The organism is Embleya sp. NPDC008237, from assembly GCF_042956465.1.
GTDB lineage: Bacteria > Actinomycetota > Actinomycetes > Streptomycetales > Streptomycetaceae > Embleya.
The window spans coordinates 1-57,671 of sequence record NZ_JBIBGL010000036.1 but is presented as its reverse complement, the minus strand read 5'-3'; the positions used below and the strand labels follow the sequence as shown (position 1 = coordinate 57,671).

Below are 57,671 nucleotides of genomic sequence, written 5' to 3'. Positions count from 1 at the left end.
CAGCCATGGGCGTGCCCGGGCCAGGGGGACACGGTGTCGGCCGGAGGCGATGTCCTCCATGATGTCGGGGGGGTCAACGGCCGCTTGGCGGCCCCCACAACTCGTCGTCGGAACGGGCGTTGTATTTGCCGGGCGACGACGCGTCGTCGGTATCGTTACCGGAGTCGTCGGCCTCCGCCACCGCCAAGAGCGGCCGCGATTCCCGCACCTGCGGGGCGCTGTAGTCGCTGTGGTCGCTGCTGTCATCCATCGATCCCCCAAGATGTCGATGTCGATGTGCCTCATGGTGCCGGCGCGGTCGCTCGTCGTCATCGCAAACCCCGAAACCCAAGCAGGGCGCCTCGGGAACACTCCACCGAGGCGGCGGCGGAAGGCATTGCGCCTCGGGGGCGGCACCCGGCCGTGCCGGTCCGACCGGGATCCTCCGGGAGCCGAATCGAAGTGGACGACAGGCGTGCGAGTTCACGGCGAAGCCCTGTGCGAGGATGCGCGCGTCCCCACCATCGAACGATTGGTCAATCAGGTTCATGCGCCCCGCCCGTGGACGTTTCACCGCCGCCCTCGTCCCCCTGCTCCTGGCGACCGGCGCGTGTTCCGACTCCGACAATGCCCGCGATGCGAAAGACGGGTCGAACGGCCCGGTCACCGAGGCAAGTTCGACCGGGATCCCGGGAGTCGCGTCCGACACACCGAAGGGCAAGGAGCTCACCGCCGAGCAATTGCGGGCAGCCTGGGTCGTGGAGCGAGACCTGCCGAGGCGGTGGACGCCGACGGGGGAGGTCACCCGGCCGGCGCTGAATCCGAAGGCGGCCAAGCCGCAGTGCCAACCGATCGCCGATCTGGAGGACCTGTCCGGGGCCGCCGCGCCGAAGGCCGTGACCCACCTCGGACTGGAGTCGGAGGAGACGCCGGGCACCGTCCACTCGGTGAGCATCGCCCTCCTTTCCGGGAACGACGCGACCGGGGCCCTGGACGCGGCGAGGAAGGCCCTGCCCTCGTGCGGCGACTTCGCGGAGACGACCGACAACCCCGCCCCCCAAGAGAGTTCCACCGCCGAATACGCGCTGACCGGCGGCGCCGGCCACGACCTCGGTGACGACAGCCTGTCCCTGGAATTCGGCACGGACGACGGCCAGTACTCGATCGTCGTCACCGTGGTCCGAGTGGGGCCGGTACTGGTCAGAGGCATGTCCCTGGGCATGTTCGGCCCACCGCCGGTGGCGATACCCGAAGCGGTCATGAAAGCGCAGGTCGACAAGATCGCGGCGATCACGTCCCCCGCACGGTGAGATCGAGCAACGACAGCCGCTGGCGACCGGCTGCCGGCACATTCCGTCGGTCGCCGGGCGGTGCACCGGGCGCAGATCACCGAACGCGAACGACTCCTCAGGGAACGGGAGATGCGCCGGTGAGCGGGGTGTGAAGTCGGTCCGGGGATGTTCGTGGCCGGTCGATGCCAGATCGCCCGGGACGATCCACCGGCGCGCCGCAGCGTGAGCGTGGTGGTGAGGTGTCGGGTGGTTCGGGGTGGCCGGTCGCCCACGGCCGAATCTTTCGCGAAATCCGCGGTGCCCCCGGCGCCGGTCTCAAAAGGGCGGGTCGTCGGCGAAGCCCTCGGGGTCCGCCCGGGGATCGGGGCGCGTAGGGACGGGGTGGCACATCTGGTGCAGGGTGTGTGTCAGTCCGGCGCCGCGGGAGTAGTCGTCGACCCACCGCATCCAGGGCACCCGGGCCATCAGGCGGCCGAGTTCGTCCGTGACGATCTCGTCGAGAACCGCGCGCAGTTCCTCGGGCACCGGGTCGCGGGTCAGGCACAACCACCCCAGCGCGGCGGCGACCCTGACCTCGGGCGGGCGTGCGGGGTCCGACCAGCACGCGCGGGTGAACGCGGCGGCGTCCTCGTCGTGGTGTTCCCTTGCCAGTTGCGCGATCGCCAGGACCAGGCCGGCCCGCAGACGGGGAATCTCCTCGACGCGGAACCGCCCGTGCAGGGCGGCAGAGATCTCCCGGGCGCGGCCCGACGACGCCGCCAGGACGTACGCCGCCTCCTCCCGCACCTCCGGGTCCGGGTCGTCCAGAAAGGCGATCGGGATGTGCGCGTCTGCGGCGATCGCGTCCCGCGCCGCCCGCACCGACCAGTTCTGCGAATAGCCCTTCGTGTCGACGCGCACCTCGTCGTCGGCGTCGGCCACCCGCAACAGACCGGTGCGCGACCCGTCGCCCCAGTCGTCGCGGCGAGCCAACGCCGCGACCAGGCCGAGCGCGTTCACCCGCTCGTGCCCGGCCGGGTCCACCGCGATCCGCAGCAGGAACGGCACCGTCAACGGCGCCACCGAACCCTTCGTACCCTGATGAAAGACGGAGCCCGCCAACAAGGAGAGCCCGTGACGCGCCACGCCCGGGTCGGCGGAACGCAGCCGCTCCAAGTAGCCGGGAACGTCCTCGCCCGAGCCGTACGCGTGCGAGAACCGCCCCCACGGCACCCGGTCGTAGGCGAAGCCGTCTTTGACGTCCCTCGGCATCCCCGCGATCACCACACGCACATCCAGCTCGGTCCCCTCGTACACCTCGACTCCGTGCACACGCACCCGCTCGAAATCGAACACGAGATCCTCGGACGTCACGGTCGCCTCCTGCGGGTGTTGCCGGCCGAAAGGGCCCTGCCTACCACGACGGGCCGACATGACTCGAACGAACATCCGACAAGCAGGTGCGGGCGTCGGAGCTGTCCGGGTGAGTCGATGTCACAGTTTTCGTAAAGCACGAACGGCGTCGGTCTGCGCCCGGGCGCTGGTCAGTTCGTCGATCGTCAACACACCGCGTAGGACACCCTCGTCGTCCACGTACGGCTCGCGGCCCGGTCACCCTGATGAGCCGGCGTCTAACGGGCCGCACCGGCCGACCGGCCCCGTGGCGACCGTCATGCGAAGAGCGTCCGCTGAAAGGTCGGGAGCACGATCCACGGCTGGTCATCCGAACCGCTCCAGGAGGCGATCGCGCTGTTGGCTGCCCAGGCCACGCACGCGGCGGCTCTCGGAGATCTCCAGCTCGTCGAGGAGCCTCGCGGCCCGTGCCTTGCCGATGTCGGGAAGGGATTCGAGCAGGGCGCGGACCGGCATCTTGCGCACGGCGTCGGAGTCGTCGGCCAACACCTCGCCCAGCGACAACCGGCCGCGCTTGAGTGCCTCCTTCACCTCGGCCCGCTCTTTGCGCACGGCGGCGGCCTTCGCGAGCGCGGCCTGGCGGTCCTCGAGAGTCAGCGGCGGCACGGTCATCGGGGTGTTCTCCTCGCATCGCCCGGAACGGAACGGGCCCATCATCTCTCTCTCCGCCATCGGCTTCGACCAGCGACTTTGCCGATGGCGGCGGGCCTGCGGGGTGCCGATCGAGACGGTGGGCGCGCGACGTCATCCGGCCGTACGGGAAATGTCGCGCAGCTCGGGGCCGTGCGGAATCCCGGAAACGCGTGTGACCGCCGCGGATCTCTCGTCCAATGGAAGCCGGGACGCTTTGCAGGTCGACGACCGGTCGACCGTGAAGACGCGGCGGAGGCACGGGTGAGTGAGGTCGTCTACGGCGATCCGTACGGCCAGGTTGAGCCAATTGTCGGCGTATTACGTCACGATCAGGTCCCTCAGCGCGTCTCGCGAGCGTGGGACTCCAACGACCCGAGCCTGCCATTGCACCGGCGGGGCCGACCGATCCGCGCTGGATCACCTTCGGCAAAGCCCGCTGGAACTGGCGCGAGCGCCGCCGGGCAGCCGGTCGACCTCCAGGCGGATCAACGTGCCATCGATAATGGGGAGTTCGCCGTCGTTGTCGATTGCCGCCGTACGACGGAGCCGGAGGTTAAAGCACAAGCTTACACATCGAGCGCCGAGGGCCCCCTCTATCGAAGGGTCCCCAGCACCTCGGACGTAAGCTCTACCAACTCGGATGCTCTGATCAGCGAGCGTTCATCCGCAGGTGCAAGCCGCCAGAGCGCCGAGATCCAGGCGAAGTGCGGTCCAAGGCGTTGAACGATTCTCGTCTCATCCGACGGCGTTAGAGTAGCGATGATTCTTCTCCGCGCGTCCACAACTCGCTCTTCATCGCGACTACGTCGGCCTTGAGCGAGCTCTGGTAGTCGAGCGAAATTGAGGACCTTCAACAGAAGGGCGTCTTCCAGGAGGAATGTCTCAGGAGACGCAACAACTTGCTTTGAGCTTTGCACATGCCTAGCTGCGTCCGATATCTTCTGAGGCGTAATCTCGTCCGATTTCGAAAAGCTGTCAAAGCTTACTCGGCGGGGCCCGGTGGAAGTCGATGAGACCCGCCACGGGTCAGTGTCACCCATGGGAATTTCGGCGCGCATGTCGAGCAGATCGGCGCACAATTGTACGGCGTCGAAAATTCCACCAACGATCGCGGGATAACTCTCGGGGACGGGAGGTTCGAAACATCGCAATCGAGCGTCCCCGACAAGATCGGCCCAAGCCTCATCTGAAGCGAAAAGTAGTTCCCGATAAAAGCTCTCCAGGCCTGCCGACGAGGCGTAACCTCGGAGGCTCAACATCGAGCGGAACTCATCGGAAAGCATCGAGCGGGACTGATCGGAATCGTAGTTTGCAAGCCAGGATTTCGAGTCAAGCAGCTCTTGTGTCGAAAGGTACTCGGGCAGCCTTGCCCAGTCCTCGTCAATCGAAGCGCTGCTGCGTATCACCTCATCCAGTTGCACACCTCTGTCAACCATAAATGCAGTGGCCGGCTCCTTTGCAAAGATCCCCAAATGTATGCCCTGGGCTAGCTGGGATCTCTCCTCGAACGCGCACCCCAATGCGTACAGATAGGGGGGCCAATCTCGCGATTCGCGGTTCGTGGAGCGGTAGTTCACGAAAGAAGGAGTGTGGCGCGAGCGATGGAACTGTGCAAACGCGAACCCGTCAATGGATATCTCGCTCATAGCGTTCCGTCTTTCTGGGTGAGAGTGCCAGTGCTGACGAAGACGAAAGATGCGCGGAATTTGGGGCTTGACTTGCATACGCTCTGGTGATGCGTACCCAAGATTGTAAAGGAGGTGTCGTGGCGGAAGTCCAGGGACGTCACTATGCGGTCATTGTGCGCCCATACGGTGCGGGCTCGGAGGCTTCTGAGAGTCGGGTACATCTCAGCAAAATGGGTGGTGTCTTCCCGCAGTGATTGAATCACTTGAGAGCCAGCTTCCAGTTCCTGGAAGCTGGGTGAACCTCCGCGAATGATTTTCACGAACTGCTTGAACGGGGGGATACTGCCGAGCACGCCGGCTATGCCTGCGATACGGACCCCGCCTTGCGCGGGGGCGAATAGTAGAACTCTTGCGCTGCAAGGGGCCGAGTAAGAGTTCGGTATATCCGCAAGGTGAGGTGATCCTCCAGCATCAAGTCCTTGTTTCAGTAGCAGCAGCACCGCTTGTCGGAGCACCACGCCTCCAAGCGAGTGTCCGACGAGATCGAGGGACTTATAGCTCGTTCCATCGGGTCGAAGCTGGTAGTGCATTCTTCCTACGCTCGCTCTGAAAAGGGCGCCTGGCGGCTTTGGGAAAATCTGGCCAATAATATTGGAGACGTACCTGGCGCTAAGCATGATGTCGTCTGTAACGGAGTCGTAGCCGATGAAGAAGGCGTCCGTTCCCTTCCAATCGTCGTCGCTCCTGATCAGATCCTGCATGCGCGCCCAAGTCTTGAACGGGTGCCCGCCAAAGCCGTGAAAGAAGATGACTGCACGGTCTGCCTCTGGAGCTTCGGCGAGCATTCCGTACGAGTTTTTACTGACGTAGTCGATGTTAGTGCCGAGTTTGGGAACATCTATATGACTCATAGTTAGAGACCTACCCGAGAATGATCGTCGGTAATTAGCTTCAGCCCACGATGCCACCATCACCCATTCTCGCGGATAGACGACGCCTCGGCACTTCAGGCGCCTGCGCCACGACACCCACAGCGGCGGGGCGGCGCCGTTGAGAGGACCCGTCCGAGTTGACGCTGGTTCAGATAGTCGGCGTGGTGTCTGCGATCGCGAGGGCCGGGATCAACGGAGGCAGGTACGGCCTCCGGGCGATACCGAGGCACGGCCGCACGGCACTCTGCGACTGGCACGACTCGGCCGGTCGACACTCCGGCAACGGGCCCCATCCGGTCCGCCTCGTCCGGGTTCGGATTCGGTGTTCCGCCCGGGCCGCCGGCCGATCCTGGGAGGCTCGGGGCATGACAGACATGCGACGCGCCGAACCCGAAGTCCCGTTCCAGCCGACCCTCCAACATCGGATGGGTCTTGCCGACGAAGTGTGGCGTGAGATCGCGCCGTTCCTGGCCCAAGAGGGGATCGAGGAAGGCGGCGCCCCGACCGACCTGGCGACGTTGCAGCAGGCGTTCGACCGGGCGGTCGAACGCGCGAACCTGGCCCGCTTCACGCCCACCGGCCCCATCCGCTCGGCCACCGCCGACACGTTGCGGAACGCCGTCGAGGCCCTCGCCGACGACGACTCCGCCCGGGCCGGGGCCATCCTGGACGCGGTCGGACCCGAACCCACCGAAGCCTCACCCGCCACGGTCGCCGGCTGCATCGGCGTCGCGCTCGACCTCCTCGACGAGTGGCTGTCCGGACGCGAGCTGCGGACCCCGGCGGACCTGACACGACACGTGCGACCACCGGCCGGCCATTGGCAGGGAAAGAACAGCGCCACCGACATCCTCGCCCTGGCCGCCAAGGACAAGGCATTCCGCAACGTCCAGGCGCTGATCACCCGACACGGAGGCATGCGCGTGCTGTACGGCTCCGTCCTCGCCCTCGCCGCCACCCTCGACTCCTGGTCCCGATCCACCGGCACCCCCATCGCGGACCTGGCCCGCGACACCATGCGCTGACACAAGACGTTGCGGACCTGCCGTGCCGGTACGGGCCGATCGGTAGCCGACCAGCGCTCGTGCGGGGCGGGGCTTCGAGGCTTCACCCCCCGAGGAGACCGGCTGCCGAGGCGCTCAGCGCCGGTGTCCGCCGACTGTCGGCCTCACCCTCACCGTGTCCTGTCCCACCCCTTCGCGTCGTTCATCCGCAGAGGAGACCACCCGGGGCGTTGGGCCACGTGCCGATCCCTCTGTCCCTCTCTGTCAGCTTGAAGTTCCCGTGGCCGGGCCGGCCACCGAGGACGATCGGCACGTGGACCTGTCCCGCGTGTCAGGCTGCGGTGCGTGCATGCCGGGTATCCCGCGCAGGACGCCGCCGCACCGGTTGGCGGTGAGTATGTCGGAACGACCGCTGGCGTCCGGATCGATACGTATAGTCCTAGTCGCGGACCACGGGCCATCCGGCGACTTCGCGCCACCGTCGATTCCGCTGACGAGTCGTCAAGGAGGCGTTCATGCTTGAGGACGACGAGTCGGAGCAGCAGACCGCGGCGGACGTCTACGAGAAGCTCACCGGCAAGGAGCAGCAGTGGGTTTCCCTCGTGGAGGACCACTTGCGCCGCCTACCCGAAACCTTGGAGACGCTGCTCGCGTCCGATAGTCGCCACGAGATCGTCCTCAGGGAACACTCGCCGCGCTGGGATCGATCGGACATGGATTGGCTCGCCCCGCGGTTCGACCGGCATCACAGCCTGTCGGCGGCCCGCGCCGTGTTGTCGGTGGCGCAGGCCATCGCCCGGCCGGACGACATGGACGCGCAGATCCGGACGGCTTGCGGTCACTGGGCCGATACCGGTCTGATCGCCGGTGACGCGGTACAGGCGCAAATCCCCATGCATCTGGCGGACGGCCATCCGGGGCTGCAACGAGTCTTTCGCCGGCTCGGCCGGATCGACGGCCTTGGCCCCGGCTCGGGGTGTACAGCCTTGATGGCCCTCCGACTCGCCGGGCGCCACCCGTCCGAACGGCAGGGCGCGAGCGTGGTGGTCCGCGTCCTGTTCGCCGCCGAGGAGGGGGACAGTGGACGGCGCGGTGCCCTACGGCTGGCGATCCTCGAGGATGGGCCCAGCGGGCTCTATCCCGACCTGACCACCATGGCGTTCCTCCACGCCGGCCCGGATTTCGCGACTGCGGCCAACATCGCTTGGGAGACCTCCGAGTGGCCTCGTCAACGACAGAACATGCGGTGCATCACTTGGTCGCTCACCGACGAAGGCATCCCGTGCAGAGCCGTAGACGGAGCCTCCCTCGGCGCCGCCTTCGCCTTGGGCCTGGCCGAACTGCACCGACGCCGCAGTTCCTGGCGTCGCCCGGTGGGGCGCTCCATCCGCGCCGATCACGCGATCACCGCAGCTCTCGGGGACGACCGAACGTTGTTACCGGTGACCGGTTGGTCGACCAAACTCGAGGCGGCGGCCCGACTCGAGAAGTGGACGGTCATCGCGCCCGCGGCGTCGCGGGCCTCGGCGGAGCCGGTTGCCGAAGCCCTCGGCGTCCGGGTCAAGTTCGCGGAGAACCTCGACGAGGTGATCTCCCTCGCGGTCCGACGTCCCAGTAAACGATTCTGGACCACGGTCGCGGCTGTGATCACCATCCTCGCCGTAGGGCTGGCCTACCTCGTGCAGTCCTCTGTGCAAGAGGCCGACGGCCGCACCCTGGCGCAGCGACGAACGGCTGCGGCAGCGGATCTGGCGGCCCGAGCCGCCGGCCTGAAACAGACCGATCCACGGCTGGCCGGACTTCTGGCCCTCGCCGGCTATCGCATCGACCCGACCAGCGGCCGTGCACTGGATGCCATGCGCGATGTGTTGCAAACCAACTCGGGGGTGGCCCGCAACTGGCAGGCGAGTCCTACCCAGGTGGACGCGGTGGTGGTGGACGATGCCAGGCACCGGGCGTACACCTCCGGTGACGATGCCTTCGTCAAGGTATGGGACGTGGCGACGGGTCGATCTGTCGGTCGTGTCGGGGGACGGGCCGCGCTCCTCGCCTTCCACGACCCCAGCGCAGTCCTGGCGGCGTACGGTGAAAGTGCCCTTACCCTTTATGACGCGACGGCCGCCGACACCCCGGTGCCGATGGGCAGCATTACCTATCCCTCCTGCGTCGGCCGGTCCGCCGAGCCACTCGCGCTGGACTTCACCGCCGACGGCACGACGATCACCATCGTGTGGAACGACGGTGTCCTGACCGATTTCGATGTCTTGACGCGTGCATCCACGCCGTGTCGGCGGCTCACCGATGCGGCGACCAAAGACCAACTCGGGACCTATGACCCGGGGCGTCTGCTGCTCGGCGCCGATCTCGTGGTCACGTCGGACGGTGGTGCCACACCGGGGGGAGAGGACGAGGCCGTCGTCCTGCTCAACAACAATCGGGTGCTTTCGATCGGGTTGAGAACCCATCGGGTCCAGGTGGTGATCCCGGAGACGTCCGTCGCGCGTCCGGCCGCCATGGTCCGAGCCTCGGCGCGCGTTGTCACCGTCGCCACCGAAGGCGGGATCCTGGCCTGGGATCGGGACGAACACCGCGTTCTCTCCTACCCGTTGGGTGGCCTGGCCAAGAAGCCGACGGCCATGCGGGTGTACTACGACGACCAGGTGCTCATCGCGGGATCCGACGGCACGATGCTCGTCCCCGTCCGCTCGAAGCCCGGCGACTTCGGCGCGGGACTCGTCCAGCCCCACGGTGGAGCGGCAACCACCGCCATCATGGGGACGAAGCACACCATTGCCGTCGCGAACGTGGGTGGACGGCTCAGCATCCTCAACGAGGCCGCCGGCCCGTTGACGCCGCCCCCCGCGAAGCCCTCGACGTCGGTGTCCTTCCAGACTCCCGGCCAACTCCTGCTGTCCGACTACTTCGGGGTTACTTCCGGAACCAAGTCCTACGGTCTCCTCGCCGTCGACCTCGACCAACGCCCCAAGTTCCCGAACGCGAACGGTTCGGACTACCCGCAGATACGCGACTACCCGGCAGATCCGTTCTACGTCAACCAGACCGCGGTGTCGCCCGAGTTCGTTGCGGCCGCCGGGCAAACCGGTCGCGGTGGCGCGGTCGTGGTGTGGAAGGCGGATGGCACCTTCCTGCGCGAACTACAACTCCCGCCACCGGGCGACGCGAGCCTGCCGGGCGAGAAACGCATCATCGCCCAGTTAGGATTCGTTCCCGAGGCACATCTCCTCGTGGCCCGCCACATCATGGGCGAAGTCGGCTTCTGGTCCACCACCACCTGGGAGTTGCTGGGATCGATCAGACTACCGGTGGTTTGTTGACGGCGGTTCTGATTAGCAGTATGCCGTGAAGTAGCAGTACTCGTCGGCCCGTTCGGGGGTGCGCCATGACCGCTCGTGTGCCGTGTCCGCCCGCGCCGGGGCCGTTGGAGGGTTATGCGGCCCGGTTCGACGACCTGTTCGGGACGCTCGCGCAGCGTCGGGGGTTCCGTGAGTACCTGGTCGGGTTGTTGGCGCCGCGGGACAGGAACAAGACGCTGACCTGCCTGGCCGGGGCCGAGCCGGTGGCCGGCGCGCAACACCCGGCGGTGCAGCGGCTGCAGTTCTTCCTCTCGGAGTCGACCTGGGACCACGAGCGGGTCAACGCCCGTCGGCTCGAGCTGCTGTCGGCCGACCCGGCGACCGCCCCGCACGGGGCGGGGGTGTTGGTGAACGACGACTCCGGGGACCGCAAGGACGGGACGGCGACCGCGCACGTGGGCCGCCAATGGCTGGGACGGTTGGGCAAGACCGACAACGGGGTCGTCACGGTGACCACCGTCTGGGCCGACGAACGCGTCTATTACCCCCTGCACGCCGTTCCCTACACGCCGGCCCGGCACTTCCCGAAACGCAGGAACGACCCGGGGTTCCGCACCAAGTTGCGGATCGGGGCGGAGTTGGCGGCGCAGGCCCACGAGGCGGGGTTCGTGTTCCGGGCGGTGGCCGCTGACAGCGCGTACGGCGACCAGGACGGCTTCCGCTGTGAACTCGCCGACGCCGGACTGCCGTTCGTGATGGCGTTGAAGCCACGGCGCGGGACGTGGGCCTACGGCGACCAGGCCCGCACCCCGGTCGACGCCGCCCGCGAGCTGTGCTGGGGTGGGCTGCGGGATCCGGGCGACTGGAACGCGGTGATCCGCACCTTCCGTGACGGGCACACCGAGACGTGGTGGGCCGCCGACGCGACGTTGGGTTGGTGGGGCCCGGACGGGACGACCCGGCTGGTGGTGGCCACCGCCGACCCGGCGACGCTGCCGGCCAAGGCCACCTGGTACCTCGCCACGAACCTCCCCCGCCCGGGCGGCCCACGCGAGGACGAGCCCCCGCATTCGGCCGCCGATTCGACGGAGGTCGTCCGCATCTATGGGATCCGTCATTGGATCGAGCAGAGCTACAAGCAGGTGAAGGACGAACTCGGATGGGCCGACTTCCAAGTCCGCTCCGACACGGCGATCCGCCGCCACCAGACCCTGGTCAACTGCGCGTTCTCGTTCTGCTGGGATGCCTGGTTCACCGAACAGGAGTCGACGAACACTCCGGTGCCGCAGCCTCGCGACGACACCGGAGAGAGGGGGGCCCGAAACCGTCCCGAGACCCCCACAACCGTCCTGGCCTCGAGCGATCCGGGCCGTCCGCGCCTGGATCGCCCCCTGGATCGCGCTGCAACGCTACTGGCAGGCATGGTCGAACGCGCCCCCACCAACGCAGTTACAGGCCCTGATGAACTCGGTCGGTGCAGGCCACGGCCTGCACCTCTACCTCCCGAACTAACAAACCACCGGTAGGGCGCTGGCAGCCCAAGGTCGACGCACGGCGAGGCCGGGGCCTCTGCGGACACGGCCCGGTACGCGGGATCCGCCACCGGGTCGCCCGAAGGTGCGCGTCGTTGCGGCACAGTTCTCACGAAGGCTGTCCCGCCCCGGGACTACGCGGACGGGGCGGGACAGGGTGCCGAGTTCTGGGCAGGGTGACCCGCCCCCCTCGGCGGGTTACCCGATGCGGATGAGGCCGGCGTTCGCGGTGCAGGGGCGAGGGCGGGGGCCACCCGGCGAGACTGCCACGCCGCGCGGTGCGGGCAGGCCGGTACCCCGGCCTGACTCCTCCCGGGGGCGGGCCGGTGCCCCGGCCCGCCCAGCGGCCCAACTGCAATGACAAGCCGTCCAGGTTCACTCTCACCGGGCTGCCTTGAACGGCGGCTGAGCACAATGCGCCGTGGAACAATCACGCTCTGTCATGTGTTTGTGTACGCGAGAAGGATGTCCCATGCGCATCTTGAAGAGGATGAGGTCGGCCGTCACGGCGATGGCGGTCGTGACCGGCACGCTGGCGGGGATGGTCACCGGTGCCCCTGCCTCGCACGCGGTGACGGTGGCGGACGGTACACCGCCGGCGTCGGGTCCCTTCCGCGGCATGGTGATGGCGAAGAAGACCGCCTCGGTGGGTGACGACCAGGCGGTGACAGTCAGCTGCCCCCCGGGGCAGGTCCCCATCTCCGGTGGCGCCTATGCGACGGTCGGCCAGCCGCTGTACTCCAACATGGTGGCCCTCGTCGAGAGCATGCCCGCCCAGAACACCCAGGGGGCGTACGGCTGGACCGCTTCGGCCCGCAGCGGGCCGAAGCCGCTGACCGTGACGGTCCACGCGGTGTGCATCTACGCCCCGGCCGGCTACGAGGTGGCCGAGCAGTACCACTTCACCATCGACCGCAACGCCCCGCTCGTCACCACCTGCCCCGCTGGCAAGGTTGCTTTCGGCGGCGGCGGAACGGTCTACGGCGGGACCCGGAACCTGAACCAGTCGTACCCCGGCCCGGCCGGGAGCGCCAATCCCAACCAGTGGATCGTCTCCGGCTACGACGTCAATGCGGAGCAGTTGCGGGTCGACGGCTACGCGATCTGCGCCGATCCCATCGCCGGTCTGACGACGACCCGCTACACCCACACGACCTCCGACGACGTCGCCGGAGGCGTCTTGCAGTGCGCCACCGACAAGAAGGTCGTCGGCGGCGGAGCGGCTGTCACCGGGTACGACGACACACTGGTGACCAGCAGGCCCCTGACCGCTGCGGAGAGCGGCGGCCGTGACGGCTGGCAGGTCCAGGCGACCGGCAACAACACGCCGCACGGCGTCGACCTGTACGTCACCTGCTACTGACCGCAGACCGAGCACGGCCGGGGTCCGGCAGCACTTCGCTGCCGGGCCCCGGCCGTTTCGCGACGACCTGCTCGCTTGGCCCGATCCGACTTCGTCGGGAGCGCCAGTGCAACACGCCTATCAGCGGCGACTACAACCTGCGAAGCGCTGATTGTTGGTCAGATAGGCGCCCTGGTTCGGCTTGTTGACGAACGTGACGTCACCCCCGGCGGGATCGCTGGTGAAGCAGGCGCGGGCACGCGGGTCCCGCCCGGTCAGGCGATGGTGAGGTCGTACGGGCCGGCGAGTGGGGTGTAGCCGTCGTTGGCCAGCAGCCAGAGCTGGTAACGGCCGGCGCCGAGTCCCTCGGAGTCGGGGATGCCGACGGTGCCACGGGCATCCGGGGTGTACTGCCAGTGCAGGGAGCCGGAGTTGATGGCGGCGCCCGCGGAGAAGATGCCGACCCAGTTCTTTGGCATGACCAGTTCCGGCGGGACGGTGTAGCCGACGCTCACCTGGGTGCCCCGGGGGGAACTGGCGGGCACGGTGAGTGCGGCGCGCGCGGGTGCGGGCTGCGCGGGCGTGGTCGGGGTGGCGGGTGGTGCGGTCGGGATGGTGGTGGGGGCGGGCAGGACCAGTGGGTCGGTGGTGTCGGGGAGCTGGTGGTAGGCGGCGAGGCGGTCGATGATCGTGGCGGTGTGCGGGACGAGGGTGGGGAAGTGAGCCTTGAGGGCGGTCGTGGCTGCTGAGGTCAGGTCGGCGAGGGAGCCGGTGGCGCCGGTCAGGTAGGGCTGGAGCTTGGTGAACAGCTGGTGGTCGCTGGCGAGGCCGAGCGCGCCGAGTGCCTGGGCGTAACCGGTGGCGCCGCCGGACGTGGTGTCCAGGACGCGGCTGACGTAGGTGACGCGGTGCAGGACGCGCCAGCATGGGGGCTTGCGGTCGCCCTGCCGGGCGCGGGCCAGTTCGCGGGCGTGCGCGCTGGTGCCTGTCTCCAGCCATTCGGGGTCGACGACCTTGCCGTAGAAGTCCTCGAAGTTGTCGCTGGAGGTGTCGAGGTAGAAGGTCATGAACCGGTAGGCGTCGACCCGGCCGGGCACCAGCACGGGCCGGTTCTTCGCGTCGTAGACCGGGTTGCCGGCGTCCTGCTTCTGCAGGTTGCTGCCGGGCTTGGCGGTGACTTCGAGGCTGAAGGTGCGGGTGGCGTCTTTGCTCTTGCGTCGGGTGGAGCTGTACCCGGCGCCGAGGGTGATCTCGTATCCTCCGCTGACGCCGATGCCCTTGAACTCCATGGAGCCATCCACGCTGAGGGTGGCGCTGCTGGAGACGCTGTACTCGCCGGTGGTGGTCTGCGTGACTTGGTCGGTGGTGTTGGTGACTTCGGAGAACAGGCCGCCGGCGGCGGTCCACACGTAGGTGTTGGCGATGTTGCGTTTGGCCGCCGACCTGCTGGCTGTGCGGGCCTCGGCGGTGTTCCCGCCTCCTGTGGTGTTCAGGCCGGTGGTGCCGGTGCCGCCCATCATGCCCTTGAGTACCCTGTCGGCGGCCGCGGCGATCGGATCGGGCGTCATCGGATTGGCGCTGATGGAGTCGTAAAAGCCCTGGAGCTGCCGCTCCTCACGCTGGATGCGTCGCTTGAGGGCGTACGCCTCGCGGGGCCGGTAGTAACTGAACGCGTCGCCGCCCCCGGCCTTCGGAAAGTCGGGGTCGGGGAAGGGATTCAGGGCGCCGGTGGCCGGGTCGGCGAAGTAGCCGACCAGGCCGTCGAGGGTGCCCTGCTTGGTGTACTGCGGGTTGATCGGAAACGGGATGATGTTCCAGTCGGTGGGGATGTCGGGATTGGGGACCATCCGATAGGCGACCAGGGCGCCGTTGTGCGTCAGGCGCAGCGCGTACTGGTCGGCGGTGTCGGACTGGACGAACGCGAAGCCGGTGTTGGCGGGCACCCACCGCCGGCCGACGGTCGGATTGACCTGCTTCTTGGCGTCGTCCGGCTCCCAGTACCCGGACAGGGTCACCTCGCTGGTGCGGGTGGTGGTGGCGCCCTGGACGACCTGGACTTCGTCGTTCCAGCCGCCGCTGGACTTGAACTCGGCGCTGACGCCGACGTTCAGCGACATGGAACTGGCGGGCGTTGCGACGCCGGCGCCGAGGGGGGCCGCGACGAGGTAGGTGTCGTCGCTGAACGTCGCCTTGATGAATGCCTTCGCAGAGGCGTCGAAGCTGGTCTTGTTGTCGGAGGCGAGGGTGTTGGTGACGGCGTTGGCCTGGACGAACTTGACCGACGAGGCGTCCTTGAAGTCGTCTCCAGCGCCCTTGACCAGGTTCTCCGAGGGGACGGGAGGCGCGCCTTCGAGGTAGCCGACCAGCTGCGGGGCGAACTGGGCCTGGCCGACCCAGGTGGTGGCGAGGTCGCCCACCTTGTAACCGGTGGTCAGCGTCCAGGCGCCGTCCCGGATCGCGGAGTAGGCGCGCTTCATCACGCCGAAGCGCAGCCCCTCGCTGTCGGTCTGCAGGTCGGCGTACTCGCCGGCCTGCGGGGTGGCGCTGATCAGGCTCTGGAAGACGGTTCGGGCACCGGTCAGCGCGGAGCGGACCTGGGCGCTGTCGTCGCTGATCGGGGCGTGCGAGATCGCCACGCCGGGAGCGGAGTTGGACGGGTACAGGTGGCAGCCGGCCGGTCCGGCGTCGGTGACGGTCGCGCCGGGCTTCGCGGAATCCGGGTCGATCGGATAGTAGGCGAGCAGGTCCTGCTGTTCGCCGCGCAGGCGGGTGAACATGTTGTCGAGGATCTGCTCCTGGGTACGGCAGGTGCGCCAGATCCGCAGCTCGTCCAGGCCGCCGCCCAGCAGGTTGGTCCAGCTGCCGTCGTCGCGCTGCATCGCGCCGACGGTGACCTGCGGCTTGCCGAGCAGTCGGAGCACGCCGTTCGGGGGGGCAGGATCGGAAGCGGAGGGCACGCCGTTGTGGTAGAGGGTGATGCGGTTGCCCGCGGGGTCGGGGGTGCGGACCCGGTTGGCGCCGCGGACCTGCGCAGGATAGGCGCCGCAGGCGTCGGCGGTGACGGCGCCGGAGCGCTCGGGGAAGCGCCACCAGGCGACCAGCCCCTTGGTGTCGGCGGCGATCGGTACGCCGATCTGCTCCTCGGGGCGGGCGATGTTCCAGATTCGTACCTGTGCCAGGGTGCCGCGCAGGCCGTAGGCGCTGCTGCGGACCCGGAAGCGGCCGATCTCGCAGTTGGCGTCGTTGCCGACCGGCTTGGCGCCCTTGTATGTGAACGGGTTGCCGCCGACGAGTTTGCCGTCGATGTAGAAGCGGATCCCGGTGGCGCCGAGCGCGGTGTCGCCGGGGCGGCGGGTGACGGCGACCTTGGTGAACGTGCCGAGGGGGACGGCGGTCCCCGACTTGTACGTCTGCTGGGAGCCGGAGAGGCCGTCGCCGCCCTCGAAGGTGAATGCCAACTGACCGTCGGAGTCGATGAAGAACGCGTACGGCACCGCGTCGCCCGTCCCGGTCCCCAGCGCGCCCTTGGCGACCAGGCCCTGGGGGGTACCGAACGAGTTGACCTTGATGAACGCTTCGATGGTCAGCTCGTCGGTTAGATCGAGGCCCTCGGGCCCGCCGGCGTCCAGGTATCCGGTGCCGTCCAGGGCCAGCGCCCAGTCCTGGTGGAACGTCGCCGCCACGTGCGACCAGTCCGCGAGCGGGAACGCCGCCCGGCTGGCCACGACCTGGGAGCCCACCCCGGCCACCACGCGGAAGCTCCACGGCGCGGAAAGATCAGTGCTCCACCACTTCTGCCCGGTCGGTGTTCCGTCGTGTCCGTGTCCCGACCGGTCAGTGATGTCGCTGTCGGTGAACGTCCAGTAGGCCGCCAGGTCCCTCTCGCGTCCGGTGATACGCCGCTTGGCCATCACCTTGATCTCGTCCGCACTGCGGGCCTTCCCCCAGACCCGGATCTCGTCGAACTTGCCCGTCCCGGAGCACACAACGGCTCTGCCTGCGCCCTGGTAGGGCGTTGCGGCGTTGTCTTGGGCGACCTGCACGCCGTCGCGGTACAGCGTGCGGCGGCGGGTGGCGGCCTCGTACACCGCCGACCAGGAGTGCCAGCCGTTGTCGTCGGTACCGCCGATCAGCAGGTCCGATCCCCATCCGAAGTACGCCCGGTTGTCGGGGCGGATGCCCATCACCAGGGCGGGCGACCCATCAGAGTTGTGCCGAAGCGGTACGGATTCTTCGCCCGGGTCTCGGTGCACCCAGGCTTCGATGGTGAAGTCCCTCCCCGCAAGAGCGAGTCGGCTGCCGACGTCGAACCCTCCGTTGGAGGACCAGACCGCGCTCTTCTCCGTGGCTTCCTCAATCGCCAGCGAGTACGGGAGCTGCCCGGCGTTGGCGTGCCAGATGCGGCTGTGGTCGTTGACGGAGACGGGGCTGATCCACGCCTCCACCGACACGTCCCCTTCCGGCGAGACCTTTGGCCACTGGGCCTGCGGCAGCGTCAGGTGCTGGTCGTTGCTGCCGAAGGTCAGCGCCCGGCCAGGGGCGTCGCCGCGCCAACGCGGCAGCAGCGGCTGAGCGCCGTCGCTGGCGCTCCCGTCGGCGACCTTCTCGTCGGGGGCGACCCCGGCGGTGGTGACGCCCACGATCCGCGAGCCCGCGGACAACGAGGCGCCCGGCACGCTGCAGGTCGCCCGGCCGTAGTCGTACAGCGCCCCGTACACGTCGGTGCCGCTGGTGTCGCCGAGTCCGCCCGCGGTCAGCGTGATCCTCTTGCCGCCGGCCGTGACCGTGGCCTTCACCGTCCGCAGCCGCCCGCCGACCGTGACGGCCGTACCCTCCGGCAGGTTGCGCACCAGCGGCTCGGCGAGCTCCACCGCGGTGTCCTGGGCGGTGGCGACCTTGCCCAGCAGCGCGCCCTGGACCCGGCGCCCGCCGAGCACCCGGGCGAAGTCCGCGGCCGCGCGCGGCACGTCGGGGAAGCGCTCGGTGCCCGCCGCCGCCGACACCACCTCGACCGTGCACAAGGAGGCCGAGGTGCCGGGCGAGACGGTGAGCGAGAAGTCCCCCGTCCTGGCGCCGGGGTCGCGCGACACCAAGCTGAGGGCCCCGGCGCCCGCGGTCAGCCGGCGGGTGGCCCGGGAGACGGTGGTGGGGTAGTAGACGGAGAAGAACTGCCCGTCGGCGCCTGCGTAGTAGAGCACCACGTCGCCGTTGGCGCTGTCCAGCAGGGACGGCGCACGGTTCGTCCAGGCGAAGGTCAGCAGCGCCCCGTAGGCGCTCAGTCCGGCCCGGTCGACGGCGATCCTCGGCATCGGGAGCACCACGTCCGCGCCGCCGCGCATGCCTCCCGACAGCCTCGCCAGGTCTGCCTCAGCCGCCGTCACCTCCGCCCGGTCCTGGCCCAGGCGAGCCTGCGCCAGGACCATCTCCGGCAGCGTCCGGACCAGCCGGTCGCGCTCGGCCCGGCGAAAGCCCATGTTCCAGATCGAGGTGAGGTAGTTCAGGAAGGCCGGCAGGTCGTCGGCGAGCTTCCAGTCCGCCCCCAGCTGGGCGCGGGCGGCGGTGACCTTGGCCTCGGCGGCGGCCAGCAGGTCGAGGTCCTTGGTCGGCTCCGGCACACCGATCGGATCCAGCACCACCTCCCTGGGCAGGGCGGCCAGCCGCCCGCCGCGGCCGAGCGCGAGGTCGAGCGTGCACAGGTGGTTGCGGCCGGCGGCGCTGTTCTGCGGGGGCGGCCCGGAGGTGGCGCAGGCGAGCAGCACCCGGGCCTGACGTTTCTCGGTGGCGACGGTGCCGTAGCCGGAGGACTGCTGCTCCTGCTGGTAGTAGAGGGTGGCGGTCAGGCCGCCGACCACTTCGCGGTCCTTGATGGCGAACAGGTCGCGGGACAGGCCGGGCCCGTCGCCGACGGGGGCCTCGGAGGTCGTCCAGGCGGCGCCGTTGACGGCGGCGTCGCGGCGGCGGTCGACCAGGTTGGCGGCGACCAGGCCCGCCCCCTCGTCCAGGCGCAGGTAGGTGACCAGGCCGGGTTCGGTGCCCAGCAGGCGGCGGCCTCTGTCGGCGAGGTCGGCGGCGGTGCGGGCCCGGTTCCAGATCCGCACCTCGTCGATGTCGCCGACGAGTCCGGTGGCGGGGTCCCAGGTACCCTGCCGACCCAGGAGCTGTGCGGACGCGGGGACCGGGGCGGTGGGAACGGTGGTGCGGGCGGTCTCGACGCCGTCGACGTACAGCACCGCCTCCGTGCCGTTGGCGACCAGCGCAAGGTGCGCGAACGCGCCCGGGGTGAGGACGAGGCGGCTGGTCAGCTGCCAGCCCTGGGAGGCGCCCGCGGCGTAGGGCTGGTACTGGCCGTTGATGCCGAAGCGGAAGCCGGTGGGGGCGCTCTCGTCGAGGGAGGCCAGCACCGTGCCGCCCGGCGCGGTGGGCCTCACCCATGCCTCGAAGGTGGCCCCTCCGCTCGGCGCGGGCAGGGCGTCGACGGCGATGCGCACCTCGGGGCAGACGTTCGGGTAGAACTGCAGCGCGGTGCCGGCCCGGTCGGTGGTGGCGGGGACGGGGACCAGCGGGCGGCCTGTGTTGGGGTCGGTGCCGGGCTCGCGTTCCAGCACCGACCTGCGGAACTTCGGGTCGGGGCTGGTCCACAGCTGGGTGCCGGCGACATCGAACAAGCCGTCGGCGCCGCGCTCGCAGTTGAACGACTCGATCCGCTTCTCGGCCGCGTTGTTGACGAACAGCTGCCAGCGCGAGACGCCCTCGACCTCGGTCGGCAACAGCAGCACCGCGAAACCGCCGCCGGTCAGCCGGGGCAGGAACGACAGCTTGGCGGTGGGCTCGTAGAACTGCTTGCCGTCCATGTCACGGGTTCCGAGCGTGTCGGTGCCGCCCGCCGCCGGCGTGTACTTGCTGCGCGAACGCTGAAAGCGGGCCTCCACCACCGGCTTCAGCTTCGAGCCGACCAGCACGAACCGGTCGCACAGCAGCGAGGCGTCCGCGGCCGCCACCTTCGCCCCGCCCGCCAGCGCGTAGTCGCTCCGAGCGGCGTCGCCCGACAGCGCGTTCCCGGTGGTGCGGTACACCGCGTCACCGTGCCCGGTGGCGATCGACTGCCGGAACACCAACAGGTACCGACCGTCGGAGACCACCTGGATCGGCGCCGCCTCGGTCAGCCGCGCCGTCGTGGACAGGAACGGGTCCCTCTCCGCCCCGAACAGCTCCTGCGGCCGCACCTCGGCCGACCCGCCAGCTTTCACCACCGGCATCCCGTACACGACGGGCACGTCCGTGAACGGGTCGACGAACTCGGACGGGAACGGCAGCAGCGCCGGCTCCGCGTTCCAGTACGCCGCGTCCAGCTCACCCTTCGCAGCCGACGCCTGCTCCAGGTCGAGCACGCTGTAGTAGATCCGGCGCCTGTCGTCCATGGCGAACGCCACAGTCGTCCCGTTGTGCCGCACCATCGCCGTCGACACGTACGTCCGGTCCCGGTACGACCTCACCAGTGCCTTGTCCCGCAACTTCCCCACCCCCACACACAGCGGCCCGGCACAATACCGGGACCGGTCTCCGTCAAACAGCACGTGCACACCCCGCAGGGCGCTTGAACCCGCGGCACCCCACCCCACGGGGCGTCGCGACAGCGTCCGGCACCCCCCATTGAGGCCGGCCCAAAACGACTGCCCGATATTCCGCGCAGCCCGGCCGTAACAACCGGCCACTTCGCGCATCCTATGCAGCAACTGCCCACGCAAATAAGGAGTTTCAGCTTTTCAACTGCTGCCGGGCATCAGACCGAGACTGCTCCTTACCCATTGGGCCCAGTGCATGCTCAGCCCACTCGGGTGGTGGTACAGCGCTTCCGAAGGGTCGGGTCTTCTCAGGTATCGGGCCCTGGCAGGGTGCGGCACGGCGCGAACATGGGGATCGCGCCCGGCCTTCATCCACTCGGGCACGCTGGTCGTGAACGGCGGTATTGGCAGTGCTGCGTGTCCGCCATCGACCGGCGCCGAGCCATGGCATCAGGTTGGCGGCAGTGACCTGCTCGGTGCCTGACCGCGATCGAGGGCGGCGCTAGTGAAGGCACCCACTGGGAGCACCTGAGCGTCGGGCCAGCGAGACGATCCGCCTCTTGCCGAAGTCGACCTCAGTGTTCAGTGCGAAGCGCGACAGGGAGGACGGCGCGCGAGGCGAAACTCGACTGCCCCAAGTGGCTCGCACTCCCCGCAACGCTCGAGTAGTCACCCCGACAGCCCGCCCGGACGCCCAAGCCGATCACCAACTCGACCGAGCGATGTGCCCCTGCGCGGCGAGCCATGGCGAAGTTCCGGTGCTCAGGTCGCTGTGCGCGATGCCGGACGAGCTACCCGCCGTCGCGGTGTGCGCGGAGTTCCTGCAATGTCCGAGGCGGTACGCGAGGGCACACCGGCGGAGTCGGTCTTCACACCGTGACCTACCGGCTCTTCCCCGACAACACGGTTCCGTCCAACTTCACCGCAGTCGACCGCCTCGCCCTCCTGCGGAAAGTCGTCGCCAACTGCGGACGACGGACGCAAGCCGTGGCCTACGAAGCCAGCAGGTCGGCCCCGTTGGCGTTCGACCGGTGGCCGGAGGACGTACGGGTCGGGGTGTGGATGACCACCACCAGGCCACGTCCCGCGCGCCGCCCTGGCGTTCTCGTCCGGCTTGGCCGGCTTGTGGGCGATTCCCTCGATTGGGCGAACCCGGGGGGCGAGGTGGGGTCGTTGATGCGGATGAACCGCCCTCCGCTCGACGGGCGACCCGGCGTCCCCTCCGTCGGACGTCCCACACGCCTTGTCCGAAGTATCCGCTACACGCGAAAACCGAGGTGAAGGATGAACAGTAATGAGATGGACCCGTACAAGGAGGATCGAATCCGCTACTCTGCGGCGGCCTTGGCGCGGCTGGCCTTCGCCGCCGTGGCCGCGGAAATAGCTGATCGGGCCGCCGAACTGGTGCCTGTGGCTCCGGATGCGAGTGTGAAGGAGCTATCCGTTTCCCGTGCCCGCGACCTCTACGACGTGCTGGAGAGGCTTGAGGCTGCGGCCGTGGTCTACCAACGCGAGCGGGGCGACGCATGGGGGGAGATCGGCAGGGCCATGGGGAATTGGAGCGCAGCCGACGTCGAGTTCTCGTTCGGTGAAGCATGGAAGGAATGGAGGGCTGCCCTCGAAGCCCCCGTGTGCTCGTACTACGCACCCGCCTCGGGATCGCACCCACGTCTTCCCGAAGCGGCCTACGAACCGCGCTACACCGGTGTGCGCTTGGACGACTGGGCCGTCAAACACGGTGTGGGGTCCGGGCCGTGTCCGGTGTCGTGGACGCTACCGGCACTCGATGTGCTTGAGGAGGCGAGCCGGATCGTACATGCGATCGATCGTGCCGTCCGCAGTGACGTCGGCCCCGCTGACCTGGCGGAACTGTACGAGACGAAAGCGGAGATCTACACCCGACTGGCCGCACGAATCGGCCCTGACGGCAGCATCGCCGAGGAGACAGCGCTGGCCCTGGCCCGCGCCGGGGACCTGCGGCGGCAAGCCTCACCCGGATGCCCACATACGGACGATCACGCCGCCGACGAGGAAGGCAAGGTCGATCGGCCGAGCCGGGTATCGGCTTCCTGAGCGGGTTCATGGCCCCGGCGCGCGGTGGTTGTAATCGCAGGGCACCCGCCCCGGTGCCAGGCCGGGTGCCCAATGGAGGCTCGCAGACGATCATCGGCAGGTGCCCGTCAAATACCGGAAGACAGGCCGGACTCAATCCGGCCCGACAATCCTCCGGCACCCCCACGTCCGCCGGCGCCGTTGTCGACCGCTTCGAGATCGGGCATCACTCACCGTCTGCTGCCGAAAGAGCGATCCCGTCTCGGTCACGCGTGGGTAGCGACCGCGGTGAACCGGTCGATCAGTCGGTGACCGGCACCGGAGCGGGAATCACCCACCGGCGCCCGGTCGCGGCATCGCCCGCCCAGACGAACTGCTCTCCGGCGGTGATCGTGACGCCGTGGTCCCAGCGGCGGATCCGGCCGTCGCGCTCCCACCCGTCCCACGCCGCCTCGATCTCGTCGACCAGGCGCCGAGGGCCGCCCTGCCCGGCTCGGATCCGGCCGTCGGGCAACGTGGTGAGCACCGCCCAGGATCGGGCGCCGTCGTGAATCCACGCGTTGACGCCGTCCTCGTCCGTGTCGGTGGTGTACACGACGTTGGGCAGCGCGACGCGCAACGCCCACAGCAGGTCGCGGTCGGTGTGTAGGGGCACCACGTCGCGGGCGAACAGGTGCTCGTGCTCCGCGGGACGGCCGGCGCGGATCTCGTCGAACTCCGGGGTCGGGGCGGTGTTGCGGGCGGGCATGAATTGGGCCAGGCCCTGCAGCCAGCCGGTCGCCGAGCGGCCGTCGGCGGCGACGGTCACGGCGAAGTGCCCCAACCGGCCCCACGGGAACACCAGATCCCCACCGGGGCGCAGTTGTTCGATCCATGTCCAGGGGACGTGGTCGACGGCATAGGTGGCGATCACACGGTCGTACGGGCCGGCGTCCGGGTGGCCGAGGGCTCCGTCGCCGACGACGACCGCGGTGGTGTCGCCGAAGCCCGCGCGGACCAGGGTGGTCCGGGCGGCGGTGGCCAGGTCGGGGGCGGCCTCCACGGTGGTGACGTGTCCGGTGACGCCGACGCGGTGTGCGAGCAGGGCGGCGTTCCAGCCGGTGCCGGTGCCCAACTCCAGGACCCGGTGGCCGGGTTCGACGTCGAGGGCGTCGAGCATGCCCGCCACCACCGACGTGCACGACAGACTCGAAGACGGGCGGCCGGCGGTGATCTCGGTGATCGCCGCGTCGTACGGGCCCGCGTACACCAGCCGCGCCCAGGCGTCCGGGTCGGCGTCGCGGTCGACGGGGACGTAGGCGTGGCCGTCCCAGTCCCACAGCCGGTCCGGTGCGAACACGTGCCGTGGGAGCGCCTCGACGGCGTCGCGCACCCACGGCGCGTGCCCGGGCCACGCCCGACGGGTGTCCATCGCCTCCATGGCGCGGCGACGGTGCGCGTCGAGGTCGGGGGCGGGGTTCGTCACGGCTTCGGTTTCCGGTGTTGGCCGTCCGGCTCCGGCTCCTCCGGGACCTGGCCGTCCTTGTTCCCGGGCGGCGGCCTGCCCTTCGACGGATCGGGATCCGGCTTGCTGTGCTCGCCCACGTTCCGCCTCCTTGCCGTCATGTCACGGTGCGAAGAACCATCATGACGCTCTGTGGGGGCCGAGGGGAACCCCGCCCGGGGTGCCCGCCTCTGCACCCACCCGTCGTTGCCCACGTACGAGATCGACTCGACCCGGGGTCTCACCCGGCACTAGACCGTGACTGAAGTGTTGCCCCGCTCCCGGTATCGCGTGCTCGTGGCACTCGGAAGCGAGCCGACGTACCCCCGCCGGCTCGGACGGAGCGCGGGCGGTGGCGCACTCGGCCGACCCGCGTGGTCGGTCGGTCCTCTCGTGTGGCCGGGCCGCGCCGCTGCCGCGCTTCGTGCGGCCGGGGTGCGTGTCTCCCGGGCGCGGTAGCCTGCGCCGGTGACCCACAGCCCGCCGCCCCAGGCGTTGCCCGAACATCGGGTGATCCTGGAGAACACCGACTGGGTTTCCCTGATGGCCCCGCAGGGGAACGGCGGGTTCCTGCCCAAGGCGCTGACGCGACTCCTCGACGTCGACCCCGCGGTCCGGGCGGTCGCCGCGGGGGAAGCGCTGATCGGGCATCAGAACACCATTTACGAAGCCACCGTGCCCGTCGCGCGGTTCATCGCCGCGATCCTGGATCATCCGGCCGTCGCGGCGGGCGAGGACGAGCCCGCGGCACACGGGGGCGCGTCACGCCCGCCGACTCGCGCGGTACTCCTGAAGTGGCTGGACGACACGGCGTTCGACGCCGACGACGAAACCGTGGCCTGCGGCAACCGGGCCTGCCAGGGCCGTTACCTCGACATCCATGTGGACCTGAAGGCCTTCCGGGACCTTCGCCCACGGTTGTTCCGCGCGGTCCGCCCACTGCTCGACGCGGGCGACCCCGCCGTGCGCGACGCCGCCGTCCTCGCCGCCATCCCGCTCGCGGAACACCCCGACCTCACCGGCCACCACGACGAACTCGCCACGCACACCCGCCACCTGCTCGCCACCCGCACCGACCGCTACACCCGCGACCGCGCGCTGGAGGCGCTCAAAAGCTGGGGTCACGACGTCAGCGCTCTGGAGAACCCCGACGACATCGAAGCCCGCGAGACCTACGCCCGTTCCCGCGCAGCACGCGAAAACCCCGGCGATGGGGAGTGGGACGGTTACGCCGACGACCCGCCGTTCTGACAGCCGACAGCTCGCCGGCGGACCCGGGCACGCGAGCGCACGGGCCCGCCGAGGCAGGTGGAAGCCCGCCGCCCTTCCGGGACTTCGATCCCCGATCGGACCGGCTCTGCTTTGCCCGGCCCTGCCGGGCGGAGGGGAACACACGTTGCCGCGCCACCGTGGACAGCGCGAGTCCCCGAAGGCTCAGCCGGCGCTCCCCCGGCTTCGGTGTCCGTAGCGGCTCAGGTCCGCGGAGCGCCGGCCCGGGGGTTGGAGGTCGGCGTAGAGGTGGCGGCGGGCGCCGGTGCCGTGGACCAGGACGCGGCGCGGTTGGGCGGGGGTGGGGTGTGGGGTGGGGGTGCCGAGGAGGTCGAGGGCGGCGCGGGGTCCGTGGTCGCGGCGGGCGGCGGCGATCTCGTCGAGGTCCCAGGCCATGGTGGCGACGATCGTGCGTCGGCGGCCGCGGACCTGGACCTTGCCGCGGATCAGCAGCAGGCCGGAGTGGAAGACGGTGTGGGCGCAGGTGGGGTGGGAGTCCTCGAATTTACCGACCACTGAAGTAACCGGACCGGTCGTGATCTGGGAGTCTGCGTGGCGTGATGTTCCGCGACGGGTGATGGAGGCCATGTCAGGTCACTCTGACGAGAGGTGCGACTGCGCCAAGACGCTCAGCCCACCGATCGCAATCGACTCGGAACTCCGAATCGAGGAGTTGGAATAGCCGCTTCGGCATGCGGCCGAACAGGTAGTAGTTGTCCCGTTCGGGATCGAACTTGCGCCCTATCCGCGATGGAAGTGCCCACGCCTGCTCGGGAGTGAGCACATAGGCGACGGTCTCGGCACGGGTCGCAAGGTTGCCGCCATCACGCTGTCCCAAGAGCACATAGACCAGGCAAAGGTTCTTGCGAAGGTACTTCGCATCGACTCTGAGGCCACCTGAGTTGATCACTTTCAGTTGAATCGGGAGCGACCAGGTGAGGCCAGCGTCATAGGCAATGAGGTCAACGCCCATGTCTCGTGTCGGGTTGGCGATCTCCACGCCGCCGCATGTCAGTTGACCGGACAGCCAGAACTTGCCCAGCAGCTCGGTTCGTGTCGTCCGGTGTATGTCATCACTCATGGGTCATGACGATGTCGATGGTCGGCGGGCGGATCGCCGCACGAGCGCGGACCGTCGAAAAAAGTTGGTCTCGACGTTCCGAAACCTCGTCCCGAACGCCCACTGACAGGTGAGGCGCCGCGACCGGGACAGTCCTGGTGAGCGAAGCCGTCTCGTGAAAGGGCGTCACCTCATGGACCCGTTCGTCATGGCCCTCACCGCACTCGGTGCCGTCGTCTCCCTCGTGGGACATGTCGTGCGCGGTCACTACCGGGCGCGGCACGCCCGCGAGCAGACTCTGCGCCATCATGTGCGTCTGCTGCCCGAGGGCAGCACGATGGTCGACGTGCGTGCGGGGGTCGTCCTGCGGGTCGGGGCAGACCGGGCGGGCCGATGACGAACCCGTGCGACGGCTCCCGGGAGGGTGCTCTTCCCCTCGGAGGCGGATGGGATCGCGACGAAGTGACGACCAAGCGCGACGACAGGAGCGCCTGCCTGGACTTCGTCGTGCGGGAACAACCCTTCGTCGTCAGGTTCCTGCTGCGTCTGGGTATTTCGGCGGCGGACGCCGAGGACGCCGCCCAGGAGGCGACCATCCAGGCGTGGCGCCTGGCGGAGAGCGGCTTCTGGGGGGATGTCCACGAGCCTCGGGGCTGGATCCGCAAGGTCGCCCTGCGGCACCTGAACCGTCCCCGGGGCAGACGCCGCGGCGTCTTGGAGATCCCGACGGTGGACATTCCCGAACCGCGTGCGGCCTCGGTCGAGGGCCCCGAACTGTCTGCGGAGACGGTGTCGATCGTGGCGACGTTGTCGGGTCTGCCCCGGCAGGAGGGGATCGCCGTGGCCCTGAGGATGGACGGTCTGACCTCGGCCGAGACGGGAGCGTTCCTGGGCGTGAGCAACCAACGGGCCCGGGACCTGCTCAAGCGGGCCCGCAAGCGCCTGCGTCGGCAATTCGCCGCCCAGGCCGGAGACAACGACGGGAGGACCTCGTGACCATCGACACCCACGGGCTCGACGACGACACCCTCGACGCCCTGCTGGCGCGCGCGGACGCCGAACTCCTTGCGTACGCGCGTTCACGCGTCGATCCCACCACCGTCCTGCTCGCTCTCCTGGACGAGGCACCGAACATCGCGAAAGCCGATCGCGAGGACGCTGCCCGGCCCCTGCCGACGTGGGCCGAGGCGCTCGAGGACCGCCGCGTCGCCTCTCGGATGAAGAAGCTGGTCGACGCGTATCTCACGCGACTGGAGGAGCTGGAGAGGCGATGCGACGCCGAGACGGACGTCGAGCGGGCCGTGGGGGAATGCGCCGGCGAACTCGACGCCCTGTGGACCCTCGCCCTGCGGTTGGACGTTCCCCACGGCGAGGCGGACCTTCACGACATCCTCGCCTGGTCGCGGGACCTGTTCGACGACCTGACGACGCCTCGACCGGAGACGACCCTGGTCCGCCCCGTCGGGGAGGACACCGCCCCGGCCGTGTCGAGAGCGGACTTCGACCGGCTGCACAGCGCCGCCTACATGGCAATGAGCACGACCGAACGACGGATGTACCTCATGCTGCGGGAGACCGTGGACGTCTCCGACGCGGACCTGTCCGCGATGGTGTTCCCGGACCTGGAGGTCCTGGAGAACGTCGTGTGGACCGACGGCACCCGATGGCATCCCGCCGCCCGCGACGTCGTCCGCGAGTGCTCCCACGCCATCGGCGAAGGCGTCTACCGCATCCACACCGAAGGCCTTCGAGACCGCGACCGCGCATGCGTGTGACACCCGCCCGTCCACGCACGCACGCACGCACGCCCGCGCCGACCGACGCCGCGGCCCGCCGCCGACCACGGCCGGACCACGCCGTCGAAACGATCCCGAGGGATTCGAGAATCCGTGCGTCACGGTGTCCTGGCCGGTTTCGCGCCGGGCGGAAGCGGCCGGTTCCGCAGGTGTGTCCGCGGACCGGGTCCGCGTGTCCCGGTCAGTGAGGTCCTACGTTGTCGCGTGTGCGATGAGGGCCTCGAGTTCCGGGGCGGGCCATGGGCGGGCGTCGGCGAGGGGGACGTGGTGTCGGCCGGTGGCGATGTCCTCGAGGAGGTCGTCGAGGGTGACATCGGGCCCGACGTCACGGGTGGTGGCGGGGGTGGTTCCGGTCCAGGCCCAGCGAAGGGCGGCGGCGAGGGCGTGGCGTTCGTCCGCGGGGGTGAGACGGATGTGGACCTCGGGTGACGTGTGCAGGAGTCGGCGGGCGACGCCGGGTGTGGTGGCGTGGTCCATGCCGTCCCGGTAAGGGGCGACCGGTGGCAACAGGCCCGCGTGGTGGGTGTATTCGTGGTCGACGAACACGGGCTGGTCGCCGGGGCCGATCAGGATGTTCCAGGGTTGCAGGTCGCCGTGGCGCCATCCCGCGGCGTGGAGGTCGTCGAGTGCGGCGAACGCGCGGTGGGCGATCGTGGTCAGGCGGGGTGCGAAGTCGGGCGGCGGGTCGGGGACGCGGCCTCGGGCGCACCACTGCCACAGGTCGGCGCCGGGCAGGAACTCCACCGCGGTCCAGACCCCTTCGCCGACGCGCCCGTGTCGGCCGTCGGCGGGATGCAGACTCCGGGCGTGCAGCAGCCGCACGGCCCGAGCCTCGTGCAGGAGCAGGACCGCGGCCTTCGGTTCGACTGTGGTCTTGATCTTCCAGCGGCCGGCCCGCCAGGCGTCGGTGTGGTGCGCGGTCAGGGGGCGGGGCTCGTCGGTGATGTCGAGGGCGGCGAGAGCGGCGGCGAGCAGCGGGTCCATCGTCACATCCTCGCGCGCTTGGGCTCCGGGTACCGGGTAGTGGCGACCTCGGTGGTGTCGTCGGTGAGGACCCGGGCGATCTCGGCGGAGATCGGCAGGCCGGTGAGGGCTTCGATCCAGCCGAACTCGCCCGCGCAGTTGGTCTCCAGGTAGGTCCAGCCGTCGGCGGTGACGACGAAGTCCAGCGCGGCGTAGACCAGGCCGAGTTCGCGCACGTGTTCCACACAGGCGCGTTCGACGTCGGCGGGTGGCGTGATCGCGGCGTGGCGGCAGTCGGCGGCCGGGACGGTGCGCCAGTCGAGGGCGCCGTCGGTGGCGATCGACGCGGCGAACACCCGATCGCCGACCACCGTGACGCGGGCGTCGAACAGGCGGTCCTCGACGAGGGCCTGGAGGTAGTGGACGGTGCTGGCGATCGCGTCGAGGTCGTCGCACGCGCGCAGGCGGGTGGTGGGGATCAAGGTGGTGTGGCGTTGGGTGAGGGCCTTGACCACGACCTTGTCGTGGTGGTCGGTCACGAAGGTACGGGCCGTGTCCGGGTCGCACGTGAACAGGGTGTCCGGTACGCGCAGGCCGCAGCGCGCGGCGCAGGCGAGCTGGGTGGGTTTGTGCTCGGACGCGTCGACCACGAGCGGGTCGTTGATCCACAGGACGGGATGGGCGCGGAACAGGCCCAGGAGTGCGGTGGTGTTCTCGTCGGCACGCCAGCGTTCGTCCGCGTCGGGGTGGGATTCGGGGCGGGTGGGTTTGCGCCAATACACCGAGGTGGTGGGGCCGACGGTCACGGCCCGCCGGCCGTCGTCGATCGTGGTGGCCCAGGTGGCGGCGGCGAACCGGCCGCCGGCGGTGACGGTTTCGCGCAGGCGGCCGGGGTCCAGACGAACGAACGCGTCGGGGCCGAGGCGGCTCGCCACCAGGTCGGCGGTGAGGTCGTCCTCGGCCGCGACGACGATCACGCGGGTTTCGCGAGGGGGCATTACTTGGGGTCGTCCTTGCGGCGCACGCCGCCCTGGTCCTGCGTGCTGGTGTAGTTCGCCACCGTCGCCGGATCGACCGCCTCCACCAGCAGGCGGCCGTCGGCGACGACGTTCGCGCCGACCCGCGGGTCGTAGCGGTGCTCCGGCAACGACAGCGAACGGCCGGTCGAGGCGGGAATCGGGAGTCGGCGGGTCAGGAGCAGCGGAGTTGCCACAGGGAAGTCCCTCGCGTGGGTTCGGATCGCGTGGGTGTGTGGTGCGTACCGTCGTGCGTTTCCAGGAGATCGCGTCGGGGCGGGGGTGGGAAGGCGGTGTGCGGGGTGTGCATGTGGTGTGCGTGTTGTGCACATGGCGTCGACGCTGGGTGATTCGCCGGCTACGGTGGGGGCGGACATCGTCTGCGCGCCCAGGGGGTCGTGATGGTCGAGCTCCGTCCGCCGTGGGATACGCCGCGGGTGCGGGTCCTGGCCGCGCGTGGTGATGTCGGGGGTCTGGTGCGTCTGGGGCGTTTGGGGCGGAACTGGCGGCAGCGCGACCTGGGTTCGGTCGTCGGCTACTCCGCCTCGACCGTCTCGCGCCTGGAGTCGGGAGCGCGTTCGGGTCGGGACGTGGCGGTGCTGCGCAGGCTGGCCGCCGCGGTGGACATGCCCGTCGGGGTGCTGGGCGCGGCACTGGGCGTGAGCGCGCCGCTACCGGCTAGGGTGGCCCGGACCGCCGCGCGGCGGGACGAGGAGGACGATCCGATGCGCCGACGCCGCCTGCTGACCGCCTCCCTCGCGGCCGTCCCCATCACCGCGCTCGGCGGGATCGACCAGGCGCTCGCGTCCATCCCCACCCGCTCCTCCCCCACCACCGGGAACGACGTGCTCGCCCTGTTGGCGCGAGCTCGCGGGTGGTACGACGGCGGCGATCACGCCCGACTGGTCGCGGCGTTGCCGGAGTTGCTCGCGGCCGGCCACACACACGCCGACACTACGGGCGACGCGGCGGCGTTCGCGCGTCTGGCCGCGTGCTACGACCTCGCCACCGAAACCCTCTCCAAGATCGGCCGGTACCAGCGGGCGCGGACCGCCGCCGACCGGGCGACGGTGTACGCCCACCAGTCCGGCTCACCACTCGCCGCCGCATCCTCCGCGCGGATGCTCGCCGTCGTGCTGCGCCACCAGGGACAGGAGACCACCGCCCAACGCGTGACGCTGGACGCGGCCGCGCGCGTGGAAGCCACCGGATTGACCACGCCGGAACAGGCCGCCGCCTACGCGCAGATGCTGTGCACCGCCGCCTACACCTGCGCGGCGGCCGGGGACCGGGCGAACGCCCTCGCATTGATGACCGACGCCAAACGCGCCGTCCGGCGCGTGCCCGACGAACCCCGAGCCCGAACGGTGTTCACCGTGACCCCGGCGTCGGTGGGGCTGTACGAGGTCGGCGTGCTGTACTCCCTCGGCGACGCCGGCGCCGCCCTGCACGCCGGACGCGACCTCCACCCCGGGCAGTTCCCCACCGCCGAACGGCGCGGACGCCTGCAGACCGACCTCGCCCGCGCCTGGTGGCAACTCGGCAAACCCGAACAGACGGCCACCGCGCTCACCGCCGCCCACCACGAAGCACCCGGCGAAGTCCGCGACCGGCCCACCATCCGCCACATCGTCACCGAACTCGCCGCACGACACCCCCACGCCATCGGCGTCGACAACCTCCTCACCACCACCGGGATCCGTTGAGGATATCGGCCCGCGTTCGTGGAGGTCGCTCGCGTGTGCGTCGACACCCTCCTCCGACGCGCGTTCACGGGTTCCCGATGGCATCGATGATGTGCGGGGCGGAGGCCAGGCGCAGTTGGGCCGGCTGGAACTCGCCGGGTCCGGGTGTGGTGTAGCCCAGGACCACGACCCGAAGGCGGGTCCCGTCCGGGTACCAGCCGTCCGTGTCCCGCCACACCGGCTCCGCCTACTCCGGCTCCAGCAGCCCGACCTCGCCGTTCGGCATCTCGACCATCATTCCGAAGGGGCGGTGACGGACCACGACCGCATCCACCACCGTGCCCCGCGCATAGTCGTTCGTCATCGGTTCCCCAGCCCCTCGTCGGAATCCCTCGCCGTACGATCCGCGAACGCCACGACGGGCCGGGTCGTTTCCGGTCTCCATCGCGGTGCGCAGCAACACCCCGGGGCGACCGACCCGTCACCCCCGATGCACTCTCGACACCGCACACCGAGGCCCCAGGTCACAGGACGCCGACCAGCATTCTCAATCCGTGCTCCACCCGAGGTCGGCACCACGCCCACCCAAACCAACCGAGACGGCGTACCCGGCACCCGTCGATCTGCGAGCAACGTCCTTGCGAGGGTGGTCTCACCCTGTCTCCCTCGCGAGGCTCGCGGTTGCCGTCGGGAAGAACTCGGGGCGGTGTCGTTGCGACCGCCCCTCGGCGACCGGCAAAGCGGGGCGGTGTGATCGGTCGAACCGGTCGCGGCCTCCAGGAGGTCGTCACGGATCACCGCGGCGGCCCCGGCGCCGGCGTGGGTGCTCAGGTGGAGAGGTCCCTCTTCCGGCCACGGCACCGGCACGAACCGCGTCGCAGGCCTGATCGCGAGTTGCCGCCGTACGTCGAGTCGGCCGCCGGGGTGGCACCGACCCGGTCGGCCACGGCCGCGAGCGATTCGCCCACCGACAACTCGAGGCAGCGCCGTGCAGGGACACACGCTCCGATCCCCTGATTTCGATCTGCCGGTCCTCGACGACCCCAAAGGTGGAGTTTGCATGGGGATGCAGCAGAGCGCGGCCTTTTCAGAACCCGCACAACTGCGGGGTTCGCGAGCTGCTCCTCGACTCCGCACGCTCCTGCGGGCCCGGCCGCTCACGGGACTTCGCGATCGTCCCCGGCCCTGCCGTCCCGCGTCATCACGCCTCCCGATCCGTCGGTTGCTCCCGGTCCGCCCGCCCCGCACACCCCACGTCCGACGCTCCACCGCCTGGACTGCGAAACCGACATCGGCACGAACCCCCGCCCGCGGTGCTCGGGGCGGTCGGCACGAAACCCGATGGCCGCCTTCCGCACGGTGTGCCTATCGTCGGCGGCATGACTCACGAACCCGGGCAACCGACAACCTTGACGCCCGAGATGGCCGCTCAGGTGCGTGTGTGGCGCGTCGACGAGGAGTACACCTTCCGCGCCGTGGCCCAGGCCGCGACCGACCTGTGGGGCTCCGCATGGGGCAGCAACCAGCACTACGGCATGGACCTGTGCATCACCGCAGCCGAAATGCTCGGAGAAGACCCCCAAGCCGATCCCTGGAACTGACACCCACCCACGAGGAACGGGACACTCGTCACGGGGACGCCGCGAGCGGGCCGGGGCGATCCGGCGGACTTCGACCCTGGGGTGGGCGGGCATTCATGATCGTGGCAGGGAAGGTCGGCGCCGACCGCAACGACATGATGTTCCGCATGGATCTTCAATACTTCAACCAAACGGGATGGCTTGCCTTCTTCACCGGCACCGAGACCGAGATCGGTCGGCAACGGAACGTCGAAGGCTGGGACCCGAACTCCGGCACGGCCCTCGTGGTCGACACCAAGCGCGGCGCACTGCGCCCGGTCACCGACTACGAGGACTTCTCCCACCTCGAACCGGCGAACCGAGTCGTCGCGGCAGTGCCGGGAGGCGGATGGCGGGCCCACTGGAACGACGAAGGCCCGGCCAAAACTCCGCTGACGGAACAGGTACTCGCCTGGCTCGTCACGTCCAACGGACGCGCCACCCCCATCACCATGGACGCCCACGGACACGTCGACAACGCGCACGACGCCGACGCCTTCATTCCCCCCGGCGAGGAACTCGACTGAAGGCCCCGCGTCTCAACGAAGACAGTCCGACCAGGTCGACCGGCATCCTTCAGACCGACTTCGTTGAGACAGACACCCTCGGGCGCGCAGACGCGCCCGAGCCTGCCGGCTCCGCGTCAGTCGAGGACGGTCCCGGCCAATGCCTGCCTCAGCGAGGGAGTCAGGACGATGCCGGCCGATGTCGGTGTAGCGTGCGTGGACATGGACTGACGTTAGCCGCAGCGCAGTTGGGGGGCCACGGGTTTGGACGCCGTCACCGCTTCGACCGGAGGCGGTCGACGGCCGCGGCTGCCGGACTTCGGGTGACGCGACATCGGCTGAACCGCGAGGCGGGCGTGCGCAAAGTGTCGGCGCCGGTGACCGGCTCGTCTCGGCGGCGTCGGCTACCGCGGATGGTAGGAGCTCGCGATCTCCCAGACCCAGACCGCCATCACGACCAGACCGACGACCCACGCGAGCACCGCGCCGTAGCGCACGGCCCGCACCCGGGCCAGGATCGCGGCCGTCCCGGCGACCGCCAGGACCGGCCCGCCGAACCACGGAATCCGCCAAAACAATGCCTGACCCCGCGCCGTGCAGATCAAACCGTCCGCCGCCGAACCACACGGATCACTCCCCATCGCCCCCAACGGCAGAACCAGCATCGACACCCCGGTCGCCACCCACAACACCACCAGCGCCGACGCCACCAACACGCCACGACCCCCGCCGCCCGCCCTCGGCACCCGGGTCCCGCCACCCGCATCGCGCCGCCCCGCCGTCCTCGTCGTCATGCACCCACCCTGCCGGAGCGAGGGAACACACCCACAGGGACGACGTACTCAACCGGACGCGTCCACGTACTCAACCGCCGGGCACGCACGGGTTCGAAGCGGGCCCGGCGAAGATGTTCCCGACCGGGTGCCATCGTCTCGAACACAGGACCCGCGGCGGACAAGACGGGGCGGGGGTGGGGTTCGAGGGCGTCGGTGACCTCGAGGACGGGCCGGGCTCCACGGAGGCGGGCGACCCGGTAGCCGTTGCCGTCGACGTCGACCGCCACGACCCGGCGCAGCTCGATCCGGTCGCCGCGCTCGTGGAACAGCCGCTCTCCGACGGCCCGCGACTCCTCCATCGCCTCGTCGAGCGCCGCGTCCGGAACCGACCACGCCTCGAACACGAACGCGAGGCCGGCGAGCCAGGACGCGTAGGTGGGGACCCGGTAGCTCGCGGCGCAGCCGGCCGGGATCGAGGGAGTGTTGCGCGCGTCCGGTCGTCGGGAAGGAGCCGACCTCGGTGGAGATGGCGAATCGCGGCGGCACGTCCCGTGCGATTCGTGGCGGTCGGAGTGGCCGCGGTACGCGTGGTCCCGGCGGTCTCACGAGCGACTGCAGGACACGAAGCGGGTCCGCTCGCGCGCGGTCGTCCCCGTGGCTCGATGCGCCGCGGCGTTGCCGCGCGCGTGTTCGGTCCGCACCGTGCGGGCCCTCCGGGATGGGCACGGCGCGGCCGACGCCGCCGGACGAGGTTCCGCCCGGCGGCGTCGGCCGCGGGTTCGCGGTGCGGTCAGGCGCTCAGGATGTCGGCGGGGGTTCGCCAGGTCACGTTGGGCGTTTGGGTGCAGTCCCAGACGCCGAGAGGGGTGCCGCTCGCCGTGTTGCCGGCGGGATCGTCGATGCAGCGGTAGGCACCGGAGGCGGTGCGGGTGTACAGGTGTCCGTCGCCGCCGTTCCTCCACTGTTGCTGGGGATTGCCGTTGCAGTCCCAGATGACGAGCTTCGTGCCGTTCTGCTGGTCGGCGGCGTCGAGGCACTTGTTGTTGGCCTGAATCGTGCCGACGGCGAAGGTCCACTGCTGGGCGCTGGTGCCGTTGCAGTCATACAGTTGCACGGCCGCGCCGTTGCTGGTGCTGTTGCCGCTGATGTCCATGCACTTGCCGGACGGGGGGTGGACGACCGGTCCGGTCCGAGGCGGGTCCCAGCGCTGGTTCGCGTCACCGGTGCAGTACCAGAGCTGCAACTGGGTGCTGTCCTGGGCGCTGAGGCCGGGGGTGTCGACGCAGACGTGGGACGTGGTGTTGAACAACGTCCCGTCGGAATTGAACCTCCACCACTCGTTGGCCCCGCCGTTGCAGTCCCAGATCAGCAGCTTGGCGCCCTCGTCGATTCCGCCACCTTCGGTGGCGAGGCACTTGCCCTTCGCCTGAAGGTATTTGGTGCTTTCGTCGTACGTCCACTTCTGGGCGTCGCCGCTGTTGCAGGTGTACAACTGCACCTTCGTGCCGTTCCCGTCATTGTTCCCCGCGACGTCCATGCACTTTCCGCCCCACCCCCTGATCTCCCCGGTCGCGACGCCGCGCCCGGGATCGGTGAGCATCGCCGGCGCCCGATCCGGCGCGACCGGCGTCTGGGCGCGCGCCGGCGCGAGCGTGAGCGGGGTGCCCCCCTGCCGGTAGATGTCCTTGACCATGTTCGCCTCGCCGGCGGTGGGCGTCAGGGGCTTCCCCCACTCGCAGTTCGCGGGACGGTCCTGTGGGTTCGTGGCGCCGTGGATCATGACTTCGCATTCCAGGGGCGCTTTCGAGTGGTCGAGCCCGAGGGCGTGGCCGATCTCGTGTGTGAAGACGTATGTCGCCGCCTCCTGACTCCGAGTGCTCATTTCGTCCCAGTTGAAGAAGATGTTCTGGTTCGCCCCGGCCGGACAGCCGCCGCGGCAGCGCACAGCGTCATTGATGCCCAAGGTCACCGTGTTCGGCGTGGGGTTGGGATTCTTGCTGCGTATCACGTCGGTCGACACCATCTCCATCCTGATGGCGGCGGCCTTGTCGGCGTCCGGGTTCTCGCCGTTCAGGTCCCGTTGCGTCCCGCCGATCTCGAACAACTGCGTGTTGCCGACCAGGGCGTTGCTCCACGCGTCGAGCGCGGCCCTGAGCGCCCGATCCCACTTCTTGCCGCGACGTATGATGTCGTCCCGGTAGACGGTGATCAGTTTCGTACCCTGGGCGAGCTTGTCGGGGTCCAGTGGCGCGTGCATGGCCGCGTAGTACTTGTCCGCCACCGCGGTGTCCATGAAGGAGTTGGGCAGGGCCGTGGCCGGGGGCGCGAACACCATGGGCCCCACCATCAGGGCCAAGGCGCCGACGATTGCCACGAGGACTCGTTCCAACTTCCTGTGCATCTTCCCTCCGAAGTAGGACCTGTCGTGCTTGGGCCGGCAGCCCGTTCCGGCGTACCGCGAGCGCGCATCCCTTCCGTCGGGTCCGAGCGGCTGCGTGAGCGGCGCACCGCGTGTACCCCTCACCGGCGCCGCGCCGGCCGCGGGCGCACCGCATCGACCGCGGGTATGTGGTCGGGGCCACCGCCGTCCGGTTCGATGCCGGTGGTCGGCGGGTCCGGAACCGGCGGCGGCGCCCCCGCGACCATCGGCGTCCGTCACGCCACGCCCCGTGCTCGAGCGGGCCCCGGTGAACCGAACACCACGCACAGCCGGCGGCGACACGCTCGCGCCCACCCACGGCGAGACGACCCGAGCGAACCGGAAGACGGTCACCGAAGGCACCGGACGAACCGCGAACGCGGATCCGACCATCCGCCGCTCACGGCCTCCGTGCCGTTCGGAGCCCGCCGCCGGGCCCGAGCACACGAACCGGGCCCCCACACCCGCCCCCGACACACGCTGCCGGATCGTCCCCAGCCCGACGCGGGCCGTGATTCGCCATGCCGCATCCCCTCCCCGACCCGTGGGCCCCGCATCGCGGGTCTCCCTCCCACCGGTCCGCCATCGACGACGGCCCCTGCACCGTAGACGGATCCGAAACACCGTCACCAGAACAGTTCAGGACATCCCACACAACCCCGGAATCGCGCATTCCACAGGACTTGGACCGGTCGACCCGAAGTCCCATCCGGCCGCGCCCACGCCCGTGTCGACGGCACGACGCCACAACGACGCAGGTGCGGACCGACGCTCCGCACGCCGATGGCTGCCGACGCAAACGGGCCGGGACCTGCTCAAGCAGGCTCGCAAACGCCTGCGCCGGCAACTCGCCGCCCCGACCGGGCGTCCGGTACCGACCCCGCCTCGAACATGAACGCGAGGCCGGCGAAGCCGTCCGGCCCGTCGGCGGGGCCGGCGTGGCACACCGCGCGGGCGACCGGGATCGTCGGGCTCGGCGCGCGGTCCGGGGATCCCCGGGACGACGATGCCCGGGCCCATGGCGTACCGCACCCGAGGATCGCGGCGGGCCGTCGCCCGCGCGCCGGGCTCCCGCCCCCGGGACGGCCCGGGAACGGAAACACGCCCGGCGACGGGAACGGCGCGGCCGCATCCCGCGGTCAGGCCGCGTGCTCGAGGGACGACACCGGACGCGCCGCCGCGGTCGCCGGCCAGCCGGCGGCCACCATGCGGCTCCGCACGAAGATCGTGGCCACCCGCGTGACGACCTCGGTGAGCGCCATCAGCACGAACGCCGCGACCCACGCCTGTCCGGTGGTGATGTCGTGGGCGAGGCTGAAGCGCGCGACGTGGTCGGCACCGCCGTGGTCGACCCAGACCTGGAAGCCCATCCGAGCGCCCATGCCCAGCACCCACAACACCGCCGAGACCGCACCGGCCTTGATCAGCAGATGCCCGCCCGCGGAACGAATCCGGGTGAAGACGCCGCCGGCGACGCCGAGCACCGCGCCGATCGCCATCAACGCGCCGATCAACACCAGGTCGTTGCCGGCGGTGGGGATCGAGTCGAGGTACTTGAATCCCACGAAGGCCACGATGCCCAGCGGGATGAGGAACGTCTTGCCGTCCAGCCGGCCTTCCCGCAGCTGCCGGAAGACGACGAGGACGAGGACGATGTCGGTGATCCAGTCGGCGTTTGTCATGTCCTCAGACTGCCGCCGCCGCCTTTTCCGCACCTGGACCCACGGGTGGAACAACAGGTGGAGACGGGGGTGGACCCCCACGACCACCCCCGCCCCGGCAACCACTCGGGGCGGCCCGAGGCCAGAACACGCATCGCGGCGCCCACGACCATCCCCGCTCCGGGGAACGGCGGGCGCTGTCGGACCGGGTGTCGGCGCCCGGGACGGAGACCACCGCTCGCGTCCGCGCCGACGACTTCGCCGGGTGCCGCGACACCGGTCCCGTCACACCGCCGACGCGACCCTCGCGCCGGATCCGGGGCCGGTGTGCCCGCGCCCGCCATCGACGGCATCGGCCGACGCGCCACGGGCCGGGCGGCCGAACGAACAGCACGAGCACGCGTCACCGCCGCGGGGCGGGTCGATCGACGGGTACCCCGTCCCGGCGCAGGGGTCGTCCCAGGATGTGGTGCATGTCCTGTTCGATCGCGTCGAGGAGTTCCGCGCCGAACACGCAGAAGGTGTGTTCCCAGGGGTGCCCGAAGGTGCCGAATCGCAGATCCTCGGCGAGGAAGACGTGGTAGTCCCCGTCCGGGTACGGACCGAACGGCCAGCCCTCGCGCGAGCGTCCCTCGAGGACGCGTGGCAGGAACATGTCGGTCCCCGGGACGTCCGGACGCAGCCGGTGGCAGGTGTGTTGCCAGTCCAGGAGCCACAGCGACTCCCCCGGCCCGCAACGGTCGACGAGCCCGTCCTGGACGACGTCGACCAGACGGTCGAGATTCCGATCGCCGGGATCGTCGCGCAACGCGTCCAGGCTCCACGTGATCGACGGCGAGGGCTCCGTGATCCCGGGAAACTCGCACACGCTGGGCCTGAACGCGAAGCGGGCGTCGAAACGGTCCCAGACATCGGTGTATTCGGGGCCGGACAGCAGGCGCAGGCGTTCGACCGTCACCCGGCGAACCTATCGTCACGCGGCCCGCCCGCCGCCGGCGCCGGCACCCCCGATCGGTCATCTCCCGACGGGCGCCACACGGGGCACCGGCGCCATCGGCCGGCGCCGGTAGCCCGGAACTCGACGTCCGGGCGTGGCCCTTCGCGGGCCGGGCACCCGGGTGCCGCGGGTCGGGTTCGAGGTATCGCGGCTCGGGAAGGAGGCGTTCGCCGTGAGGAATGGCGCAGCTTCCCTGAGCACACGCGGAGCTCCCACGGGGGCACCGGCCGGGGCGGGCCGGGCCGGGCCCCGGGCGAATTCGCCGACGCGGCGCGCTGTTCCCGGCCGGCGGAGTCCTCGTCCCGGAGTACCTCCGACCACCGGTTCCGCACCCGCTTCCCCGTCCGCCACGGGGGTTCGCCGCTGTCACGACCTGCAACGTCCGCGCCGGAATACCGGTCCCTGGATTCGGCCCCGTCGACGCCGATGCCCCTCTCACCGCGATCTCGGTACCGCGGGGGAACGGGCACCGGCGCCCGTCACCGTGACGGACCGGGGTGAGATGTTCGCCGACGACGCCGAATACGGGACGGAGCCGCGCATATTACGGACCCGGGTCGGTCGGTTCCTCGTCCCACGGAAAGCGCCGTGCCTTTCGCCGTTGTTCCCCGCCCCGGGAACCGTCGCGCGCGGCGCCCGCGGCCCGGTTCCTGCCGGCGGGCGTTCAAGATTCGGTTGAACGGCATGCGGCTGCCCGGTGGTCGTCCTAGTCTGACGGCGACGAACATCGAAGTTGCCGCGTTCGTGGGCCCGTCCACCGGCGAAGGCGGTTTTTTGGGGGGACGATGGGCTACTTCCGTGTGCGTGTCGAGGGTGGGGTCGACGGCGAGCCGACAGGGTTGACCGAGTCGTTCGCGGACTGGCTGATCGAGGACCGTGCGGTCGGCACGCACGCCGACATCGGCAGGGTCCGGTCTGCGGCCGCCGGCGACGGGGGAATGTCCGGCGAGGTGGTCGAATGGATATCGTTCGCCACGTCGTCGGGATTCTCGACGGCGGCGTTGGTGTACGCCCATCGGTCATTCCGCGCGTCGCTGCCGCGGCGGGTCCGGGACGGGGTGCGCCTGGTCGTCGAACGCGACGGTACGACGCTCGTCGTGGAGGGTGTGTCGGCGGACGACGCGGCCCGGATCGCACGGGTGCTCGGGACGGCCGACACCGATACCGCTCCCCCGGTGTGAGGGGCTGCCGTGGCGGTTCCGAGTCCTCGGGGCAGTCGGGCGGTGCTGGTGGGGGTGCACGCCTACACCGGGCTGGAATCCCTCCCCGGCGTGGCCGCGGGGGTCACGGGGCTGGCCCGGTTGCTGCGGGATCCGTCGGTGTGGGGGCTGCCCGACGCCCATGTCACACAACTGGGGTCGCGGGCGTCACGCGACTCGATTCTCGGTGCGGTCCGGGACGCGGCGAGCGGCTGCACCGACACGCTGCTGGTCTACTTCGCGGGACACGGCCTGCGGGACCGCAGTGGCGAGCGACTGTATCTGGCGTTGGCCGACGCCGACGAGGACCATCCGGAGATCGGCAGCCTGGCCTACGCGTCGCTGCGCAGGGTCGTGGCCCGGGCCGGGTATCGGGCGCGGTGCCGGATCACCGTGCTGGACTGCTGCTACAGCGGTCTGGCCGGCGGCATGGGCGCCTCGACACTCGCCCGCCCGGACCTGACACGACTGCTCGAGGCGGACGCCCCCGATGTCGCCGACGACGGATACGACGACGAGCACGGCAGTTGTGTGTTGACCTCGGCCCCCAGGACCGGGCGGTCGTTCACCCCTCCGGGGGCCCGGTACCCGGATTTCACCGGCACACTGATCGACGTCCTGGAGGAGGGCATTCCCGGCGCGGGTCCGGCGCTGAGCACGGAGCAGGTGTGGCGTCGCGTGCGGCGTCGGCTGCTCGCGCAAGGCAGCCCCGAACCCCAGCAGTTCGGGCAGAACTCCGTCGTCCGACGGGACTGGGTCCACAACCGCGCACACCCGCGTCCGTCGGCCGGGCCGCCGACGGGAGGGACGGCCGGCGCACCCCTCGCGGCGACCGAGAACACCGATCGGCCCACGTCCGCCACCGACGCCCGTCGGCGCCCGGGCGCCGACACCACACCCGACCCGGTGGCAGCCGCCTCCCCGATCCCGACGGCCGGCCGGCCACCGGCGGCGACCCCCGCGACACTCGACCCGGGACCGGACCCGGCACCGCACCAACCACACGGCGACACCGCCCCCACACGGGCACACACACGCCCCCGGACACCCACGACGCCCCCGTCCGCACCGGACGGCGAACCGGTCGACAGCACGCCGACCGCCTCTCCCGAACCGGCACCCGCCACCGCTGAACGCGACAGCGGCACCGGCGTCGACAGGTCGACGGCGGCGCCCGCATTCCCCGGGCGCCGCCGGTTCCTGTGGATCGCCGCCGGAACCGCGGCCGCCGCCACCACCGGCATCACCATCGCGCTCACCCACACCGGGAGCGGCACCGCGGCACACAAGACGAACCCGCCCACCGACCTGCGGACACAACCGGCGACGTCCCCTCCCGAAGCCCCCTTGACCGCAACGACGTCCACCCCCGGAGTCCCCACGCCCCCCTCGACCGCGACCACGATCGTTCGACCGTGGCGCTTCACCACCGGCGACTGGGTCCGGTCGTCTCCGACGGTGGCGGACGGCGTGGTGTACATCGGCAGCCAAGACCACAGCGTGTATGCCCTCGACGCCGCCACGGGTGGCAAGAAATGGTCCTACCCCACCGGCGACTGGGTCTCTTCGTCCCCGGCGGTGGCGGGCGGCGTGGTATACGTCGGCAGCTGGGACAAGAATGTGTACGCCCTCGACGCCGCCACCGGCACCAAGAAATGGGTCTACACCACCGGCAAGGGGGTCGAGTCGTCCCCGACGGTGGCGGGCGGCGTGGTGTACATCGGCGGCCTCGACACGAACGTGTACGCCCTCGACGCCACCACCGGCACCAAGAAATGGGTCTACACCACCGGCGACGAGGTCGGTGCGTCTGCGACGGTGGCGGGCGGCGTGGTGTACATCGGCGGCCTCGACACGAACGTGTACGCCCTCGATGCCGCCACGGGCACCAAGAAATGGTCCTACACCACCGGCAAGGGGGTCATTTCGGCCCCGACGGTGGTGGACGGCGTGGTGTACATCGGCAGCCACGACACGAACGTGTACGCCCTCGACGCCACCACGGGCACCAAGAAATGGTCCTACACCACCGGCGACTGGGTCTCTTCGTCCCCGGCCGTGGCGGACGGCGTGGTGTACGTCGGCAGCGTAGACCACAGCGTGTACGCCCTCGACGCCGCCACCGGCACCAAGAAATGGTCCTACACCACCGGCGAGCGGGTCGAGTCGTCCCCGACGGTGGCGGGCGGCGTGGTGTACGTCGGCGGCTTCGACAAGAACATGTACGCCCTCGACGCCGCAACCGGCACCAAGAAATGGTCGTTCACGACCAACCAGCTCATCATTTCGTCTCCGACGGTGGCGGGCGGCATCGTGTACATCAGCAGCTACGACCGGAACGTGTACGCCCTCGACGCCGCCACCGGCGCGGGGCCTGCGATGTAGGCGGCGACAGCTCGCCGGCCGGGTGCGGGCGGGTGGTCCGCCGCTCGCCCGCGAGCACCTGCGGGAACGTTCGCCCTGATCGGCGCGTCCACGGATCCCGGCACTCGCGCGCGGGGGTAACGCGAGTCCCGGAGCAGGTACTTCGCCGGTTTTCGAGTCGTGGTCCGGGGCCTGGGGTCAGACTTGGCCGGTTCGGGGGTGGTGTCGATCGGGAGGGCGCGTCGCGTGCGGACGGAAGCCGAAGCGAGTGTCGATGTGGTGCCCGGGTGGGGCACGGCGGCCACCGTCGGGCTGTTGGAGGTCGGGGAGGCGGTGCGGGAGGCGGTCGCGACACCGGCCGTGCTGTGCGTCACCGGGGTGCCGGGGGTCGGCAAGACCGCCGCCGCCGCGCTGGGCGAGGCGCGGGGTGAACGGGGCCGGGACGCGGCGTGGTTGACGTTCCGTTCCCGCCCGACGATGGCGGGCGTGCGCGAGGCGTTGTGGGGGCGGTTGTGGCCGGGCCGGGTGGCGCCGCGGTCGCGGATCGACTTCGAACACGGCGTCACCCGCGCGTTCGAGCGCACCCGCGCACCGTGGTCGTCGACCGCGCCGACGTGCTGCCGAAGGACGCGCTGGAGTACTTCGCGGCCCTGGCCGAGGACCCGCACGTCGACCTCGCCCTGATCGTGATCGGTTCCCTCGCATGGGGCGCGGCGCTGCCGAAACGGGCGCCGAACCTGCACTCCCACACGTATCGTCGTGTGCGGTTGGAGCCGTTGACGGACGCCGAGGCGGTCACGGTGGTCCCGGGCCTGCATCCGATCTGGGCCGACACCACCGCCCGCGAGATCACCGGCCTGAACCGCGAAGTCGGCGGGACGTTGCGCGGATGGCACCGGGTCACCGCACACCGACTCGCCGCGTCCGCCGCGGGTACGGGCGTGTAGCGCGCCTGTGTCGGACCGGCGCCCGCTGCCCGCAGGGACGTCGGCCGGGGGCGGGTCTCCGCGGTGCCCCACCGTCGGCGCCCGGGGGGATGCACGGCTTCGTCGTGTTTCCGGTGAACCGCCTTCTCGCCGGGGCGGCTGATGCGAGGGTGGGCGGGTGTCCCGCGTGGGGTCCACACACTCGCCTCGCGGCGTGGTCGTGCGGGCTGTGCCCCGCGCGGGGCCACCCGTCTCCGGGTCGGCCGGGCCCGGGTCGCGGTCGGGCCCGGCGGAGCCGCGGCGTTCCCCTGCCGGGTGGCGGGTGGCGTGGTCGGCGGGGCGGTGCGTGCGGTGGAGGCTTGTGGGTCGGTTGCTTTCGCGTGCATCGTCGGTGTGGAGTCGTGAGGGCTCCCGTGGTGCGGCCGCGCGGGAGCGGCGGTGGGCCTGGGCGTCTTGGGGGTGATGGTCGGTGGCGATGAGGAAGCTGTTGGTGGATCCGTTCACGCGTGCCGAGTTGGGGCGTGAGGGTCTGGAGGAGCTGTCTCGGAATCTGTGGCCGGGACAGTGCCAGACGTGTGGTCGTGAGCTCGGGGAGGCTTCGCCTTCGGTGGTGGTGGTCGAGGGCGTGTTGGACGTGACCGCGACCCTGCACCACGCGGGATGCGAGCGGGCGCGCTGGTGTCGGGACGGTTCGCCGTCGTGGGGTCGGTTCCTGACGACGGCGACGTGTCTGACGGCGGTTCCGTTCGGGGATCCCGGGCGTGACCCGTTCTCGCCGACGCTGGTGGTCAACCCGGGCCTGGAGCGGGTCTGCCTGGCCCGCGACGAGGCGGGTCGTTATCGGGCGACGACCGTGAGCGCGCTGGGGCCCGAGGGCTTCCTCGCGCCCTCGGCGGGTGTGGGGGTGGGCGACGGCGACACGGTCGCCTCGTGGCTGACCGGGGACCGTCTGATCGTGCGCGCCGGTGACACGTACTGGGTCGTGCCCGCGTCTGCGGCCGATCCGCTGCTGCGTGAGGTGCGCGCGTTCGGTGGTGTCGTCCTGGGGATCTCGACGGCGATCGACCCTGCGGCCATGGGCGGCGTCGAGCCGCTCAAGCGGATCCTGCGCAGTGGTGACGTCGCCCTGATCGGCGCTCCCCTGGCCGATACCCCCGCGCCCGACGTTCACGGGCACACGGTGCGGATCGAGTCGGAACTCGCCCACGCCGACGAGGAGCACCCGTTCGACTGGATTCCCGAGGCCCCGTATCCGGGGCCGAGCTACGACCCCGCGACCGGGCTGTTCGCCGCGGGCCTGGGCATGGACGGGCCCACGTACTGGCGGTTGACCGTTCCCGGTGGCGGGGCGGCCAACGGCCTGATCGCGATGCCCGCGGGTATGGGCAAGACCAGCATGCTGCGGTTGATCGTGCTGGAGGCGCTGTGCAGTGGGGCCTTCCGGTATCTGCTGATCGCTCCGCGCGGGCGCGAGGGCCTGATCGAGGTCCTGGGCGAGCGGGCCGAGTTCGTCGCCGACACCCCTGGGCGGGCCGTGGATCTGCTCGCCCGGACGGCCCGTGTGGTCGACGTGCGTCTGGCCCGCGCGGAGCGGCATCGGGTCGTCGATCGCGAGCACGTCGGTCTGTTGCTGGCGATCGACGACGGCGAGGACGTGTTGGGGGATCCGGCTGCGGCCGCTGCGGCGGCGCACGTCGCGATCCACGGGCCGGGCGTCGGCGTGGGGCTGGTCGTGGCGAGTTCCTCGCTGGCGGCGGGCGGATTCGGCGGACGCCGGGATCTCGTGGTCGCGTTGGGCCGCTCCAACGCCATGGTGCACACGTCCGAGGACCTGGACGAGCTCAGGCGCCTGCAGGCGAACGCGTGACCGCTTTCGACGTCAGGGGCGGTCGAAGATGTCGTGCGTGCCGATGCGGCGCCACAGGACGTGCTTGTGGCCGGCGCGTACGGGTTCCCCGTACTCCCAGGTGGCCCGCCCGTTCGGCGCCCACGTCATCTCCCACACGCTCTTGGTGCCCTGGACGCGTTTGACCCGCAGGCCGGGCCGGAAGGAGCCCGTGTCCAGGTCGGGCCGGAACGCGGTGCGCACGGCCCGGCGGAAGCGCTCGCGCTGGGCGTCGTCGAGTTTCCTGTAGTCCTGCTCGAAACGCGGCGACGGATGGAAGGTGGCCACGGGGGGTCAGCCGTCCAGGGCGGCGAACATCGCGTCCTCGTCGTCGTAGTCGACGCCCTCGCCAGCGGCCAGCTGCGCGCTGGCCTCCCGCTCGCCCTCCTGCCACTCCGGGGTCCAGAACCACTGCTGGTCCTTGGGGATCACGGTCATCGCCCGCAGCGTCACGTCCCCGTCGGGGTGGACGGTGAACTCGACCTCGTCGCCCTCGTCCAGGTGGAGCGCGTCACGTACGTCCTTGGGCAGCGTGACCTGGCTCTTGGCCCGCACCTGGGCGCGGCTGACGACGGGGTCGCCCTCGTGCGAGTCGGTGCCGCTCATCGATCCGCCTTCGTGTCCGCGAGTGCTGCCCCACCATCCTCGCGCGAACGCCCGGGAAGTCCAACAGTGGGAAAGTCGCACTTTCGTCTCATCGAGGGTCCACAATCGTAGTCGGGTGAACGCCGACAGCGACCGGTAGGGGATCGGGGGCGTCATGGGCAAGGGGAAACGACTGCGTGCCGCCCGTGCGGCCGCACGGCGGGCCGAGGCGGCGTCCTACCCGTTCGTCGTCGACGAACGCACCCGCGACGAGCTGGGCCCCGCGGGACTTGCCGAACTCGCCCTGAACCTGTGGCCCGGGGACTGCCAGACGTGCGGATGGGACCTGGGCGTACTGCGGCCCGCGGTCCTGATCCGGGACGCCGTCGCGTTCGTCGCCGCGAGCCTGCACCACGAACGCTGCCAACGCCCCCGATGGGACGACGGCCCGCTGTGGACGTCGTCGGCCGACGCCGCGCTGTGCTCCTACACCCTGCGCACGTTCGTCCTGCTCACCCGACGGGGCACGAACCCGCCCGAGGAGACGCCCGTCGTCGTGATCAACCCCTCGCTGGAGACCACGCACCTGGTGCGCGATCCGCACGGTCGCTGGACGAGCGCGAGCATCGACCACCACCGCGCGCTCGGGCTGAGGACGTTCGCCCACGACCTGAACGTGCGCGAGGCCCTGCCCGACGCCCGCGTCGTCCTCGACGGCGACCTGCTCACGGTGTGCCTCGACGACACCGGACAGAGCTGGGGCTTCGCCTGCGACGACCAGACCCTGCGCCGGGTCCGCACCCGCGGCGGCATCGCGCTGGCGCTCACCACCGCGATCGACCCCACGACGCTGGACAGCGTCGAAGAGTTCTTCGCTCTCGGTACGGCCGGCCGGATCGCGGCCGGGTGGGTGGCCCTGGAGGGCTCCGAGCAGCCCCTGCCCCGGAACACGGTCGCGCCCGACGCGCTGCGGACCTTCGTCCTGTACCACGACCCCGGACACGCCAGTGTCGGGGAACTCCTCGCCGACACCGACCGCGCCATCTCCCCCGACCGGGCCCGGGCGTGGGCGCAACCCCTGATCCCCGGTTCGCCGATCCCGTGGAATCGGATCGGCGACGCGCAGGCGTGGTTCACCCTCGACGCGCTCACCCTCGACCACTACATCCTGCGGCGCCACGACGACGCCTGGAAGCTCGTCAGGGTCTTCGCCCGCATCGACGGCCCCCGAGACCGGGACGAGGAGTCCCTCCGCGCCTGGGCGAACACCGCCGTACGAACCCGCGGAGGCCACCGCGTCCTCGACTGGACACCCCAGCCCGCCACCGACGACCGGTCCCGGACCCTCCACGGACTCGGCACCGCCAAGTAGACGACAATCCCTCATGACGCACGACGACCACCCCCTCGGTGGCCTGGCCCTCGTCGATCCGCCACTGCCCACGAATCACCGGGATGTGGGGCCCGACGGCGACCCGGACGAGTTCCTGCTCGACGTCCGGGTCCTCGTGACCCTCGCGCCGCTCGCCGAAACGGCCTGCCCGACCGACGACGGCTGCGGCAACACCTGTGCCGGGAACGCAAGTTCGTGCACGTCGTCGATGAACGCCCTTTCCTGAACGCCGCACACCGGGCGCCCTTCACCCACCGCCGGTGCGGGGCGCCCGGCCCTCGGCCGGAATCGGAGGCCACGGATGTCCGCTTCGCGTCCGACCTACCAGTGGCCCGGAATCGGGCTCCTGCGCGCCACCACCGCCCCGGGATGCCTCGTCGTGCCGGACGACCTGGACCCGGCCGACCCGGACATGCCCCGGCAGGGTCTGCTCTGGCTCACGAACCTACGGCAGGACCCCCGGCTCCGAGCCGCGCTCGCCGCCGCAAGCCCGGACCTCCTCGACGCCCTGGACACCCTCGAAGCGGACGAGGCCGACGGGCGCCGCATTCTCCGCCTGGTCGCCGGTACCCGCCGCTATCTCCTGCGCTGGCAACACCGGGCAACCCCGTTCGCCCTGTTCGCAGGCGTCGGCCCCGTTCACCGTGCACCCACCACGAAGGTCCGCTGGGGAGGCGAGCACCGCATCGTCCGCCGCCCCGACCCCGAATGGTTGGGCGAGATGGTCGACCGCCTCCACGCCTGCGCCGAATTGATGGAACGCCTGACCGTGGCGGCGAATCCGGCCGCCGTCCGCCGCGGCACCCGTCTCGTCGTCCCTGCCCCGCCGGCCGGGGCTGGCACCGATGCGGGAACGGCCGCGATCGAGGTGTCCGTGCGTGCCGGACGGCCCGTAGCGGTGGCGATGGAGGCTGCGCAGGCCCCCGTGACGTTCGCGGAACTCGTGAAGGTCCTCACCGGTGCCTTCCCGACGGCGCCCACCGACCGGATCCGCACCATGGTGTCCGACCTCGTCGCGCAGCACTTCCTGATGAGTGCCCTGCACCCCCCGATGGCCACGGACGACCCGCTGGGCCACGTCTGTGCGGTTCTGCACGGCGTCGCCGCCCACGACATCCCCGCCGCGGCCGAACATACGCATGCCCTGACATCCCTGCATCGTGAACTCCGAACGCCGCAAGCGTTCCCTCGCGCCGCCTCGTTCGTCGCCCCGCCCTGCACAGAGCCCATCCCCCTCGCCCGCGACACGGTCCTGGACGCTCACCTCGATCTTCCGGTCCAGGTGGCGGAGGAGGCCGCCAGGGCCGCCGCCGTTCTGTGCCGCCTGTCCCCCTACCCGCTGGGCACCGCGTCCTGGCGCGACCACCACGCGCGGTTCGTCGCCCAGTACGGCACCGGGCTGGCCGTACCCGTCCTGGACGTCGTCTCGGACGCCGGGCCCGGTTACCCGGCCGGCTATCTCGGCTCGGGGCGACGCAAGCCCCTGCGGGTGTGGACCGCGCGTGACGAGAGGCTCCTGGCGCTGGTCCAAGAAGCACTTCTCGAAAGCGACGAACTCGTTCTGACCGACGCCGTGGTGGACGAACTGGCCGACGATCGAGACGCCTTCCCGCCATGGCCCGACCGCGTCGAGATCGGTCTGCACATCCACGCCGCATCGACCGCAGACATCGACCGGGGGCGGTTCACACTGTCCATCGCCGGAACGCCCCGAGCCGGAAGCAGCATGATCGGCCGGCATGCACACCTGCTGCCGGAGGACTCCCGAGCCCGACTCGCCGCGACGTACCGGGCCGCCGATCCCGACACGATCGCGGCCCAACTGTCCTTCCCGCCCCGTCTCCGCCGCAACGCATCCCTCGCCGCGAGCACTCCGTCGCCGGGGCACCTCGTCTCGCTCGCCGAACACCCACCGGCCCACAGTGGTGAGGCTGCGCCCCGACCGATCTCGGTAGGCGAACTCGCCGTGTCGGCCGACGCGGACCGGTTTCATCTGCTGCACACGCCCTCCGGGCGGCGCGTCGAGATCCGTGTCGCACACGCGCTCGAAGCCACCATGCACATTCCTCCGCTGGCCCGGTTTCTGTCGGAGATCTCCACGGCACGAGGAAGCCTGTACACCGCCTTCGACTTCGGGGCGGCTTCCCGCCTGCCCCGCCTGCCTCGCGTGCGGTACGGCCGCACGATCCTCGCCCCTGCCCGTTGGCTCCTGCACGCCCGCGCGCTGCTTGCTCCGTCGGCCTCTGGGGAGGTGTGGGAAAAGGCCCTGGCGGAATGGCAACGGCGTTGGTCGATGCCCACCCGGGTCGCCCTCGTCGAACACGATCAACGCTTGCCGCTGGACCTGGACTTACCCCTGCACCGACACCTCCTGCGAACTCGACTCAATCGCGCACGCCGGCTCGAAATACACGAGAACAACACCGACGACCGCTGGTTCGGACGCGCCCACCAGATCCTCCTGCCCCTCACGCTGTCCACGCCGCACAGGATGTCTTCTCCACGACCGACCCTGCCGCAAGCGACCACCCGGTCACTCAGAACACCAGCGGTTTTGTACGCGCAGTTGTCGGCTCATCCTGACCGCTGGGACGAAATCCTCATCGAGCACGTGCCCCGACTGTTGAACACCTTCCCCACCGCGCCGCTGTGGTGGTTCCAGCGCCACGACGACCTGCGCTACCCCGACCGCACCGGCCACCTACGCCTCCACTTCCACCTGCTCTCCTGCGATGACCACGGCCCCGCGGCTACACGGCTGACCGCGTGGACCTCCGACCTGGTCGAGCAAAACCTGGCGAACGCCCTGAGCGTGGAGGCGTTCCGTCCCCGTCCCGGTCAGTACGGGCACGGCCCCGCTCTGCACGCCGCGCACACGGTCTTCGCGTCCGATTCCCAAGCGGCACTCGCCCAGATCGACCTTGCCACGCGCACCGGCATACCTCTGCTCGCGCTGACCGCCGCGAGCATGATCGACGTGGCCATTGCGTTCGCCGGCGCACCCGACCGAGCCGCACGCATTCTCGCGGACGAACTACCCCGCGCCCGAGGCGGGCTCGACACCACCCTGCGCAACCACGCCCTACGGCTGACCGACCACACCTTCGTCCCCCGCGCCATCACCGAACTCCCGCACTGCGACATGGTGATCGAAGCCTGGCGACAACGAGCCCGAGACCTCGACGCCTACAGAAGAGCCCTTGAGACCGAACGCGACCCGATGTCGGTGCTGACCGTGCTCCTGCACAACCACCACCGCCGCAGCTGCGGCTCCGCGAACGAGCAAACCACCCTGCGCCTCGCGCGGACCTGTGCGCTCCGCGACCTGCATGCGAAGCCCCGATGATCGAAGCGTCGACCTCACCACCACCACCACTACTGCCGGCCGCAAGCGCGTGCCTGGCGCGTCTTCCCCGCCCGGGCACGTCCGCCTGCGAGCCGCCCTGGCGGGCACACTCCCTCGCCGGTGGCGACATCGGGATCGCACTCGCCCACGTCGAACGTGCCCGCCACGGCGCCGACTCGTGGCGCCAGGCCCACCGATGGATCGCGCAGGCATGCGCGGCGCCCATCGGTTGCGGCCCCGACACCGGCTTGTTCCAGGGACTGCCGGCGATCGCCTTCGTTCTCCACGCCACCGGTCGCCAACCACACGCGCTTGCCGACACCCACGCCGCACTCGGCCGCCTCGCCCACGACCTCGCCCAGGCCACCCACGCCCGTATCGCTGCCGGCCGACCGAGCATCTTCAGCGAATATGACGTCTTCTTCGGCCTCACCGGAATCGGCGCGCTGCTGCTCCGTATGGACCCCCACGGCGGCGCCATGGAGCACGTCCTCACCGCGGTCGTCGCCCTCACCCGCCCCAGCCGAATCGACGAGACCCCGCTGCCCGGTTGGTGGGTCGATCACGACCCTCATCGCCGACAGTCACCGCCGTTCCCCGGCGGGCACGCCAACCTCGGCATGGCCCACGGCATCACCGGCCCGCTCGCCCTGCTCGCCCTGGCCTCCCGCAGCGGAGCGGTGGTCGACGGCCAAACCGAAGCCATCGCCACCATCCTCGACTTCCTCGACGCATGGCGACAGGACGGACCGAACGGCACCTGGTGGCCCCAGTGGATCGGCCACTCCGAACTCGCCGCCAAACGACCTGCCCAGACCGCGCCCGGTCGGCCCAGCTGGTGCTACGGCACCCCCGGCATCGCTCGCGCCGGACAGCTCGCCGCCATCGCCATCGGCGACACACACGCCCAAGACACCTACGAGAACGCCCTCGTCGCCTGCCTCGCCGACCCCGTCCAGCAAGCCCTTGTCACCGATGCCGGCCTGTGCCACGGCGCCGCCGGACTCCACCAAACCGCCTGGCACACGGCCCGCGAAGCCCGCAACCCCGACCTCGCCGCCCTCCTCCCCGCAACCGCCCACCGACTCCACGAACTCGCGAGCCGACCCCACGACCACGGGCCCGGCTTCCTGGAAGGCGACGCCGGAACCCTCCTCGCCCTCCACACCACCACCCTCGACCTCACCGACCCACCACCCGCCTCCGGATGGGACGCATGCCTGCTCCTGACCTGAACGCCGACCCCACCGACTGGCTCCAGATCCAACTCCACTTCAACAACTGGGCATCGGCCACCACGACCGCCGCGACACACCTGCTCCCCGTGCTGGAGACCGCGACCAGCCCCGGCGGCACATGGTGGTTCATCCGCAAACACCCCCACTGGCGAGTCCGGCTGCAACCCGGTACACACGACCGGACCGGGCTGCGCGCCCGTCTCGAACAGGCCCTCGACGGCCTCACCGACGAGGGGATCCTTCGCGGCTGGTCCACCGGCCACTACGAACCCGAGACCACGGCGTTCGGCGGCCCCGAAGCCATGGCCGCCGCGCACACTCTCTTCGCCGCAGACAGCCAGGCCCTCCTGCGTCCCGCCCCCGACCCACTGCTGGGTCCACGCGAACTCTCGATGCTGTGCTGCGGTGCCCTCCTCCGCGGGGCACGACTGGAGCCGTACGAGATCGGCGACGTGTGGGCCAAGGTCACACACGACCGGCCTCTGCCCCTCGACGCCACGCCCGCTCGCCTCGACACGGTCATCACGGCAATACAGGCGATCCTGCGAACCGACTGCACTCCCGACGGCAACGCCTTCGGGGACCGACAACCGCTGGCGTACGCCCATGGCCAAGCCCAGGCGTTCCACACCTGCGGGAACACCCTGACCCGCCTTGCCCACAGCGGCCTGCTGCAACGCGGATTGAGGTCAATCCTCGCCTACCACGTGATCTTTCACTGGAACCGGGCCGGACTCCACACCAGCCAACAAACCCTCCTCGCCCACGCCGCCCGGCACGCCATCCTCGGCGCACCAACTCCGGCCGACTCCACATCCACCCGACGGAAGAACCCATCACGCCGACCAACCCCGAACATCGACATCGACCACGCCACAAGCCACTTCCCTCTCCTGCCACCCTCCCGCCCGAGTTGTCCACCGCTGCCGGAGCGCCTGCAAACCATCCGCAACCACGCACACGCCGCCACCACATCCGACGACCCCGACGAACGCGTCGACCGGGCCTGCAGCGCCTGGAACCTCACCGCCCTCATCGCCGCAGACGGCGGCCTCCCCGGCCTGGCCGCAGATCTGTGCCACCAACAGTTCGAATTGCTGCACACCGCCCGGCCGTTGCCCCCGCGGATCGCCATCGCAGCCCTTCAACCACTGATCAACCTCGCCCGCCTCCACGAACGCGGCAACCATCCCGAAGCCATGTACCGCCTACTCACCGGCATCGAGCACGGCCTGGAGCACGACGGCGCCCCGCCGATCCAAGACACCACCATCACCCTGGACGGACTCACCACCCCGCACGACACCGAGCCGGTCCGAGCCTGGTACCGGACCGTTCTGCTCCGAGACGGCACCCGAGCCTTGGCCGCCACCGGCGAATGGACCCGCGCCGCCGCGCACGCCGTCCTCCACGACCCCACGCCCGAACGCCTCCAAGCAGCCAGGCAGACACGGATCATCGCTCTCGCCACCGCAGGCAACCACACCGACGCCCTCGCGGTTCTCGACAACACCGACCCCGCCGACCACGACACTCCGATCGCCGCCGCCCTCCGCGCCATCGTCAACGCCGCGGCAGGGCACCCGCACCACGACGAACTCTCCAAACTCGTCGCCCAACTCTCGAACACCACGACCGGCAGGGGCGACAAGCCAGGCGAAGCCACGCTGCACAGCGTCCGCCTCGCCCACATCGCCGACGACCTCGGAGCCGGGCCAAACCGGATGGCCCCCTTGTGGACGCGCCTCGCCCGCCAAATCCTCGAAACCTCCGACGCCTACGCCGCGCAGGCCGCCCTCACCACGCGCACCTGCCGCGCGACCCTCACACCGACACACGTCACCGCACTCGACAACCTCGTCTGCCACGCCGGGATCAGTGGCCCACCCTTGCGGACCCTGGACGCCGTCGCCGCCTTGACCAGCTCCTTGAAGACCGCTGCTGCCGTCTTGATGGGCTGCGGGACCTCCTAGAGCCACGGTGCCGCCCACTTACGCCAATCCGGCTCTGGCACATCTGCGAGCGGCGAGGAGGGAATCGGACGCGTTATGCGGAACAACCCTCATCAAAAGGCAGTTGTTCCCGCGTACGAAGTCGCCGAGTGGTTGGAGGAGCATGCCGACTGGCGTCGCGGTGTGGCGAATGGACGGGGACGGGGCGCGGCGCTTGCGGCCCGTGATGATGCCGTTGGAGCAGGACCTCGAAGCGCTGGTCGAGACGGACCCGGACATCCTCGGGGAGCGGTTGCTGGTGATCGGCCGTCAGGTGCGCACCGCGCACGGCGGTGTGGTGGATCTGCTCGCGGTCGACGGCGAGGGCGCCGTCCACGTCATCGAACTGAAACGGGATCGCGGCGCCCGCGAAGTGGTCGCTCAGGTCCTGGACTACGCGTCGTGGGTCTCGTCCGCGTCGCACGCCGGGATCCTGCGGATCTTCGCGGACTACACCGACGCGATACGCCGCCCCCACTGCTTGATCTCCTCCTCGTCGACGACCGTGGCCATCGCCTTGGTCAACGTCGTCTCCAGGATGGCGGGCCACAGGTCGACGTACTCGGCGTCGGCGTGCCCGGCGATGTCCCAGTACCCGGTGTTCAGTTCGCGGATGCGCAAGGCGAACCTCGCGCGCCGCCGCATCACGCTTGGCACGAACAGCGGCGCCTTGGGCGCGCGCTCGCGGATCTCGGAGACCAGGGGCGCATCTCGTCGGCCGCCTGGGGGGCGGTGCTGCCGAGGCCGAGATCGTTCGTCCCCACCAGGAGGAAGACCGCGGGAGGTCTGGGTCGGTGTCCTCCGCGGGCTGCGGTGCGGCCGGGGTGAGCGGTCGGCCAATCCCGGCCTCGTCGAATTCGCAGGTAGCGGGCGGCGGCGGTCACGGAGACCCGGAAGCGATTCGCGGCGCGTCGCAGTGGCCAGTGATCGTCGACCCAGCGAGCCAGGTGCCAGGCGTCCGGTCTCGGTCAGGGGTGCCCTACGGTGGGGCATGAGGGCCTTTGGTCGTTCGAGTGTTGACTTCGCAATCCACACCCAACCCAAAAGGCCCTCACTCGTTCAGGATCACTGCACCGTGTCCGTCACCAGCCTCCGTGGGCAATACAGCCGGGTCCCGGGTGAGCCGATTCAACGCGGCCACACGTCCGGATCCCGGAACCCGAGCGCGGGTTCCGAGGGCCACCTACGGATACTTCGACATCGCGCCGCGCTGAAACGACGCACGGTCCGGCCACTGATCCAATGCGGCGAGTTCGCATCGCCGGGACACTGGCCGACGACCAGGACACGCAGGCTTCGTCGCCGAGCGGCCGGGCTACGTCGCGGGACTCGTCGTCGATGACACCGGCTTCGCCGAGAGGAGAAGGACGCCGCTTCCGCCGAAGTGCAGCCAGTGCCTGGCTTGTCCTCGTGGCCAGCGGTGTCGGGCCGGGTGCCCAGGCCCGGCTGTCAGGCCAGGAGCGCAGCATGCCGCCGCGCGGACTCGGCGACTCGCCCCAGCGACTGCCGCGCCGATTCCTCGGCCATCGGCACCAAGTCGGCCATGGAGGGAACGACAGTGGCCTTCGTCAGTTCGCGCGTGATGGTTTCGACCTGCAGGCCGAGGCCACCGCCCAGTACCTTCTCCAGGTAGTTGGTGTCGAACTCGAAGCCGGCTCGCGGCGTGCCGGCGCGGTAGGAGCCGCCGCGCGAGGCCGCGACCACAACGTGCTTGCCGGACGGGGCCACGCCCTCGCCGAAGGTTCGCCCCGCCAGGATGATCTGGTCCAGCCAGGCCTTCAGGGTCGAGGGGATCGTGAAGTTGTACATGGGAGCGCCGATGAGGACAACGTCGGCCTTCTCGAATTCGGCGATGAGCTCCTCGCGCAGTGCGGGAACGGACTCCGCGGTGACGGTGGCGGCGTCCAGGTGCGGCACGGGGGCGGCGGCCAGGTCGCGGTATATCACGCTGCCCTGCGGGTGCGCCTCCTCCCAGACTCTGCGAAACGCGTCGGTGAGTTGGCGGGAGGCGGAGGCCTCCAGCGGGAACAGGGACGAGTCGATGTGCAGCAGAACGGCCATGGGGGCGCTCCTGGGGATGGGCGCGCGGGGCGCGCGAATGCGGTGAAGCCGGCGAGTAGATGCCTCGGGCGGCGGTTTCGTACGCTGCTTACATTAGTATAGTAGCTTACTTTTCCGCAGCATATTCTCCGGCGGGTACTAGCATGGGCGCATGACAAAGGGGCAGCAGGGGGACGCGGGGCAGTGCACAGGAGCGGTCGGCGCGGTGGAAGGCGTCTTCGCCCTTCTCGGCAAGCGCTGGAACGGCGTCATCCTCGCCAGCCTGATGAAGGGTCCAGGCCGCTTCGCCGAACTCGGGCGCGCCGTCAGCGGAATCAGCGAGCGCATGCTCTCCGACCGCCTCGCCGAACTCGGCGACGCCGGCCTGGTGAACCGCGAGGTGGACCCCGGCCCGCCACTGCGCGTCACCTACCGCCTCACCCCCGCGGGAGAGGCACTGCGGCCGGCCCTGGAAGAGCTGGGCAGCTGGGCCGAGCAGTTCCTCGGGGCATCCGAGCAGGGCGGTTGCCCCACCATCCGGATGCCGAAAGTCGCGAATCCCCGAAACGCGTGACGGCCCCGAACAGCGCCGGCCAAAGCCGCATCAGGCATCGCTGTCCCCCATGACGACTCGTCCGCGCGAAACCCGGTGACTCCCGGCATCACCACCAATCTGATGCGCCCGAAGGAGTTCGATGCCCACGCCGACACCGGCGACATCTGCCACGGTTCCCTCGTCGCCCACGGCCAGCCGATGCGCCGCCTCCTCGAATCGGGCGCGGCCCGCGGCGA

44 protein-coding genes and 3 pseudogenes are annotated in these 57,671 nt (G+C 70.2%); 24 read left to right on the top strand and 23 right to left on the bottom strand.

Annotated features, from left to right (window positions below; genetic code table 11):
- Positions 1-73 precede the first annotated feature (73 nt).
- On the bottom strand, positions 74-250 hold the full coding sequence (locus ACFZBU_RS46660) for a hypothetical protein (protein WP_391589930.1): 177 nt from the start codon (positions 248-250) through the stop codon (positions 74-76).
- A gap of 277 nt (positions 251-527) precedes the next feature.
- Here ACFZBU_RS46660 and ACFZBU_RS46655 point away from each other — a divergent pair, with 277 nt between their 5' ends.
- Positions 528-1,289: a hypothetical protein gene (locus ACFZBU_RS46655; RefSeq protein WP_391589929.1), complete on the top strand. Its 762-nt coding sequence runs from the start codon at positions 528-530 to the stop codon at positions 1,287-1,289.
- Between the two features lie 297 nt (positions 1,290-1,586).
- Here the strand turns inward: ACFZBU_RS46655 and ACFZBU_RS46650 are convergent, their stop codons facing one another.
- The 4 genes from ACFZBU_RS46650 to ACFZBU_RS46635 form a co-directional block, all read right to left on the bottom strand.
- Positions 1,587-2,624, bottom strand: coding sequence for a hypothetical protein (locus ACFZBU_RS46650; protein WP_391589928.1), 1,038 nt, complete (start codon positions 2,622-2,624; stop codon positions 1,587-1,589).
- 345 nt (positions 2,625-2,969) lie between these two features.
- Positions 2,970-3,275, bottom strand: a complete 306-nt coding sequence (mihF, locus tag ACFZBU_RS46645; RefSeq protein ID WP_391589927.1) for an integration host factor, actinobacterial type — start codon at positions 3,273-3,275, stop codon at positions 2,970-2,972.
- Positions 3,276-3,889: 614 nt separating this feature from the next.
- Complete coding sequence (locus tag ACFZBU_RS46640; protein WP_391589926.1) at positions 3,890-4,942, bottom strand: hypothetical protein; 1,053 nt, start codon at positions 4,940-4,942, stop codon at positions 3,890-3,892.
- Positions 4,939-5,835, bottom strand: coding sequence for an esterase/lipase family protein (locus ACFZBU_RS46635; protein WP_391589925.1), 897 nt, complete (start codon positions 5,833-5,835; stop codon positions 4,939-4,941). Before ACFZBU_RS46635 ends, ACFZBU_RS46640 begins: the two co-directional genes overlap by 4 nt.
- A 386-nt stretch (positions 5,836-6,221) precedes the next feature.
- Here ACFZBU_RS46635 and ACFZBU_RS46630 point away from each other — a divergent pair, with 386 nt between their 5' ends.
- The 4 genes from ACFZBU_RS46630 to ACFZBU_RS46615 all read left to right on the top strand — a co-directional run bounded on the left by ACFZBU_RS46630 (position 6,222) and on the right by ACFZBU_RS46615 (position 13,069).
- Positions 6,222-6,881 (top strand): hypothetical protein, encoded by a 660-nt coding sequence (locus ACFZBU_RS46630; protein ID WP_391589924.1) that lies wholly within the window; start codon positions 6,222-6,224, stop codon positions 6,879-6,881.
- Between the two features lie 494 nt (positions 6,882-7,375).
- The gene (locus ACFZBU_RS46625) at positions 7,376-10,195 is read left to right on the top strand and encodes a hypothetical protein (RefSeq protein ID WP_391589923.1); all 2,820 of its coding nucleotides are present in this window, start codon (positions 7,376-7,378) and stop codon (positions 10,193-10,195) included.
- Positions 10,196-10,260: 65 nt separating this feature from the next.
- Positions 10,261-11,700: an IS701 family transposase gene (locus ACFZBU_RS46620; RefSeq protein ID WP_391589922.1), complete on the top strand. Its 1,440-nt coding sequence runs from the start codon at positions 10,261-10,263 to the stop codon at positions 11,698-11,700.
- A gap of 478 nt (positions 11,701-12,178) precedes the next feature.
- Positions 12,179-13,069 carry a hypothetical protein gene (locus tag ACFZBU_RS46615; RefSeq protein ID WP_391589921.1) on the top strand — a complete coding sequence of 297 codons (891 nt, stop codon included), beginning with the start codon at positions 12,179-12,181 and terminating at the stop codon, positions 13,067-13,069.
- 254 nt (positions 13,070-13,323) lie between these two features.
- Here the strand turns inward: ACFZBU_RS46615 and ACFZBU_RS46610 are convergent, their stop codons facing one another.
- Positions 13,324-20,466 carry a LamG domain-containing protein gene (locus tag ACFZBU_RS46610; protein ID WP_391589920.1) on the bottom strand — a complete coding sequence of 2,381 codons (7,143 nt, stop codon included), beginning with the start codon at positions 20,464-20,466 and terminating at the stop codon, positions 13,324-13,326.
- Positions 20,467-21,909: 1,443 nt separating this feature from the next.
- Here ACFZBU_RS46610 and ACFZBU_RS46605 point away from each other — a divergent pair.
- A complete protein-coding gene (locus ACFZBU_RS46605; protein ID WP_391589919.1) occupies positions 21,910-22,683 on the top strand; it encodes a hypothetical protein in 774 nt (257 codons plus the stop codon).
- Positions 22,684-22,963: 280 nt separating this feature from the next.
- Here the strand turns inward: ACFZBU_RS46605 and ACFZBU_RS46600 are convergent, their stop codons facing one another.
- Both ACFZBU_RS46600 and ACFZBU_RS46595 read right to left on the bottom strand, forming a co-directional pair.
- Entirely contained in the window at positions 22,964-24,127 is a 1,164-nt protein-coding gene (locus ACFZBU_RS46600) for a methyltransferase domain-containing protein (RefSeq protein ID WP_391589918.1), read from the bottom strand.
- Entirely contained in the window at positions 24,124-24,246 is a 123-nt protein-coding gene (locus ACFZBU_RS46595; protein ID WP_391589917.1) for a hypothetical protein, read from the bottom strand. The genes ACFZBU_RS46600 and ACFZBU_RS46595 overlap by 4 nt, the downstream gene beginning before the upstream one ends.
- Positions 24,247-24,613: 367 nt before the next feature.
- On the opposite strand from ACFZBU_RS46595, the gene ACFZBU_RS46590 reads away from it, so the two are divergent.
- A complete protein-coding gene (locus ACFZBU_RS46590) occupies positions 24,614-25,396 on the top strand; it encodes a hypothetical protein (RefSeq protein WP_391589916.1) in 783 nt (260 codons plus the stop codon).
- Between the two features lie 183 nt (positions 25,397-25,579).
- Here the strand turns inward: ACFZBU_RS46590 and ACFZBU_RS46585 are convergent.
- Both ACFZBU_RS46585 and ACFZBU_RS46580 read right to left on the bottom strand, forming a co-directional pair.
- Positions 25,580-25,918 (bottom strand): annotated as a pseudogene (locus ACFZBU_RS46585) (DNA polymerase III subunit alpha); the annotation flags it as partial.
- A gap of 85 nt (positions 25,919-26,003) precedes the next feature.
- Positions 26,004-26,495, bottom strand: coding sequence for a hypothetical protein (locus ACFZBU_RS46580; protein ID WP_391589915.1), 492 nt, complete (start codon positions 26,493-26,495; stop codon positions 26,004-26,006).
- 172 nt (positions 26,496-26,667) lie between these two features.
- Between ACFZBU_RS46580 and ACFZBU_RS46575 the strand changes: the two genes are divergently transcribed.
- From ACFZBU_RS46575 to ACFZBU_RS46565, 3 genes are all read left to right on the top strand, one after another.
- Positions 26,668-26,871, top strand: coding sequence for a hypothetical protein (locus ACFZBU_RS46575; RefSeq protein WP_391589914.1), 204 nt, complete (start codon positions 26,668-26,670; stop codon positions 26,869-26,871).
- Positions 26,872-26,936: 65 nt separating this feature from the next.
- Positions 26,937-27,470 (top strand): RNA polymerase sigma factor, encoded by a 534-nt coding sequence (locus ACFZBU_RS46570; RefSeq protein WP_391589913.1) that lies wholly within the window; start codon positions 26,937-26,939, stop codon positions 27,468-27,470.
- Positions 27,467-28,249 carry a hypothetical protein gene (locus ACFZBU_RS46565; RefSeq protein ID WP_391589912.1) on the top strand — a complete coding sequence of 261 codons (783 nt, stop codon included), beginning with the start codon at positions 27,467-27,469 and terminating at the stop codon, positions 28,247-28,249. The genes ACFZBU_RS46570 and ACFZBU_RS46565 overlap by 4 nt, the downstream gene beginning before the upstream one ends.
- Positions 28,250-28,462: 213 nt before the next feature.
- On the opposite strand, the gene ACFZBU_RS46560 is transcribed toward ACFZBU_RS46565, so the two are convergent.
- Genes ACFZBU_RS46560 through ACFZBU_RS46550 form a run of 3 tightly spaced genes read right to left on the bottom strand, consistent with a single transcriptional unit; the run spans position 28,463 to position 30,446 of the window.
- The gene (locus ACFZBU_RS46560) at positions 28,463-29,254 is read right to left on the bottom strand and encodes a hypothetical protein (protein ID WP_391589911.1); all 792 of its coding nucleotides are present in this window, start codon (positions 29,252-29,254) and stop codon (positions 28,463-28,465) included.
- A gap of 2 nt (positions 29,255-29,256) precedes the next feature.
- Positions 29,257-30,231, bottom strand: coding sequence for a hypothetical protein (locus ACFZBU_RS46555; protein ID WP_391589910.1), 975 nt, complete (start codon positions 30,229-30,231; stop codon positions 29,257-29,259).
- On the bottom strand, positions 30,231-30,446 hold the full coding sequence (locus ACFZBU_RS46550; RefSeq protein ID WP_391589909.1) for a hypothetical protein: 216 nt from the start codon (positions 30,444-30,446) through the stop codon (positions 30,231-30,233). Before ACFZBU_RS46550 ends, ACFZBU_RS46555 begins: the two co-directional genes overlap by 1 nt.
- A 204-nt stretch (positions 30,447-30,650) precedes the next feature.
- Here ACFZBU_RS46550 and ACFZBU_RS46545 point away from each other — a divergent pair, with 204 nt between their 5' ends.
- A complete protein-coding gene (locus ACFZBU_RS46545) occupies positions 30,651-31,955 on the top strand; it encodes a helix-turn-helix domain-containing protein (RefSeq protein ID WP_391589908.1) in 1,305 nt (434 codons plus the stop codon).
- A gap of 64 nt (positions 31,956-32,019) precedes the next feature.
- Here ACFZBU_RS46545 and ACFZBU_RS46540 read toward each other — a convergent pair whose 3' ends face one another.
- A complete protein-coding gene (locus tag ACFZBU_RS46540) occupies positions 32,020-32,172 on the bottom strand; it encodes a hypothetical protein (RefSeq protein WP_391589907.1) in 153 nt (50 codons plus the stop codon).
- Between the two features lie 1,141 nt (positions 32,173-33,313).
- On the opposite strand from ACFZBU_RS46540, the gene ACFZBU_RS46535 reads away from it, so the two are divergent.
- Both ACFZBU_RS46535 and ACFZBU_RS46530 read left to right on the top strand, forming a co-directional pair.
- Entirely contained in the window at positions 33,314-33,535 is a 222-nt protein-coding gene (locus tag ACFZBU_RS46535) for a hypothetical protein (protein WP_391589906.1), read from the top strand.
- 95 nt (positions 33,536-33,630) lie between these two features.
- Positions 33,631-34,080: a hypothetical protein gene (locus ACFZBU_RS46530; RefSeq protein WP_391589905.1), complete on the top strand. Its 450-nt coding sequence runs from the start codon at positions 33,631-33,633 to the stop codon at positions 34,078-34,080.
- 383 nt (positions 34,081-34,463) lie between these two features.
- On the opposite strand, the gene ACFZBU_RS46525 is transcribed toward ACFZBU_RS46530, so the two are convergent.
- From ACFZBU_RS46525 to ACFZBU_RS46510, 4 genes are all read right to left on the bottom strand, one after another.
- Complete coding sequence (locus tag ACFZBU_RS46525; RefSeq protein ID WP_391589904.1) at positions 34,464-34,853, bottom strand: hypothetical protein; 390 nt, start codon at positions 34,851-34,853, stop codon at positions 34,464-34,466.
- A 772-nt stretch (positions 34,854-35,625) separates the two neighbouring features.
- Positions 35,626-37,236, bottom strand: coding sequence for a ricin-type beta-trefoil lectin domain protein (locus ACFZBU_RS46520; protein WP_391589903.1), 1,611 nt, complete (start codon positions 37,234-37,236; stop codon positions 35,626-35,628).
- Between the two features lie 1,157 nt (positions 37,237-38,393).
- Positions 38,394-38,936, bottom strand: coding sequence for a hypothetical protein (locus ACFZBU_RS46515; protein WP_391589902.1), 543 nt, complete (start codon positions 38,934-38,936; stop codon positions 38,394-38,396).
- A gap of 382 nt (positions 38,937-39,318) precedes the next feature.
- Complete coding sequence (locus ACFZBU_RS46510; protein WP_391589901.1) at positions 39,319-39,873, bottom strand: DUF2716 domain-containing protein; 555 nt, start codon at positions 39,871-39,873, stop codon at positions 39,319-39,321.
- 824 nt (positions 39,874-40,697) lie between these two features.
- Here ACFZBU_RS46510 and ACFZBU_RS46505 point away from each other — a divergent pair.
- From ACFZBU_RS46505 to ACFZBU_RS46490, 4 genes are all read left to right on the top strand, one after another.
- On the top strand, positions 40,698-41,093 hold the full coding sequence (locus ACFZBU_RS46505) for a hypothetical protein (RefSeq protein WP_391589900.1): 396 nt from the start codon (positions 40,698-40,700) through the stop codon (positions 41,091-41,093).
- Positions 41,094-41,102: 9 nt separating this feature from the next.
- Entirely contained in the window at positions 41,103-43,496 is a 2,394-nt protein-coding gene (locus ACFZBU_RS46500) for a PQQ-binding-like beta-propeller repeat protein (protein WP_391589899.1), read from the top strand.
- A gap of 572 nt (positions 43,497-44,068) precedes the next feature.
- On the top strand, positions 44,069-44,422 hold the full coding sequence (locus tag ACFZBU_RS46495; protein WP_391589898.1) for a hypothetical protein: 354 nt from the start codon (positions 44,069-44,071) through the stop codon (positions 44,420-44,422).
- A gap of 454 nt (positions 44,423-44,876) precedes the next feature.
- Complete coding sequence (locus tag ACFZBU_RS46490; RefSeq protein WP_391589897.1) at positions 44,877-46,268, top strand: hypothetical protein; 1,392 nt, start codon at positions 44,877-44,879, stop codon at positions 46,266-46,268.
- A gap of 12 nt (positions 46,269-46,280) precedes the next feature.
- Here ACFZBU_RS46490 and ACFZBU_RS46485 read toward each other — a convergent pair whose 3' ends face one another.
- Entirely contained in the window at positions 46,281-46,574 is a 294-nt protein-coding gene (locus ACFZBU_RS46485; protein WP_391589896.1) for a hypothetical protein, read from the bottom strand.
- A 6-nt stretch (positions 46,575-46,580) separates the two neighbouring features.
- Complete coding sequence (locus ACFZBU_RS46480) at positions 46,581-46,892, bottom strand: AbrB/MazE/SpoVT family DNA-binding domain-containing protein (protein ID WP_391589895.1); 312 nt, start codon at positions 46,890-46,892, stop codon at positions 46,581-46,583.
- Positions 46,893-47,046: 154 nt separating this feature from the next.
- On the opposite strand from ACFZBU_RS46480, the gene ACFZBU_RS46475 reads away from it, so the two are divergent.
- From ACFZBU_RS46475 to ACFZBU_RS46450, 6 genes and pseudogenes are all read left to right on the top strand, one after another.
- Complete coding sequence (locus ACFZBU_RS46475; protein ID WP_391589894.1) at positions 47,047-48,243, top strand: hypothetical protein; 1,197 nt, start codon at positions 47,047-47,049, stop codon at positions 48,241-48,243.
- A 13-nt stretch (positions 48,244-48,256) separates the two neighbouring features.
- Entirely contained in the window at positions 48,257-48,490 is a 234-nt protein-coding gene (locus ACFZBU_RS46470; RefSeq protein ID WP_391589893.1) for an FxLD family lanthipeptide, read from the top strand.
- 75 nt (positions 48,491-48,565) lie between these two features.
- Positions 48,566-51,610, top strand: coding sequence for a lantibiotic dehydratase (locus tag ACFZBU_RS46465; RefSeq protein WP_391589892.1), 3,045 nt, complete (start codon positions 48,566-48,568; stop codon positions 51,608-51,610).
- Positions 51,607-52,845: a lanthionine synthetase C family protein gene (locus ACFZBU_RS46460; protein ID WP_391589891.1), complete on the top strand. Its 1,239-nt coding sequence runs from the start codon at positions 51,607-51,609 to the stop codon at positions 52,843-52,845. The genes ACFZBU_RS46465 and ACFZBU_RS46460 overlap by 4 nt, the downstream gene beginning before the upstream one ends.
- Complete coding sequence (locus ACFZBU_RS46455; RefSeq protein WP_391589890.1) at positions 52,827-54,821, top strand: thiopeptide-type bacteriocin biosynthesis protein; 1,995 nt, start codon at positions 52,827-52,829, stop codon at positions 54,819-54,821. The genes ACFZBU_RS46460 and ACFZBU_RS46455 overlap by 19 nt, the downstream gene beginning before the upstream one ends.
- A 142-nt stretch (positions 54,822-54,963) precedes the next feature.
- Positions 54,964-55,236: pseudogene (locus ACFZBU_RS46450) on the top strand (endonuclease NucS domain-containing protein); the annotation flags it as partial.
- Between the two features lie 53 nt (positions 55,237-55,289).
- Here ACFZBU_RS46450 and ACFZBU_RS46445 read toward each other — a convergent pair.
- From ACFZBU_RS46445 to ACFZBU_RS46435, 3 genes and pseudogenes are all read right to left on the bottom strand, one after another.
- Positions 55,290-55,460: a hypothetical protein gene (locus ACFZBU_RS46445; protein WP_391589933.1), complete on the bottom strand. Its 171-nt coding sequence runs from the start codon at positions 55,458-55,460 to the stop codon at positions 55,290-55,292.
- 156 nt (positions 55,461-55,616) lie between these two features.
- Positions 55,617-55,832, bottom strand: a pseudogene (locus ACFZBU_RS46440) (leucine zipper domain-containing protein); the annotation flags it as partial.
- A 456-nt stretch (positions 55,833-56,288) separates the two neighbouring features.
- Positions 56,289-56,900, bottom strand: coding sequence for an FMN-dependent NADH-azoreductase (locus ACFZBU_RS46435; RefSeq protein WP_391589889.1), 612 nt, complete (start codon positions 56,898-56,900; stop codon positions 56,289-56,291).
- 151 nt (positions 56,901-57,051) lie between these two features.
- Between ACFZBU_RS46435 and ACFZBU_RS46430 the strand changes: the two genes are divergently transcribed.
- On the top strand, positions 57,052-57,453 hold the full coding sequence (locus tag ACFZBU_RS46430; RefSeq protein WP_391589888.1) for a winged helix-turn-helix transcriptional regulator: 402 nt from the start codon (positions 57,052-57,054) through the stop codon (positions 57,451-57,453).
- The last annotated feature ends 218 nt before the right edge of the window (positions 57,454-57,671 follow it).

Excerpts from the sequence above, each read along its gene's own strand:
- ACFZBU_RS46575 (WP_391589914.1), top strand. The coding sequence starts at position 26,668 with ATGGACCCGTTCGTCATGGCCCTCACCGCACTCGGTGCCGTCGTCTCC.
- ACFZBU_RS46465 (WP_391589892.1), top strand. The coding sequence starts at position 48,566 with ATGTCCGCTTCGCGTCCGACCTACCAGTGGCCCGGAATCGGGCTCCTG.
- ACFZBU_RS46435 (WP_391589889.1), bottom strand. The coding sequence starts at position 56,900 with ATGGCCGTTCTGCTGCACATCGACTCGTCCCTGTTCCCGCTGGAGGCC.
- ACFZBU_RS46515 (WP_391589902.1), bottom strand. The coding sequence starts at position 38,936 with ATGACAAACGCCGACTGGATCACCGACATCGTCCTCGTCCTCGTCGTC.
- ACFZBU_RS46660 (WP_391589930.1), bottom strand. The coding sequence starts at position 250 with ATGGATGACAGCAGCGACCACAGCGACTACAGCGCCCCGCAGGTGCGG.
- ACFZBU_RS46615 (WP_391589921.1), top strand. The coding sequence starts at position 12,179 with ATGCGCATCTTGAAGAGGATGAGGTCGGCCGTCACGGCGATGGCGGTC.
- ACFZBU_RS46560 (WP_391589911.1), bottom strand. The coding sequence starts at position 29,254 with ATGGACCCGCTGCTCGCCGCCGCTCTCGCCGCCCTCGACATCACCGAC.
- ACFZBU_RS46555 (WP_391589910.1), bottom strand. The coding sequence starts at position 30,231 with ATGCCCCCTCGCGAAACCCGCGTGATCGTCGTCGCGGCCGAGGACGAC.
- ACFZBU_RS46625 (WP_391589923.1), top strand. The coding sequence starts at position 7,376 with ATGCTTGAGGACGACGAGTCGGAGCAGCAGACCGCGGCGGACGTCTAC.
- ACFZBU_RS46620 (WP_391589922.1), top strand. The coding sequence starts at position 10,261 with ATGACCGCTCGTGTGCCGTGTCCGCCCGCGCCGGGGCCGTTGGAGGGT.
- ACFZBU_RS46655 (WP_391589929.1), top strand. The coding sequence starts at position 528 with ATGCGCCCCGCCCGTGGACGTTTCACCGCCGCCCTCGTCCCCCTGCTC.
- ACFZBU_RS46640 (WP_391589926.1), bottom strand. The coding sequence starts at position 4,942 with ATGAGCGAGATATCCATTGACGGGTTCGCGTTTGCACAGTTCCATCGC.
- ACFZBU_RS46545 (WP_391589908.1), top strand. The coding sequence starts at position 30,651 with ATGGTCGAGCTCCGTCCGCCGTGGGATACGCCGCGGGTGCGGGTCCTG.
- mihF (WP_391589927.1), bottom strand. The coding sequence starts at position 3,275 with ATGACCGTGCCGCCGCTGACTCTCGAGGACCGCCAGGCCGCGCTCGCG.
- ACFZBU_RS46525 (WP_391589904.1), bottom strand. The coding sequence starts at position 34,853 with ATGACGACGAGGACGGCGGGGCGGCGCGATGCGGGTGGCGGGACCCGG.
- ACFZBU_RS46520 (WP_391589903.1), bottom strand. The coding sequence starts at position 37,236 with ATGCACAGGAAGTTGGAACGAGTCCTCGTGGCAATCGTCGGCGCCTTG.
- ACFZBU_RS46630 (WP_391589924.1), top strand. The coding sequence starts at position 6,222 with ATGACAGACATGCGACGCGCCGAACCCGAAGTCCCGTTCCAGCCGACC.
- ACFZBU_RS46430 (WP_391589888.1), top strand. The coding sequence starts at position 57,052 with ATGACAAAGGGGCAGCAGGGGGACGCGGGGCAGTGCACAGGAGCGGTC.
- ACFZBU_RS46535 (WP_391589906.1), top strand. The coding sequence starts at position 33,314 with ATGACTCACGAACCCGGGCAACCGACAACCTTGACGCCCGAGATGGCC.
- ACFZBU_RS46455 (WP_391589890.1), top strand. The coding sequence starts at position 52,827 with ATGCCTGCTCCTGACCTGAACGCCGACCCCACCGACTGGCTCCAGATC.
- ACFZBU_RS46610 (WP_391589920.1), bottom strand. The coding sequence starts at position 20,466 with ATGGACGACAGGCGCCGGATCTACTACAGCGTGCTCGACCTGGAGCAG.
- ACFZBU_RS46480 (WP_391589895.1), bottom strand. The coding sequence starts at position 46,892 with ATGAGCGGCACCGACTCGCACGAGGGCGACCCCGTCGTCAGCCGCGCC.
- ACFZBU_RS46470 (WP_391589893.1), top strand. The coding sequence starts at position 48,257 with ATGACGCACGACGACCACCCCCTCGGTGGCCTGGCCCTCGTCGATCCG.
- ACFZBU_RS46460 (WP_391589891.1), top strand. The coding sequence starts at position 51,607 with ATGATCGAAGCGTCGACCTCACCACCACCACCACTACTGCCGGCCGCA.
- ACFZBU_RS46605 (WP_391589919.1), top strand. The coding sequence starts at position 21,910 with ATGGACCCGTACAAGGAGGATCGAATCCGCTACTCTGCGGCGGCCTTG.
- ACFZBU_RS46505 (WP_391589900.1), top strand. The coding sequence starts at position 40,698 with ATGGGCTACTTCCGTGTGCGTGTCGAGGGTGGGGTCGACGGCGAGCCG.
- ACFZBU_RS46475 (WP_391589894.1), top strand. The coding sequence starts at position 47,047 with ATGGGCAAGGGGAAACGACTGCGTGCCGCCCGTGCGGCCGCACGGCGG.
- ACFZBU_RS46580 (WP_391589915.1), bottom strand. The coding sequence starts at position 26,495 with ATGAGTGATGACATACACCGGACGACACGAACCGAGCTGCTGGGCAAG.
- ACFZBU_RS46635 (WP_391589925.1), bottom strand. The coding sequence starts at position 5,835 with ATGAGTCATATAGATGTTCCCAAACTCGGCACTAACATCGACTACGTC.
- ACFZBU_RS46490 (WP_391589897.1), top strand. The coding sequence starts at position 44,877 with ATGAGGAAGCTGTTGGTGGATCCGTTCACGCGTGCCGAGTTGGGGCGT.
- ACFZBU_RS46530 (WP_391589905.1), top strand. The coding sequence starts at position 33,631 with ATGATCGTGGCAGGGAAGGTCGGCGCCGACCGCAACGACATGATGTTC.